This is a genomic window from Mesorhizobium sp. M0500, assembly GCF_040321165.1.
In the GTDB taxonomy this organism is placed as follows: Bacteria; Pseudomonadota; Alphaproteobacteria; order Rhizobiales; family Rhizobiaceae; genus Mesorhizobium.
Map to the genome: position 1 here is coordinate 1 of NZ_JAMYRB010000036.1, position 41,002 is coordinate 41,002.

The 41,002-nt window shown below is 61.2% G+C and carries 38 protein-coding genes and 4 pseudogenes; 22 read left to right on the top strand and 20 right to left on the bottom strand.

Annotated features, from left to right (window positions below):
- Nucleotides 1-125: 125 nt before the first annotated feature.
- The 6 genes and pseudogenes from NKI70_RS30805 to NKI70_RS30830 form a co-directional block, all read left to right on the top strand.
- Nucleotides 126-853 (top strand): annotated as a pseudogene (locus NKI70_RS30805) (IS110 family transposase); the annotation flags it as partial.
- Between the two features lie 474 nt (nt 854-1,327).
- Entirely contained in the window at nt 1,328-2,596 is a 1,269-nt protein-coding gene (locus NKI70_RS30810; RefSeq protein WP_352579558.1) for a DegT/DnrJ/EryC1/StrS family aminotransferase, read from the top strand.
- Between the two features lie 36 nt (nt 2,597-2,632).
- Nucleotides 2,633-3,388 (top strand): amino acid kinase family protein, encoded by a 756-nt coding sequence (locus tag NKI70_RS30815; protein ID WP_352579559.1) that lies wholly within the window; start codon nt 2,633-2,635, stop codon nt 3,386-3,388.
- Nucleotides 3,388-4,215, top strand: coding sequence for a nucleoside-diphosphate kinase (locus NKI70_RS30820; RefSeq protein ID WP_352726008.1), 828 nt, complete (start codon nt 3,388-3,390; stop codon nt 4,213-4,215). Before NKI70_RS30815 ends, NKI70_RS30820 begins: the two co-directional genes overlap by 1 nt.
- Nucleotides 4,212-4,892: a methyltransferase gene (locus NKI70_RS30825; RefSeq protein WP_352529059.1), complete on the top strand. Its 681-nt coding sequence runs from the start codon at nt 4,212-4,214 to the stop codon at nt 4,890-4,892. The genes NKI70_RS30820 and NKI70_RS30825 overlap by 4 nt, the downstream gene beginning before the upstream one ends.
- Complete coding sequence (locus NKI70_RS30830; protein ID WP_352725995.1) at nt 4,889-5,482, top strand: hypothetical protein; 594 nt, start codon at nt 4,889-4,891, stop codon at nt 5,480-5,482. The genes NKI70_RS30825 and NKI70_RS30830 overlap by 4 nt, the downstream gene beginning before the upstream one ends.
- Nucleotides 5,483-5,757: 275 nt before the next feature.
- Here NKI70_RS30830 and NKI70_RS30835 read toward each other — a convergent pair whose 3' ends face one another.
- The 3 genes and pseudogenes from NKI70_RS30835 to NKI70_RS30845 form a co-directional block, all read right to left on the bottom strand.
- Nucleotides 5,758-6,027, bottom strand: a complete 270-nt coding sequence (locus NKI70_RS30835; RefSeq protein ID WP_352579573.1) for a DNA -binding domain-containing protein — start codon at nt 6,025-6,027, stop codon at nt 5,758-5,760.
- Nucleotides 6,028-6,872: 845 nt separating this feature from the next.
- Nucleotides 6,873-7,646, bottom strand: a complete 774-nt coding sequence (locus tag NKI70_RS30840) for a MurR/RpiR family transcriptional regulator (RefSeq protein WP_352725997.1) — start codon at nt 7,644-7,646, stop codon at nt 6,873-6,875.
- A 1,029-nt stretch (nt 7,647-8,675) separates the two neighbouring features.
- A pseudogene (locus NKI70_RS30845) lies at nt 8,676-9,134 on the bottom strand (Tn3 family transposase); the annotation flags it as partial.
- A 33-nt stretch (nt 9,135-9,167) separates the two neighbouring features.
- Here NKI70_RS30845 and NKI70_RS34110 point away from each other — a divergent pair.
- Nucleotides 9,168-9,323 (top strand): recombinase family protein, encoded by a 156-nt coding sequence (locus NKI70_RS34110; protein ID WP_502894676.1) that lies wholly within the window; start codon nt 9,168-9,170, stop codon nt 9,321-9,323.
- Nucleotides 9,324-9,709: 386 nt separating this feature from the next.
- On the opposite strand, the gene NKI70_RS30855 is transcribed toward NKI70_RS34110, so the two are convergent.
- The 3 genes from NKI70_RS30855 to NKI70_RS30865 form a co-directional block, all read right to left on the bottom strand.
- Entirely contained in the window at nt 9,710-10,237 is a 528-nt protein-coding gene (locus NKI70_RS30855) for an FMN-binding negative transcriptional regulator (protein WP_352579574.1), read from the bottom strand.
- A gap of 150 nt (nt 10,238-10,387) precedes the next feature.
- Nucleotides 10,388-11,290 carry a dihydrodipicolinate synthase family protein gene (locus NKI70_RS30860; RefSeq protein WP_023679678.1) on the bottom strand — a complete coding sequence of 301 codons (903 nt, stop codon included), beginning with the start codon at nt 11,288-11,290 and terminating at the stop codon, nt 10,388-10,390.
- A gap of 52 nt (nt 11,291-11,342) precedes the next feature.
- Nucleotides 11,343-12,575 carry a trans-sulfuration enzyme family protein gene (locus NKI70_RS30865; protein WP_352725999.1) on the bottom strand — a complete coding sequence of 411 codons (1,233 nt, stop codon included), beginning with the start codon at nt 12,573-12,575 and terminating at the stop codon, nt 11,343-11,345.
- 82 nt (nt 12,576-12,657) lie between these two features.
- Between NKI70_RS30865 and pdxR the strand changes: the two genes are divergently transcribed.
- The 9 genes and pseudogenes from pdxR (at nt 12,658) to NKI70_RS30910 (ending at nt 21,272) form a co-directional block, all read left to right on the top strand.
- Nucleotides 12,658-14,154 carry a MocR-like pyridoxine biosynthesis transcription factor PdxR gene (gene pdxR, locus NKI70_RS30870; protein ID WP_502897032.1) on the top strand — a complete coding sequence of 499 codons (1,497 nt, stop codon included), beginning with the start codon at nt 12,658-12,660 and terminating at the stop codon, nt 14,152-14,154.
- 158 nt (nt 14,155-14,312) lie between these two features.
- Nucleotides 14,313-14,804: an MOSC domain-containing protein gene (locus NKI70_RS30875; RefSeq protein WP_352579575.1), complete on the top strand. Its 492-nt coding sequence runs from the start codon at nt 14,313-14,315 to the stop codon at nt 14,802-14,804.
- Between the two features lie 6 nt (nt 14,805-14,810).
- The gene (locus NKI70_RS30880; protein ID WP_352694547.1) at nt 14,811-15,761 is read left to right on the top strand and encodes a PDR/VanB family oxidoreductase; all 951 of its coding nucleotides are present in this window, start codon (nt 14,811-14,813) and stop codon (nt 15,759-15,761) included.
- Nucleotides 15,762-15,814: 53 nt separating this feature from the next.
- Complete coding sequence (locus NKI70_RS30885; RefSeq protein WP_352579566.1) at nt 15,815-18,208, top strand: thiamine pyrophosphate-binding protein; 2,394 nt, start codon at nt 15,815-15,817, stop codon at nt 18,206-18,208.
- Nucleotides 18,209-18,307: 99 nt separating this feature from the next.
- A complete protein-coding gene (locus tag NKI70_RS30890) occupies nt 18,308-18,430 on the top strand; it encodes a hypothetical protein (RefSeq protein ID WP_352579567.1) in 123 nt (40 codons plus the stop codon).
- Complete coding sequence (locus NKI70_RS30895; protein WP_352579568.1) at nt 18,427-18,963, top strand: ester cyclase; 537 nt, start codon at nt 18,427-18,429, stop codon at nt 18,961-18,963. Before NKI70_RS30890 ends, NKI70_RS30895 begins: the two co-directional genes overlap by 4 nt.
- A gap of 118 nt (nt 18,964-19,081) precedes the next feature.
- Nucleotides 19,082-19,288 (top strand): hypothetical protein, encoded by a 207-nt coding sequence (locus NKI70_RS30900; RefSeq protein WP_352579569.1) that lies wholly within the window; start codon nt 19,082-19,084, stop codon nt 19,286-19,288.
- Nucleotides 19,289-19,292: 4 nt separating this feature from the next.
- Nucleotides 19,293-20,429, top strand: a pseudogene (locus tag NKI70_RS30905) (trans-sulfuration enzyme family protein).
- A 150-nt stretch (nt 20,430-20,579) separates the two neighbouring features.
- Nucleotides 20,580-21,272 carry a B3/B4 domain-containing protein gene (locus NKI70_RS30910; protein ID WP_352694549.1) on the top strand — a complete coding sequence of 231 codons (693 nt, stop codon included), beginning with the start codon at nt 20,580-20,582 and terminating at the stop codon, nt 21,270-21,272.
- A 202-nt stretch (nt 21,273-21,474) separates the two neighbouring features.
- Here the strand turns inward: NKI70_RS30910 and NKI70_RS30915 are convergent.
- The 14 genes and pseudogenes from NKI70_RS30915 to NKI70_RS30980 all read right to left on the bottom strand — a co-directional run.
- Nucleotides 21,475-21,609 (bottom strand): annotated as a pseudogene (locus NKI70_RS30915) (biotin synthase BioB); the annotation flags it as partial.
- Nucleotides 21,610-21,923: 314 nt separating this feature from the next.
- Nucleotides 21,924-23,102, bottom strand: coding sequence for an HPP family protein (locus NKI70_RS30920; protein ID WP_352726001.1), 1,179 nt, complete (start codon nt 23,100-23,102; stop codon nt 21,924-21,926).
- A gap of 677 nt (nt 23,103-23,779) precedes the next feature.
- Nucleotides 23,780-24,091 carry an ABC transporter permease family protein gene (locus NKI70_RS30925; protein WP_352642819.1) on the bottom strand — a complete coding sequence of 104 codons (312 nt, stop codon included), beginning with the start codon at nt 24,089-24,091 and terminating at the stop codon, nt 23,780-23,782.
- A 459-nt stretch (nt 24,092-24,550) separates the two neighbouring features.
- The gene (groL, locus tag NKI70_RS30930; protein WP_352726003.1) at nt 24,551-26,206 is read right to left on the bottom strand and encodes a chaperonin GroEL; all 1,656 of its coding nucleotides are present in this window, start codon (nt 26,204-26,206) and stop codon (nt 24,551-24,553) included.
- A 63-nt stretch (nt 26,207-26,269) separates the two neighbouring features.
- On the bottom strand, nt 26,270-26,566 hold the full coding sequence (gene groES, locus NKI70_RS30935) for a co-chaperone GroES (protein WP_019863563.1): 297 nt from the start codon (nt 26,564-26,566) through the stop codon (nt 26,270-26,272).
- Between the two features lie 430 nt (nt 26,567-26,996).
- Complete coding sequence (gene bioZ, locus NKI70_RS30940; protein ID WP_023679597.1) at nt 26,997-27,980, bottom strand: 3-oxopimeloyl-[acyl-carrier-protein] synthase BioZ; 984 nt, start codon at nt 27,978-27,980, stop codon at nt 26,997-26,999.
- Nucleotides 27,977-29,242: an adenosylmethionine--8-amino-7-oxononanoate transaminase gene (locus NKI70_RS30945; RefSeq protein ID WP_023679598.1), complete on the bottom strand. Its 1,266-nt coding sequence runs from the start codon at nt 29,240-29,242 to the stop codon at nt 27,977-27,979. Before NKI70_RS30945 ends, bioZ begins: the two co-directional genes overlap by 4 nt.
- Complete coding sequence (bioD, locus tag NKI70_RS30950) at nt 29,242-29,877, bottom strand: dethiobiotin synthase (RefSeq protein WP_023679599.1); 636 nt, start codon at nt 29,875-29,877, stop codon at nt 29,242-29,244. Before bioD ends, NKI70_RS30945 begins: the two co-directional genes overlap by 1 nt.
- Before the next feature lie 11 nt (nt 29,878-29,888).
- Nucleotides 29,889-31,028, bottom strand: a complete 1,140-nt coding sequence (locus tag NKI70_RS30955; protein WP_023679600.1) for an 8-amino-7-oxononanoate synthase — start codon at nt 31,026-31,028, stop codon at nt 29,889-29,891.
- Nucleotides 31,025-32,023 carry a biotin synthase BioB gene (bioB, locus tag NKI70_RS30960; protein ID WP_023679601.1) on the bottom strand — a complete coding sequence of 333 codons (999 nt, stop codon included), beginning with the start codon at nt 32,021-32,023 and terminating at the stop codon, nt 31,025-31,027. The genes NKI70_RS30955 and bioB overlap by 4 nt, the downstream gene beginning before the upstream one ends.
- A 95-nt stretch (nt 32,024-32,118) precedes the next feature.
- Entirely contained in the window at nt 32,119-32,973 is an 855-nt protein-coding gene (gene nadC / locus NKI70_RS30965; protein WP_023679602.1) for a carboxylating nicotinate-nucleotide diphosphorylase, read from the bottom strand.
- Nucleotides 32,973-34,514, bottom strand: a complete 1,542-nt coding sequence (locus NKI70_RS30970) for an L-aspartate oxidase (RefSeq protein WP_352642186.1) — start codon at nt 34,512-34,514, stop codon at nt 32,973-32,975. The genes nadC and NKI70_RS30970 overlap by 1 nt, the downstream gene beginning before the upstream one ends.
- Complete coding sequence (gene nadA / locus NKI70_RS30975) at nt 34,511-35,485, bottom strand: quinolinate synthase NadA (protein WP_352625280.1); 975 nt, start codon at nt 35,483-35,485, stop codon at nt 34,511-34,513. Before nadA ends, NKI70_RS30970 begins: the two co-directional genes overlap by 4 nt.
- A gap of 66 nt (nt 35,486-35,551) precedes the next feature.
- A complete protein-coding gene (locus NKI70_RS30980) occupies nt 35,552-36,520 on the bottom strand; it encodes an NUDIX hydrolase (RefSeq protein WP_023679605.1) in 969 nt (322 codons plus the stop codon).
- 172 nt (nt 36,521-36,692) lie between these two features.
- On the opposite strand from NKI70_RS30980, the gene panB reads away from it, so the two are divergent.
- The 6 genes from panB (at nt 36,693) to NKI70_RS31010 (ending at nt 40,815) form a co-directional block, all read left to right on the top strand.
- On the top strand, nt 36,693-37,553 hold the full coding sequence (panB, locus tag NKI70_RS30985; RefSeq protein ID WP_023679606.1) for a 3-methyl-2-oxobutanoate hydroxymethyltransferase: 861 nt from the start codon (nt 36,693-36,695) through the stop codon (nt 37,551-37,553).
- Entirely contained in the window at nt 37,550-38,410 is an 861-nt protein-coding gene (gene panC, locus NKI70_RS30990) for a pantoate--beta-alanine ligase (RefSeq protein ID WP_352726006.1), read from the top strand. The genes panB and panC overlap by 4 nt, the downstream gene beginning before the upstream one ends.
- Nucleotides 38,411-38,505: 95 nt before the next feature.
- Nucleotides 38,506-39,231 (top strand): LuxR family transcriptional regulator, encoded by a 726-nt coding sequence (locus NKI70_RS30995; protein ID WP_352722238.1) that lies wholly within the window; start codon nt 38,506-38,508, stop codon nt 39,229-39,231.
- 93 nt (nt 39,232-39,324) lie between these two features.
- Entirely contained in the window at nt 39,325-39,975 is a 651-nt protein-coding gene (locus tag NKI70_RS31000; RefSeq protein ID WP_023679608.1) for an acyl-homoserine-lactone synthase, read from the top strand.
- Nucleotides 39,972-40,346, top strand: a complete 375-nt coding sequence (locus NKI70_RS31005) for a transcriptional regulator domain-containing protein (protein WP_352572089.1) — start codon at nt 39,972-39,974, stop codon at nt 40,344-40,346. The genes NKI70_RS31000 and NKI70_RS31005 overlap by 4 nt, the downstream gene beginning before the upstream one ends.
- 157 nt (nt 40,347-40,503) lie before the next feature.
- A complete protein-coding gene (locus NKI70_RS31010) occupies nt 40,504-40,815 on the top strand; it encodes a DUF2285 domain-containing protein (RefSeq protein ID WP_245274808.1) in 312 nt (103 codons plus the stop codon).
- Nucleotides 40,816-41,002: the final 187 nt, after the last annotated feature.

A 41,002-nucleotide genomic window follows, 5' to 3' on the forward strand; every position in this document is an offset into this window, starting at 1 on the left:
ATTCCTAAATCACAATGGGTATTGGGGGGGGCGCGGGGTTTATACAGGGGAACCCGCCCCCCCCCCTAAATATTATGTTTGCCGGCGCGCCATAATTTTTTACCAAAGTCCCGGGGGGGGGCCACGAAGCCGGCCGGGCCGGGCACACGGTCCAGCGGATCGCCGTCGCCTACGAGGCGGCCGGCGACGGCTTCTGGCTGGCGCGCTGGTTGCGGGCGCACGGCATCGAGGCCTATGCCATCCATCCCTCAAGCGTTCCGGTGTGCGCGAGCACCAGCGCGCCAAGACCGATCGTCTCGACACCGAGCTTTTGATGCGCGCTTTTCTCGGCTGGCTGCGTGGCGAGAAGCGCCATTGCTCCATGGCGGCAATCCCGACACTCGAAGAGGAGGACGCGCGGCGGCCGAACCGCGAGCGAAGGACCCTGGTCGGCGAGCAGACGCGGCTCATCAACCGCATCAAGGCGATCCTCGCCCGCTTCGGCGTCCGCAGCTTCCGGCTGAGCCTGCGCCAGGCGGCGGACAGGCTGGAGAGCATCCGAACGGCGGAGGGAACGCCGCTGCCGGACAACACCCGCGCCGAGCTCTACCGCTTCCTTGAGCGGCTCAACCTCGTGCGCGCGCAGATCCGCGCCATCGAACAGGAGCGCCTGCGCCGGCTGGCGGCGGCTCCGGCTGCGGCGAACGGCCCGCACGCGATGGTTCGCCTGCTCGCGCGGATCATCGGCATCGGCGTCGAGACCGCCGACATGCTGGTCAACGAGATGCTGTCGCGCAAGCTGCGCGACCGCCGCGCCGTGGCGCGCTACGCCGGCCTCACGGGGTCGCCGGACGAGAGCGGCAATACCCCTCGGGTCGGTTGAATACCCAGAAAATCAACGGCCCTCTCCACCAGTCGAGCCCGAAGTGCTGACTTCGCCGAGAGTACCAACTTTGGGACAGAGCCAGTCAAGGTGGCACGAGTTTTGAGCTGCCCGGGTACAAAGCAAGGGAAGCTGCCGAATAGCTTCCTGTGGTGCGAAACGCAACGGATGAAATGAAGGAAAGCAGACAGCATGTCAGATCTGATACGGATCCTTGTGAGGATAATTCTCACCACACAAACGCCGGTCACGAGTTTGAAGCCGCCTTTCTGAACTCAACGTGCCGAGGGTGTCACGGCACCCGGTTTTCCTCTCAGGGGCGAACTCTCAGCTCTTGAGCGTTCCGCCGTGGGCCGAGCCTCCGCTCGGACGCGTAAAAGCGATCGAAAGGTGGGTTGGTTCGGCTCTGCATTCGCGAGTGGCCGATGGCCGACACCACGATGAGGTTGGCGTCTGGAGGACTATATGAACAAGCATGGAAGCTTAGTCTCGGAAGCAAATGCAACGCGCATTCACCAGAACGACACTTCTCTCGCCCTCTTCGGAGGGATTCCTACAGTGCCGGCCGGGCGAGTTGTCCCTTGGCCAGCCGCCAAACGCAAGCATCTGAAGGCGCTCGCCAGTGTTGTCAAAAGCGGCAAATATCATCGAGTTAATCACCCTATTGTCACTGAGCTCGAAAAGCGCCTAGCGGAGTGGTCGGGCAACTGGTCTGTGCGCGCTGTTGGAAGCGGCACAGCCGCTATTCACGTGGCCCTCGACTACTACCGGAATCGAGGCCGCCGAGCTGTCACCTCGGCTTTGAACTGGCCAGGAGCCGTCGGCCCCATCGCGATCAGCGGACTCGAGCCGGTGTTTGTCGATGTAGAGCCAAACCTTGCGGGGGTTGATCAGAAGATGGCGGCCGCTCTCATCGAGCCCGGCGACGCGGTGGTGCTCATAACTCATCTGTTCGGAAATAACATTTTGGTTCCGGATCTTAGGCTGGCTGCGCGAGCGAGTGACGTGGCCATTATTGACGATGTTTGTCAATCGATTGACGTTGCGAAAAACATTGTCAATGGATCTTACTTAGAGACCGACGCACTTGCTCTTTCAGGAAATGGGGCCAAACACCTCGGAGCGGGTGAGCTTGGGTTTGTTCTGACAAGGGACCCTGCTCTGATTCACCATGTCGATAAGGTTTCGCTGACAAGCTCGTCGCGATGTGGAGCTAGAATTTTCTCCCCGAGTTCGAAAGGTTACAATTACCGACCCAACGTATTCTCTGCTGCTATAGCCAATCACAGGCTCAAGCGCCTAGACCGGCAGCTCAAAAAGAGGCGAAGCAACGCAATGTTCCTCTGGCAGGAAATTGGCCATCTCTCAGGGCTTCTGCCTCTTTTCGATCCAGCAGTTGATCAACAATCAATGCTTAGTCTCCCGCTGCGTCTTGAGCCGGAAAAGCTCGGTTTTCTAGCTGGCCCTTCGGCCAGGGATTTCATCGTTAAGCTCCTTCAAGCCGAGGGAGTTCCGGTCATGGTTTGGCTAACGAAGCCCGTTTTTGACTATCTCCCGGATGTCAGCAAAAGATGGTCAAGGACCGATTTCCCAAACACGATGATGCTACTGAACACTATGTTTTGCGTGTCGGAGATCGCTCCGCCAAACGGCGCAGAAGTGATGAAATTGTACGCAGCCGCATTTCAAAAGGTCTGGGCAGCGCTTCCAAATCTAACCTCAAAATTCCCTTAGATCGTGTGTTTGGCCAGAGGGCAGGAGGGCGAGACGATGGACAGCTTAATAAAGGGCTTTCTGCCATATGGCTTTTCAATTGTTGTGAAATTCGGCGGGAGCATCATGCGTGATCTTGCGGTGTGTAAGCTTGCACTGGCTGAACTTGAGCGTCTCGCCGGTGACGGCCATCGAATACTACTTGTTCCGGGCGGCGGCATCCCAGACAAAGCAATTGAAATGATTGATGCGGCCAAGCCATTGGAGTCGTCTACGGCGCATCATGCGTGTGCGCTAGCACAGGACCAAACGGGGTATTTGCTTGCGGACGCCGCCTTCTCTTCCAAGCTTGTTCCATCGGCCAGCCTAGGTGAGTGCCGAACTCTCGCGAGAGTCGGAAAGATTCCAGTCCTGCTACCTTCCCGTTTGCTGTTTGCAGCTGATCCAGTGGAATGGAGTTGGGATGTTACATCCGACGCCGTTGCCGCGTGGGTCGCTTGGCTCACCGGAGCACCACGGCTGGTGATTTTGACAGATGTTGATGGCGTGTATCGTGGTGGAGCAACCGAAGATCCCGCTGCACTTATAGAGCAGATCGCTGCTCAAGATCTTGTCCTTCTCGGCCACACGTCGGTTGACGCGTGCGCGGTCCAGTTCATGGCACAGAAACGCCTCCCCGGCGTGGTGATTAACGCTCGTCATTCTTCTCGTCTCTCCGATTGGCTCGAAGGGAAGCGCGTTAAAGCGACCAATATCACCGTCGGAAGCAGGAAAGCCTATATCGCAACCGAGGATCTGGGGGGGGCGGCATGATGCCCTCCACGGCACTAGTAGTTTATGGCCCAGAAGTCGCTCGCTCCGGAATCACGTGGCTGCTCGACGAGTTTATTCGCAGGCGAACCGGCTTGGAACTCGCGGAGCGATTCTTTTCAATCCACAATCGTAGATCGATCGATGCGTTTTATACCCTGACACATTCCACCGGCGGGAACCATTGGCCATTGGTGCTGGACTTGTTCGACATGCGTCCGGTTTGCGCCACAATCTGGAGCGGACCTAATGCGCTGCACCTATCGCAAGGACTAAAGGGTAATACACAGCCGGCCCATGCTAGAAGCGGCACCGTACGTAGTCTCTTTTTTTGCGACAATCCCGTGACGAACCTCCTCCATGTGAGCGACAGTCCAGAAGTAATGCAGGCCGAGCTGGCAATACTTCGGCGCCAATTCTTGGGCAACGAAGTAGCCGCTTGGAATTCCCTCGATACCGGCCAAATCGCCCATTCATCTTTCCAGATGTTGTTACACGTTCTTGGCGACAGGGGATCTGTGCCGATGCCGGACAATGGGGGTGATGGTAGCGCCTTTGCTCACGCGAGATCAAGTTACGGCAAAGCACTCCTACTCGCATCAAAGAGGGGCCTGACAACGGCCGTCCACCGGTACCTTCAGGGGGATCGAGCCGGTCTAGAAGGTATTGTTCAGCATGCGTCTGTCCGCTCATCTTGGGATCGCCTCGTTCTTGAGGCCGGTCTGTTTTCAATGCCTCTTTGGCATTCCCTGCTGAAGCGAACCGTCGATGCCGTCGAGCCTGAATCAGGTAGCGACGACTACCGTATCCATCTGGGGGAGCACATATGAGCGAACTCGATAGTATCAGGACAATGCTTCGGACAAGCCAACAAGGCAACTTTCCGCGCCATTTGCAGGAATTCGGGCTTGATCTGATCGTACTGGAAGGGGTTTTTCCTCCTGAGAGTTTCGAGGGTTGGCGTTGGATCAGCGAGAATTTCCCCCCATTCGCCGGGAAGACCATATTGGAAATCGGCTGCGGCTTCGGTCTTCCCGGCCTTCTGTTGGCAAAAAGTGGTGCGCGGTCGTTAGTAGCTTGCGACATCAACCAGAGGGCGGTCGCGAACACATTGGAGAATGCGAAAAGAAACGGCATCAAGAACGTGGAAGCTATCGAAAGCGATTTATTCACAAACATCCCCCGTCGCAGGAGATTCGACATTGTATTTTGGAATTACCCGTCGAACTTCGCTGCAGAAGACTACAAGTATGTGGATGACATCGAATGTGGCGCGATTGATCCAGGGTATAATTTGCTCAAGCGCTTTTTGTCGGAAGGCCCAAATTTCCTTACAAAAACAGGTCGTATCGTTCTAGGATTCGGGACTAATGCCCGTGACGATCTCCTTGAACACATTGCGGCTTCGAATGATCTCACAACTGTGATGCTGCGGTCCGGAACCTATCCCCACGTGAAGGTAGTTTACAGGCTGTTCTCAATATCCAAGAAGGATATAAGGATATGATTTCCGACCTGATGCACACTGGATTTGTCGCTATTTCGCCCAATCGGTGCAAAGATAGTTGGGTGGCCGGCAGCAGCGTCCTTTCGCAATTCATCCATCGTGTGCCGAGTGATGTTGACATTCATCATGTCAATTTGGACGCATTTACGGAAGCTGTGGACAAGGATACAAGGGCTCTGGCGTACGCCGGGTTCTCCATCGCTTCACAGCGACCTGCCGGCGCGGAGTTGGAGATCGTGTTTTTGAGGTCGAACGGGACCTTGGCGCTGAATTGGGTTCTCGAAGAGGAACGACCAGCGGCGTTAGTTGATGATCCGCTTTTTGGGACACGGGCGAGCTTCGCGGACGTCATCGCGCGAAAGATTGAGATGTACTTGGAGGACCATCATTCGAAGCATCGGGATGATCTGCTTGCACTCCTGGATCATTCCGCCTTAATGGCTCCCGAAATCAGCCGGGACAAATTGGTTGCTATGATTTCCGCGCTAGTCCAGGGCTCGCAGGACACGGGTCAAATCCAATCTTCTTGCCCGCACAGATGGATATCTGACCACATTTGGCCAGTCACGGAACGATCTTTCATAGACTAGACTAAGACTATACATGTGAACCTAAAGGTCGGCACATGAGGTCTGCTCGGCCGCTCTGACAGAACTCCTGACGGACGAGAGAACTTCGTCCACGGCTTGATCCGATAGCGGAACCTTCATCCATCATGTCGCTCACCGAACCATTCATTGGCTTTCCGGCTTTCCGCAAGCTTCCGGCTTCGCCAGATTGGGGCGCTCCCTTTTGCGTCGCCTCTTCCCCTTACGCGTGATCATATCTGCCGTTGACAAGAGCAGGGTGTTGCCGCCTGTTCGGCTCAGTCGGCGAACAATTCCCTGTAACCTGCGGTCGCCATCCAGTTCGCTCTCTCGAGATTGCTTCGCGCGGCTTTCCGCGCGCGCTCCGGTTCTTCCACCGGATCGATGCCGAGGATGATCTGAGCCATCTCCTCATAGCTGGCGTTGTCGGCAGATGCATCGACAAACCTTAGATAGGTCCTGAAGTGCTCCCTATCGTAGGTGGTCAGGCTGTCGGACCAAGGGACTTCCTCTTTAAGGCCTGGTTCAACGTCTGGGTATTTCACCATCACATCGGGCTCCGGAAGTAAGAATCGGAAGTCGAGAATTTCCTTCGACACGCGGGCTAAGCGGAGAGGAAACATCGTCTCCAAGACGAGGTCCCGATTAAGGTCCGCAAGCCCCCGCTCGAGGCGATGTGCGCATCTGCGGGGCAAATCAGGCCCAGGTTAGAAAGGAATCGGAAAAAGGCTCAATACCATGCGGCTGCACATCTGTTTTCGAGGACTGCTCGGACAGGGCTTCGTAAAGAACCTCCAACAGGATGAGAAGCGTAGTCGGTCCTGCGCAACCGCTCCCGCGAACTCGGAATCAGCTCAAAATCGTCTTTTGATCCGCGTCATGACGACGGGGCTTGACCAATCCCCGCTGCTTGACTCGCCGACCCATAGTGCAGATTGCCTGCGTGTTTCGGCAATTCCCGGACACAGCCCTGGAGTGTACCCCACCCCTGTCCGGCTTTTGCGAAATGCGCAGATTGCCGGCAATCGAAAAGGCCCGACAGCAGTTGACACCCTCTTTCGAGCCACGGCACGATCAACAAAGTGGTCGCTTCGCATCCTCGAGCTATTGCGCTGATGATACCGTCTGGACCCAGCACCGTTCCGGCTAGGCCGTAGCTTGCCAAATAGGCTAAAATGTCTGTTGCGGCGGGTGCTCGTCGAGTTTACTCACGCTCGTCCCCCTTGCCTGATCTCATCTCCGGTGCTGGGGGCTGGCAGCAAGCACCAGGTGGCGCGGCTCGACCTTCGCAGGAAACGCGGCGGTTCATGTTCGCCGCCTCTGGCTCGAGCACGTGCCCAAGGTGAGATTCGGGTATGGCGTCGAAACTGGCCGGATTAGCCTAGTCAGGCGTTCAAACTTCCCTCACCTGCAGACACTGGCAGAGATATTCGCTCAGCAATACTACAGGCGGAACATGCATCGCCGACCCGGACTGTGGCCAAGCTCCAGCCGAGGTAAACAAGACCGCCTCGTCGGCAGTCTGAGCGATCGGGCAGTCCGCGCGGGTCGTAATGGCAATCGTATATGCTCCGGTTTTGCGCGCAATTGCCAGAAAAGCCCTGGTTTCCTCAGTGTGGCCAAGCGAGGAAACGCCAAGAGCAAGGCCCGACGAGCCAAGTCTCCGCGCAAGAGCGTGAGACATGGTGGCGGACCCCGAGGAATGCGCGGGGAACCCTAGCCAGATCAGCCGCATGGCCAAAATATCAGCGCAGACTGAAGACGGCCCCGCGCCAAACACTTCGACGCGACGGGCCGCTCGGACGCGGTTGGCAAGCCCAGTAATTTGAAGATCGTCAAAACCTCGAGCGGACGCGGCAATTGAGCTTTGTAAAGCAGTACTGAGAGCGGCGACCCCCGGTGCTACGTCTATATCTTCTGGTGCGGCGCGTTCAGCCAGCTCAATCAGCGTTATCCGCTCAATGTCGCCGCTGAGCGCAATCTTAAACTCGCGGAATCCCGAGAGTCCCAGCCTTCGGCAAAATCTTATTATTGAAGCAGGCCCAGTTGCGGTGTCGTGCGCTAGGTCGGCGATAGACATCGTTAGAATAGCCTTCGGATCTTGCTCAATATACAGAGCTATACGTGCGAGCGCATTCGGAGCCGTATTGATTACATCATGGATCATGTCTAGCAGTGATTGCTGTGTCCGTCGGGGCTCTTGCATACTGTCCTAAGGTGTTCGATTCAATTGGAACTCAACTCCCCTACCCGAAGGCAAGGGAAATCCCCTGAATAACTCGAGTCTGCTGCAGGTGCATTGACGCAGATCAAAGACAAGTTCGATGCCGGATTTCCGGCCTGCTTCGTTCGCGGCGGCAGCCATTCCGAGCACCACGCTTTAGATGTCAGTGCGGATTCCGACGACAACGGCGTTCCGACCCAAAAACCGGATTCTCCATCGGTGTCCGCGAATTTCTGGTACACGCATTCCAGCTGGAGCACAGGTTCATGCCGACCTGATGGCAAAGTTTGTGTAAGCCAGCCAAGGTGGCCCGCTGTGTGGCAGCCAGATCGACCAAACATCGCATTCTCCAGCGGCGCAAGTCCCCGGACGAGGCCGGAGTCGCACCTTTCGGGGGCCAACCTGCTCCGCTGAGCCCTCCGTTGGTCCTAGCGCTTTAGGTCTTGTGCACTCTTACGATTGACTGGGTCTGAGCCACTCCCACGGCTACGAAGACGAACCCACCTTGGCGTTCTTCACCTATGTAACGCAGTATCGGCGCAGATTGGTTCAAGCTGCAAGATGGATGCGATTGCGCCCCGCCATCTTGGCGGAATAGAGAGCCGTATCAGCCCGAGCCAGCATATCTCGGTGGTGGTGTCGCCCGCGCGAGCAGTAGCGACTCCAGCCGAGAAGGTGTATCCAAATTCTAACTTCTCCCTGAGCGGCCGTGAGTTGCGAACACAGTTGAGCATCCTTGCGATGATCAGCTCCGCTGCAGCAGCTAATGTGTTTGGCAACACCAGGACGAATTCTTCTCCGCCCACGCGGCGAAACAGTCGGATCGTCTTACCTCTTTGTTCCCCCGGTCGACGAGTGCCGCCCTGAGACCCTCGATAAGGGATGCATCTTCGGAGTAAAGAGGACGCCCTATCGGCACCTACGCAAACTGTTGTTGAACGACCTGGCTGCAGCGCCGAGGCGCCCAAGATCGCGATCTTCAACCAGGCGCACGCCGTCGAGCTTGTTCCGCTTGAGGCGGTGCGCAAACTTTTTCAGCCGCCAATCGAGCTTCCGGCCGCGCCGATCGAGCCATTCGTCGGCGGCTGACGGCAACCCAAGTTTCGAAACGATCGGTGCGGCCACCGGCTCGGGCAAGAGATAGCTGTCGAAACGACGGTACGCGGAAGACCGTTCCACCCACACGTCCCCAGAACGCAGCTTGTTGCGCAAATGGGCGAGCATTGCCGTTTCATAGAGCGGGCGATTGATCTTGCCATCCGGGCCGATCACCAGCTTGCGCCAGTCCTTCTTGAACGGCATCGGCGCATCGGGGGGAACATCGCGTTTGCCCGATCTCTTCAGTTCGCGGAGCATACGGATTCCGGCGATCGTGCGGGCGCTTCTCCGCCCGCCTTTGAATTCCAAGGCCTCGATCAGCGTCGAGGCGAACGCCAGATCGACCTGCTCAGTCTGGAAGAGAAGATCGATACATCCTCAGCCGCAGGCGAGCTCGTGTTCCGTGTATTCGGTGCGATCGCTCATTTCGAGCGACGGCTGATTTCCGAGCGCACGAAAGATGGCGTGGCTGCAGCACGGGCGAAAGGGAGACAACCCGGTCGGCAACCGCTCGACATGTAAAAGGTCGAGGCCGCCATCAAGCTGATCAAGGCCAACATGTCGCCGACCGAAGCTGCGAGGCACTGGGTCTCGGCCGATCGACCGTCTATCGCCGAAATGAGGCGACTGGGCATCAGTCGGCCAGCGCAGTGAGCACTTCCGACGCTTTGCAAACTCTCGCTCTGGGAACTTCAAGGGCAAAGCGTGACCCGTTTTCGTCGTTGACTGCTCAATTGGGCCGACCGCTACGCCTGGAAGGCTGACGTTGCTGGGTCGGCTGGACCGGTCTCTGGAAGGCGGCGTGCAATTTCGTGTGCCAGGCGCTTATCGTTCGCTCGGCTTTTCGCAGTACCATCCAGTAGGGCAAGCTTTGCTGACATTCATCAAAGTGCGATGGGCCACGCTCTTCAGCCTTGTTCGGGCTTCCGGCGGGCGGCTGCAAGCATCGCCTGACCGACGCGCCGGTCGCCTTGGGCGTTCAGCATTTCGCCGGCATTGCAGATATCACGTGCCTCCTTGTTCTGGCTGAGCTTGGCTTTGCCTACAAGGCGGGTGATCTCGATCTCCAGGCCGATGATCGCCTTCACCATAGTGTCGATGAAGTCCTTCGGTGCGTTACCCATCTTCCATGGGACAGGCTCAGTCGCCTCGTGCCTGTGAGTCAGTTTGGCGACATTGCGGCGGACATAGCGTTCGTCGTCGTGGATTGTGATCCGTCCATATGCATGTGCGACGAGGTAGTTCCAGGTCGGCACCTGCTTGTGGAACTCCTGCTTGCTCGGATACCACCGCGGCGAAATGTAGGCGTCGGCGGCGCGGAACACCACGAGCACCTCATCGCCGGTCGCCACGTCCTGCCAAACTGGATTGTTGCGTGCGACGTGGCAGCGAAGGGTACCGTTTTCTCCCTGTGACGTGTCGAGTTCGAAGGGGATGTGATCGGCGTCGAGACCGCTCCAGCCATGGTTATCAGAACGCCGAGTGCGTTGTTCTCGATCAGTTCGTAAAGGACTTCTCGGCTCGGTTCATCGAAATGAGCGGGTAAATACATGACAGTTCCTTTCACTGGCCGCCGGGTTCGCTGTTCACCGGCTGGCATCCGATGGCAAGCGTTCCAACGCGGCGGCGATCTGGCGCTTCGCTGCTGAGGGCAGAGGCAGGATGGGACGCGGGGGGTCGGCACGGCAAATGTCGAGCAATTCGGCAAGTGCATAGACGACGCGAAGGCTCGAGAACTCCTTGAAGAGGCTCCAGAGCGGCGCAAGCGTGGCATCGATCCGTCGCGCTTCGGCCGCATCGCCCTGTTGCGCCGCCGTGACGATCTTCACGCAGACCTCGGGCAGGAAGCCGGCGAGGACGCTGTACCATGTGTCGGCGCCGGCGATCATGGCCTCTGCAGCGTTCCAGTCGCCGCTGTAGCCGATCGAGAACCCTTCCGGCACAGTGCGCCTCTGGTCGGCCAGATGGCTCTTGATCGCATCGCCCTTGTCTGTCGGATTCTTGATAGCGACAATCCCACCCACCTTTGCCAGGCGGCTGATGAGTGCTGGGGTGAAATGGAAATGCGTCGTTCCTGGATTGTCGTAGACGACGATCGGCAGGCCGCTCTCGCACGCCACCGTCGAGAAATGTTCGAACACCTCGTCCTCAGTGAGCGGGGTGTAGGAGGCGGCCGCAAGCAGCCCCGCGGCAGCTCCAAGGGCCTTGGCGTCCTGCGCGAACCTCACTGCTTCATCGGTGCGCAACGCGCCCACACCCACCACGACCGGCGTTCGCCCGGCGATTTCGTCCAAGGTCTCGGCGAGCGTCCGTCGCCGTTCCTCGCGCGACAGATACATGTAGGTGCCGGTGCTGCCGAGAAGACCGATGGAGTCGACCTGAGCGGCGCCAAGCCGAGCAATCAGCCTGCGCAGAGCAACGGTATCGACGCGGCCGTCACGATCGGCGGGCGTGATGGGAAACGCGGAAAGACCGCTCAGGAATGCCATGGCAAGGCTCCAGGTTTGTGCGTGAGCGCAGGACTGGCCGGACGACAGGTCATCACAAGGCGTCCAGAGCCCGCCGCAGGTCGGCGATTAGGTCATCGGCGTCTTCAAGGCCCACCGAGAGACGCATGAGGTCCTCGCCGACTCCATCGGCCAGATGCGCATCCTTGCGGATCGGCTGACGAGCACGGGTCAGGCTTGCCGGATGATAGATGAGACTGTCGGCATCGCCGAGGCTGACAGCCCGGGTGATCAGGTTGAGCCGGTCCATCATCCGGCGCGCGCCCTCGAACCCAGCGTGGAGGCCAAAGGCCAACATGCCGGACCCTTGGGACATCTGCTTTCGCGCCGTCACCTGATCAGGGTGCGAGTCGAGGAAGGGATAACTCACCCATGCCACCGCCGGGTGCGCCTCGAGCGCCTGAGCCACCGCAAGGGCAGTGGCGCTGTGCCGTTCCATGCGCAGCGTGAGCGTCTTCAGACCGCGCAGGATCAGGAAGGCTGACATGGGCGAGAGCGCTGCGCCGGTGATGTAGCGCAGGCCCGTTTCGTGCAGCGTGCGGAGCGTTTGCGCGTCGCCGAGAATCGCCCCGCCAAGGGCATCGCCGTGCCCATTGATGTATTTGGTCAGCGAGTGGAGCACGAGGTCTGCCCCATGTTCGAGCGGCCGCTGGAGCGCGGGGGAGGCGAAGGTGCTGTCGACTGCAACCTTTACACCGCGCGCGTGGGCGCGCTCGGCAATGGCAGCGATGTTGAGGATGCGGCTCAGCGGATTCACCGGCGTCTCGAAGAAAACAAGCCGGGTCCGCTCGGTAATCGCGGCATCGAGATTGTGAGGATCGGACAGGTCGACCGCGACGACCTTGATGCCGAAGCGGGGGACCGCCTGTTCGACCATGGCAAGCGTGTTCACATAAAGCGTCCTGTGGACGATGAGTTCATCGCCTTGGGACAGGAGCGACAGGATCAGCGTCCCGAAAGCCGCCATCCCCGAGGCAACGACCAGACCTGCCTCGGCTCCTTCCAGATTGGCAAGCCGTTGTTCGAGGATCTCCGTCGTCGGATTGTATTCGCGCGCATAGAGCCTTCCGCCAAGCGCGGCGGCGGCCTCGTTCGCTGCCACGCTTTCGAATCCATAGGTCGAGGTCAAGAAGACTGGCGGCTGAACGGCATTGGAAAAGCCGGCGGGATCGTAGCCATGATGGATCGCCCGAGTGGCGAATCCGGGACCGGTGTCGTTGAGCGACCGCGTGAGAGCATCGGTCTCGGATTGATAGGAGCGGGTCATTCGGCCTCTAGATCTTTCTTGGGTTTCCGAAAGATTGCCGGCAAACTGGCCAATGTGAAATATCCAGTTGGCGATGAATGAAATGGTCCAGTCTTCAAGTGCCGGTTCTGCAGGTCGCACGCACGCGATGGGTGCACGCCAGATCTACGAGGCTCTTCGCGAGCAGATCCTCGGAAGTGTCTACGAAACCGGCAGTCAGCTGCCGTCCTCCCGAGGCCTCGCAAATGACCTTGGGGTTTCGCGAACGACGGTGACGGTCGCCTATGAGCAACTGGCTGCGGAAGGTTTCATCGACGTCCGTAAAGGCGCACGACCCCGCGTTGCATCTTCGTTGATCGGTCCTGAGACAAGCCGCACGCCTGCGAAACGGGTCGGCTCGGTTCTTCTGTCCGCCTATGGCGGCCGACTGCGCGTCACGCCGCCCTGGCCGGATTATCTGCCGACTGGGCTGAAGGTCGATTTCCGCTATGGCGACCTGGCGTCGTCAGACTTCCCCGCATTGGTCTGGAAACGTGCGATGAACGAGGCGATGGGGCAGCGCCCGTTGCGTCTTGCCTATGACGATCCTCGCGGCTCGCGCCGGCTGCGCCAGGCGCTCCAGGGCTATCTCTGGCGCGCCCGAACCCTGAGCTGCGACCTCGAGCAGATCATCATCGTCAACGGTTCGCAGCAGGGCCTCGATCTGTGCGCTCGCCTGCTTCTCGATCCCGCCGACCGCTTCGTCATCGAGGACCCGTGCTACAGGATGGCGCGTCAGGTCTTTGCCAGTACGGGTGCCTCGCCCATCCCGGTCACCGTCGACGAGGACGGGATAAAGACGGAGTTGCTGGCGGGGATCGGGGCGCGACTGGCCTATGTCACGCCATCGCATCAGTTTCCGCTCGGCGGCGTCATGCCGATCGCGCGCCGCCACCAGCTTCTGGAATGGGCGCGGCACAACAACGCCTATGTGATCGAGGACGACTACGACAGCGAATATCGCTACGACATCAATCCGGTCCCTCCGCTGCACAGTCTCGAGGACCACGGGGCTGTCATCTACCTCGGCACGATCTCCAAGACGCTCTCGCCGATGCTACGCATCGGCTACCTCGTCGTCCCGCCGGAATTGCAGGAGGTCTTCGCAACCGCCAAACAATTCGCGGACCGGCATTCGCCGGTGGCTGAACAGGAGGCGCTGGCCTCTTTGATCGAGAGTGGCGGCTACGAAAGCCATGTGCGCCGCGTGCGCAGGCTGAACGGCGAGCGTCGGGAGACGTTGTTGGGCGCCTTGCGGCACAGCTTCGGCGATCGCATCGCTGTCCAGGGAGCAGATGCCGGACTGCACGTCGCCGTTTGGTTCAAAGACCTGCCACGATCGCAGGAACCGGCACTGGTCGAAGCCGCCCGACGTGCGGGCTTGGGGCTACACCTGATCTCGCCGCTATACGAACAGCCATCGGACGAAGGCCGCGCGGATCGCGTCGGTCTTGTCATGGGATATGCCGCCTTGAGCATTAGGCAGATCGGGAAGGGCGTTGAGGTCCTGCGAGAGGTTGTCAAGCAGGTGCAAGACGCGATGCCGGCGCGGAACAACTGAGACAGGGGGAGGTCGAAAGCAGGCGCTGAAAACGGTCCGAGGGGGCCCCGTATTTCTTTGCAACAGCCAACTGGACCGGGAAAACGCCATGCAACTGGCGCTGTTGATCAGGCCAGTTTTGCAGCAGGTTTCCACGAGACAAATTTCCGAGAGCGATGATGACCTGGCTAGGAAAGCTGCTTCATATCCATATCGCGCCTGCTGCCTCCTATGAAATGGAGGAGCTAGCGGAGGCGCAGCTTATTGCCGGCCAAGGCATTGTCGGAGATCGCTACTACCTGGGGGCGGGGACCTATTCGGCGCGTCCCGACGTTCGCGAGGTGACGCTGATCGAAGCTGAAGTTCTGGAAGCCATCGCGCAGGGCGAACCCAGGATACCGGGCTTCAAGGCCAAGCTTGCGCCCGAAGATCACCGGCGCAATCTGACGACACGAGGCGCTCCGCTAGGCCATCTTGTCGGCAAACGCTTCCGGGTCGGGGAAACGATCCTTAGAGCCGCCCGGATGAATGTCCCGTGCAAGTATATCGAGGAGTTGCTGGGGCTTCCGGGTCTCTACGACGGGCTTCTGAACCGCTCCGGCCTGAACTGCGCAATCGAGGTCGGGGGCGTGATCCGCCCCGGTGATCTGATCTTGCCCATCGACGAGTGAAACGCCATGGCCTCGCCCCGCATCGTCATGAAGCTGACCGTGACCGCTGTCCGCAAGGAGCCGGGGGAAGTACTGGTCATCGGCCTCAAACACCCGCGCAAACCTGTGCTGCCGCCGTTCGAGGCGGGTTCTCACGTCGATGTCCATCTGCCTGAACGGAAGGTGCGTCAGTATTCTCTTTGCGGCGACCCGACCGAGCTCAGCCGCTACACCATCGCGGTGAAGCGCGAGAATGACGGCCGTGGCGGCTCGGCGTGGATCCACGAAACCATTGCCGTCGGCTCCACACTGCCTGTCTCCGCGCCACGCAACCATTTTGCGCTCAAGCCAGGCGAGGGGCCGACTTTGCTGCTGGCAGGGGGGATCGGGATCACCCCGGTTCTGGCCATGGCGCGCGCGCTCACCCGGCAGGCCAAGCCCTTCGAGTTGCACTATTTCACCCGCAGCCGGGCGCTCACGCCACTCTTGCCGGTGATCGAGGGCGATCTTCCTGGCGGCAATGTTCGGCTCCATTTCGACGACGAGACGGCGACCCGGCAGGACATCGCCGCGCTGCTGGCGAACCGTTCGGCCGAGGCACAGGTTTACTATTGCGGACCGCCCGGATTCATGGCCGCCGTGGGGCGGGCGGCTGAACACTGGCCTGAGGGCACGGTTCATTTCGAAACTTTCCAGCCTCCCGACTTTGATGGCGCACCACCGGAACCATTCGTCATAGAACTCCGTGAGGGCAGGATGGTTGAGGTTTCGGCGCAGACCACGGCGCTCGCGGCTCTGCGCGCCGCCGGGGTGCCCTTACTGGCCTCATGCGAGAACGGGGTTTGCGGGACCTGCGAATGCGTTATGCTTAGTGGACAGCCGATCCATCGGGATTCCGTCCTGTCCAAAGACGCACGCGGCCATCGCTTCATCCCCTGCGTGTCACGCGCGACGGGCGTGCTGAAGCTCGATCTTTGACGATCTACTCTGGGAGGCATCGGTCCGACCGCTGATTTTCGGGGAAGTGAATAATGACGAAACTTGCATATTTGAACGAGATCGAGCGCTGCGCTTCCTGGCTCGCAGCCTGGACTATCCACCACGCCAACCACGTCCGCGAGGGAGATGAGATCAAGGTCGGCGGCCATCAGGCTTCTTCAGCCTCCCTGAGCACGATCATGACTGCACTCTACGGATCGGTGCTGCGCCCGCAGGACCGGGTGGCGGTCAAACCTCACGCGGCGCCGATCTTCCACGCACTCCAGTATCTCGCCGGCAACCAGACCCGTGAAAAGCTCATGAACTTTCGCGGCTACAAGGGCGCCCAAAGCTACCCTTCGCGGACCAAAGACATCGACGATGTCGATTTCTCGACCGGGTCGGTGGGTCTCGGCGTCGCGCAGACGCTGTTTTCCTCGCTGGTGCAGGACTACGTCTCGGCCCATGGCTGGATGAAGGGCCGCCCCGAGGGTCGGATGATCAGCCTGATCGGCGATGCCGAAATGGACGAGGGCAACATCTACGAAGCCCTGATCGAGGGCTGGAAGCACGGGCTACGGAACTGCTGGTGGATCGTGGACTACAACCGCCAGTCGCTCGACGCCGTGATCCGGGAGGGCCTCTGGCAGCGGTTCGAGCAGATTTTCCGCAATTTCGGCTGGGATGTGATGATCCTGCGCCATGGTGCGCAGCAAGAGGCAGCCTTCACTGAGCCGGGGGGCGAGAAGCTGCGTGAGTGGATCGAGCGGTGTCCCAACCAGCTCTATGCGGTGCTGACCTTCCAAGGGGGTGCTGCCTGGCGCAAGCGGCTCCTCGACGAGATCGGAGATCAGGGGCCGGTCGCCGCCCTGATTGAACGCCGCTCCGACGACGCGTTGCAGGCACTCATGACGAACCTTGGCGGGCATGACATGCCGAGCCTCCTCGAAGCCTTCGAAGCGGCTTCCAGCCATGACCGGCCCGTCTGCTTCATCTGCTACACCATCAAGGGCTACGGTCTGCCGCTTGCCGGACACAAGGACAACCATGCGGGACAGATGACGCCTGCGCACATGGAAGGTTTCCGCCGGCAAATGGCCGTCAAGCCGGGTGAGGAGTGGGACAAATGGGCCGCCGCCACCCTGCCGGAAGCGGAGCTTGACGCCTTCCTCGCCAAGGTGCCGTTCTTCGGTGAGGGGCGTCGGCGGTTGTCAGCGCCGTCAGTGCCGGTGCCCGCAACCCTTCCGTTGCCGGGACAGCCCGGCAAGCCGCTGTCGACCCAGATGGGCTTCGGTCAGATTCTGACCGACATCGCTCGCGAGCAGAGTCCACTTGCCGAACGCATTGTCACCACCTCGCCCGATGTGACGGTCTCGACCAATCTCGGGGGCTGGGTCAACCGGCGCGGCCTTTTTGCCCGCGAGACCATGGCCGACACCTTCAAGGCCGAACGCATCCCCTCCACCTACAGTTGGGAGTTCGGACCGAAGGGGCAGCACCTGGAACTCGGGATCGCAGAGTCAAACCTGATGATCATGCTCGGGGCGCTCGGACTATCGCATTCGATCAACGGCGTCCGTCTGCTGCCGATCGGGACGGTCTACGACCCGTTCATCTATCGTTCCGCCGATCAACTGAATTATGCCTGCTACCAGGACGCGCGTTTCATGCTGGTCGCCACGCCCTCCGGCGTGACGCTGGCGCCGGAGGGCGGGGCGCACCAATCGATCGGCACCCCGCTGATCGGCATGGCGCAGGATGGGCTTTGCGCCTTCGAACCGGCCTTCGTCGACGAGCTGTCCGTGATCATGCGCTTCGCGTTCGATTACATGCAGCGCAACGGCGAAGGAGATCCGGACGAGACGACATGGCTGCGTGATCAGACCGGAGGGTCGGTCTATCTGCGCTTGTCCACCCGGCCGCTCGAGCAGCCGCTCCGCGACATGAGGCCGGACCTGGCACGGGATATCGTCAATGGCGCCTATTGGCTGCGACCGCCTGGGCCGAACGCCAGCGTGGTGATCGCTTATCAAGGCGTTGTCGCGCCGGAGGCGATTGCAGCGACGGGGCTTCTGGCAGAGGACCGGCGCGACGTCGGGCTGATGGCAATCACGTCAGCCGACCGGCTGAACGCGGGCTGGCAGGCAGCGGAGCGTGCCCGCCAGCGCGGAATGACCGGCGCCCTTAGCCACGTCGAGCGGATGCTGGCGCCGCTGTCGCGAGATTGCGGGATCGTTACCGCAATTGATGGTCACCCGGCGACGCTTGCGTGGATCGGCGGCGTGAACGGGCATCGCGTCAAGGCGCTTGGGGTCGAGCACTTTGGTCAGACCGGCACGATTGCGGACCTCTACCGTCACCACGGCCTAGACACCAACGCCATCGTACATGCGGCACAGGCGGTCAGTGCGGGACCGGCTATTCGCTACCGGAAGGCGCTGCCCTGACCATGAGCTACCGGATGGTCCGTGGCCGGTAGCGGATCGGCTGGTTCCACAGGCGTTCCGGTTCGAACGCTCGATATCCAGCGGCAAAAGGAGGCATTCATGAGTATCGCGCCCGATGAGCACGAGAAGGTGATGACGTTCGATGACATCGAGCTCAGCCCGCAGAAGGAGATCGTCCGGGTGTTCTACAAGGACATTGGGATCACGCGGCCGTCGACTTGATCCCGGCAATCTTTCATGAGGGGTTCACTTTCCGCGGGTCGCTCGGCCCGGTTCTCGTGGGGCACAGTGGGTTCGCTGACTATGTCAGATGGGTGACAAGCTCTCTCGATCACTACACATCCGACATCCTGGAAATGATCGAGGAAGGAAATCGGGTCTCGGCGAAGCTCCGCTTCCACGGAATCCATCGCCGTCCGCTGTTCGGTCGCGCGCCCACCGGTCGGCACGTGTGGTGGTACGGCATGCCGATCTTCACATTCGAGGACGGCAAGGTGAGAGACCTCTGGGTGCTGGGCGACATTCACGGGCTGATCAGCCGGATCGACGGCATCGCGCACGAGCAACCGGAGTTCCGCGCGGCGTCGACCGGGGCGGACCCTTCAACCGCGTCATCAAACCCAGGGATCGATGAAGATGCGCCGGCTCATCGTCTGTGGAGCAATTGCCGTTCAGCAGGAACCACGGCCCGCAATGGGGCGGGTGGACACGCATCCGCGATTTGCCCCACGCATCCTGCGGTGTTCCACGCATGAGAGTGATGGCTGCAGGTCTCGCTGCCGTCGCATTCGGTGCGGGCGACTTTCTTGGCGGTGTCGCCGCCCGGGGTGCCGAAGCCACGCGTCTTGCCCGCGCGGCCTCAGCATTGCCGCCGTGGCCAGCCTTCTCGATGGAATTGCAAACCTGTTGCTGATGGTGGCTTTCGCCACCGAGGATTGGCCGAAACCGCGGCCGTCGCCTCGCTATCCGGTCGCGATGATCGTGCTGGCCATTAAGGTCCTGCGCGAGCGGCCTTCAATGACACAGGGAATCGGTCTGCTTTTGGCCATTCCTGCCGTCTTCCTTCTCAGATCCACCTAAGGAGGTGCTCCATGCAACTGGAAACCAAAGCGATGCGGGTCGGGGTGTCGATCCTTTCACCGGCGCCGTCACGATCCCCTTCCATCCCAGTACGACCTTCGAACGGAGTGCGGACGGTGGCTACCCGTCGAGCTATGAATATATCAGGGATGCCAACCCGACGCGGAACGCGTTCGAAACGGCGATGGCCGCGCTTGAAGGAGGTCACGCCGCTGTCGCCTTCTAGTCTGGCATGGCCGCCATTACGGCGGTGTTCGAGGCGCACCCCCGCAAGGGCAATCGTATTGTCGTGCCGGACGACATGTATTTCGGCATCCGATCGCTGATTGACGAAACCGATATCGGAAGCCGGTTCGACTTCGTCGCCGTCGACATGCGCGACCTGGACGCGCTGCGCACGGCCGTGGGTGCCGCCCCCACGGGCCTCGTGTGGATCGAGACCCCCTCGAACCCGCTCATCCGTGTCGTGGATATCCGGGCGGCTTGCGACAAAGCGCACGAGGCCGGTGCGATTGCGGTGGTTGACAACACCTGGGCGACGCCCGTCCTCCAGCGCCCGTTCGAATTGGAGGCCGATGCCGTGATGCATTCGGCAACGAAATACATAGGTGGCCATTCCGATATGATGGCTGGGGTCGTCGTCTTGCCGGACGCCGCGTCTCTGGAACGCCCCCTGCGCATGATCCAGCGGCACAAGGGAAGCGTCGCGGCTCCCTTCGACTGCTGGCTGGCACTTCGTGGGCTGCAGTCTTTGCCGGTTCGCATGCGAGCCCACTGTGACGGCGCCCAGAAAGTCGCCGAAACGCTGGGCAAACATCCGGCAGTCGAAAGTGTTCTCTTTCCGGACCTGCCCGATGACCCGGGCCATGAGTTGGCCGGGCGGCAGATGTCTGGCTACGGTGCCATGCTTTCCTTCATCGTTCGAGGCGGCGCCGAGGCAGCCATGACGGTCGCTGGGCGGCTCAATCTTGTGGTGCGGGCCACGAGCCTTGGAGGCACGCATTCGCTGATGGAGCATCGGGCCTCTGTAGAAGGACCAAAGTCGATTGCTCCGGCGGGGTTGCTGCGCATCTCGGTCGGGCTCGAGCACCCGCAAGACATAATCGTCGATCTCTACCAGGCCTTGTCCACGGCCGAATGATGGAATTATCCAGCGCATGGTGCGGCATGCACCACGCCGATGCCAGAAGATCTGGACGCTCGACAAGCACCCTTCTTCATACATCTCCCGAACGACCGCCAGCGCAAAGCCTCCCCATGAGAAAAGAGCATCCCATGTCTTTCCCGCCCATTGATTGCCCCCGAGATCAAGGCCCGCTACCCGGATTTTCATCTGATCAGCATTGTGGTACGGAACGCTGAAATCGACGTGCCGGATGCACAGGCGTTGAACGACACGATTGCGGCGGCGGAACAGGCCGCGCTTCGCGATGACGCCCAAAGGGACGCGCATCTTGCGGCGTGGGCCGTTGCCTACGCGGCTTTCGGCACAAAAGCCAATCGATCGCCGTGCTCGGCCGCCGCGCTTCTCAAGCGTGTGCGGAAAGATGGCTCTCTCCCGCGGATATCCCCACTGGTTGATGCCTACAATGCCGTCAGCGTGTTGTATGGCGTTCCGGTTGGCGGGGAGGATCTCGATCTTTACCAGGGGGTCCCGAGACTTTTAATTGCGAAGGGAGCGGAGCCATTCGACACGATCCAGCAAGGTGAAATGGTAACCGAGCATCCCGAACCGGGCGAAGTCATCTGGTGCGATGATGGCGGTGTCACGTGCCGCCGCTGGAACTGGCGGCAGGGGCGGCGCACCATGGTCACGGTCAATACCCGCGCCATGTGGCTCGTGCTGGAAGCCCTCGGCCCAATGTCAGCTAAACAGATGACGGCCACCGGAGAGCGTCTGATGGGACTTATCCAAGCGTTGTGCCCGGGTGCGCGAATCGAAACCGCGCGGATCGACGAGTCCACTACATCTCGTGTCCCTTAGGGCATGGCCCCCACCTTTCGGGAAAAACACCCCACTCAGCCCTGTCCAGATCTGGCGCTCCTTGCTCGCTCCGCTGGCCTACACAGTTGATTGCGAACGACCCAGAGCGGCTCTCGAAAACGAGCGTCGAACGAAATCAGATCACCGTTTGTTCTCCCTTAGCGTTGTTTGGCGTACTTTTATCGCGATGCCCTCTGATACGCTGGCTGCAATAGCCGCAATCCTCCGGGCAGCCGCCTGTCTTGATGCTGAGAAGCCGGCTGAGCTGGACCTTGTTGGGATCGAAATTCTGGCGGTGCACGGTTTGCGCAAGGAAGAGGAGATTTTGAAGGGGCATCGTGAAGGGCCTGAGCCTTCTCCAGGGTCCACGCTCCAGGGTCCACGCTCCAGGGTCAGGGGATTGAGGCTGTGGCGATGTCTGCATTGAACTGGCTGTTTGCATGTCCATGCTGTTCCTCCGGTTCTGCCGTAAGGGTGTTTGCTGTGATGACGATCGGAAAGGACACTTGACCCACTTGTAGTCCGCGCCTTTGGTCGACATAGCGGACTGGCTCTGGCCACCGGCAAGGTTGAAGAGTGTTCCGTTGTTGCAGTCGTACTTGGCCTACGTGAACCAGATGCCTGAGCACGCGGTCGCGTTTCAGGGTTGATCTACTCGTAAAAAGGAATTGTCTTAGGCGGAAGGCCGCACTTAATACCGCTATCCCGGCGCCCCATCGGGTTCCCGGATTGAGCAGCGGAACTATTTTGTGCCGCTGCCAGCGTTGTGTCGGCCATGTGCACGCGCGCTGCCGCCGCCAGCAGGTCGGTCTGGGTGATCAGCCCAATAATGCGTCGCTCGGCATCGACGATGACCACGGCATGGCTGCGGCCGTCGGTGAGCACCGGCAGCAGGCTCATCGCCGGCGTATCGGGAGAGGCGGTGCCAGCCTTCGACATCACAGCCCTCACCGTGTCGGTCGCCTTCGTCAGCTCGCGCAGGCCAACTACACCGACCAGCCCGCCCCCGGCGTCGGTCACCGGCAGCGTCCGGATGTTGTGATCGAGCAGCAAATGACGCGCCTGGTCGGCAGGCGCATGTTCATCGACCGAAATCACATCGCGCGACATGATGTCCTCGCACAGCAGGGTCCGGTGGGAGCGCACCATCGCCTGCAACTCGACCTGCCGTAGCAGCCGCTCAAGATCGTTGCGGTCGATATCGAAGGTTTCCTCCAGCGCGCCGAGCGCGGCATCGATATCCTCGGGCTGGAAGCCGACCCGCTCCCGCGCCGGCGGATCGATGGTTCCATGCGCGCTTTTAAGGGCGGGGGGCGCCACATGCGGATAGTTGCGCCGCGACAGTTTATGGATGCCGTAGCCGAGTGCGACCAGCACGATCGAGTTCAGCGCTACCGGAACGAAGGGAAACAGCAAGCCCGAGCTGAAGACGGCCGGTCCGCCGAACACCGCGGTTAAGGCGGCGGCGCCACCCGGCGGATGCAGGCAGCGCGTGAACGACATGGCGGCGATGGCCAGCGCCACCGCAATGCCGGTAGCAAGGACGGGTTCATGCACGAAATGCGCCACGATCACCCCGACCAGCGCCGAAATCGTATTGCCACCGATAATCGACCAAGGTTGCGCCAGCGGGCTTGAAGGTACGGCAAAGAGCAGCACGGCCGATGCTCCCATTGGAGCAACCAGCAGTGCGACATGTGGGCCAGACCCGTTCGCCAGCGCACTGATCACGCCAGTCAATGCGATGCCGATCATGGCCCCCATACAGGCGAGCAGCCGCTCGCGCAGGGTTGCACCGGCAAGGATCGGAACAAAGAGACGAAACGCCATGGCATACCCTTGGGCGAGTGGTCGGAACTCCGCGCTCCGCAATGCAGGCAAAGCCACAGATTTGGAAGTTAAGCCAATTCGGAAAGTCGGCTCACGGGGGAAAACTTTTGCGCGAAGCGGCCATTGCCAAATGGGTGCAGACATTTTGATCAGCCAGAGGAGGCGGACGGCACGCTGATCCGCTCGAGCGCAGCTAGAGGCCAAGGGCTGCCGTGCCGCGGGCAGCCGGAAATGGGGATGGTCGGAAGTCGAGCTGGGATGGACACTAAGAAATTCAGAGGCTTCGAAAAGCGTGCTGACAATGTCGGCACGGCAAGACAAATCAGGCCGTTGTCGCTCCACTTCCGAGGCGCACTCCAGCGGAGTACGGCTTCTACGCGGTGCTTGGTCTGCCTGTCCTTGCCACCATCGGATTCGTTTGCGTCATGCTGAAACGTCCACCTGTAGCCGCTGAGAAGACGACTGCCGCCAGTGCCGTCGTGGAACCGCCATATGACGGCGGCTTGGTTACAGAGCCGGCTCGTGTCGATCGGGCGGAGGAGCCTGATGTGACGTACATGGTCCAGAAAGTGGCCAATGAAGGTGCTGGCATCGTCAACGTGATCAGGTCACGTAATAGCGGTAATACAACCGCGACCATGAGCCTCTCAGGCGTTCGATGAGGCGGGAAAATCCGATCACCAGACCAAGCGCGATTCCGCCACACTGCCACACACGAAACCGATCAGGTCACGTTCCAGGCTCGCCAGAAGATTGGAGCCGAGGCCACCTCGGCTGAACTCTGCCATGCCGCGGGCCGCCACCTCTCCCAGCCGCGGTAGAAAACGTGGGTCAGCAGCGCCGGCATGGGCGAGCAACTCCCAAATCGCGAGCATCGCCATCGGCACCGCAAGCGGCCGCAGATGTCGGCCGATGGAGCGGAAGGGCGGCGGTGCGATGGAAGCGCCGTGCGACAGCCTATCCCGACCTGCAATCGTGATCAGGCTCATCGTGGGTCTCCGGACGCCAGCGTTGCAGATGGTTTCAGGCAAGCGTGAGCAGGCCGTGGATCACCAATCCGGTCAGGCCGACCACGATCATGGCCGAAAGAACGAGGTTCCAATTGAAAGAGCTGACGACCATAGGCCATCAGGTATCGGAGCCCTTCGAACGATGCGATGAGTTCTACCGCAACCAGGGTCTGCCAGCCGTTGAAGGCCTTCTCGCAGCCCTGTAAAGATCGACGGTACGGCGGAAGGCAGCACGATCATCGTGAGTTTCGACCAGCGGCTGAACGAAAGGACACGGCCAGACCCCCCTTACGACGACGCGTTGCGCTTCGCTAACCCTTCGCCGCCATCAGGCTGGGTAAGAGGACTTGCACGTCTAAAGCTGTCGATCATTCTCGGCACACAAAAAAGGGCGGCATTGCTGCCACCCTTTTCCGTATCTGTAGGTTGATAGCTGGATTAGAAATCCATACCGCCCATGCCGCCCATGCCACCGCCGGGCATACCAGCCGGCATGCCGCCGCCAGCCGACTCCTTCTTCGGAGCCTCCGCGATCATCGCTTCGGTGGTGACCAGCAGGCCGGCGACCGAGGCCGCGTCCTGCAGGGCTGTGCGCACAACCTTGACCGGATCGACGATACCCATGGCGATCATGTCGCCATATTCGCCGGTCTGGGCGTTGTAACCGAAGGTCGCGCCCTTGTTCTCAAGGATCTTGCCGGCAACGATCGATGCTTCCGCACCGGCGTTGGCGGCGATCTGGCGAGCCGGAGCCTGCAGCGCGCGACGCACGATGGCGATGCCGGCGGTCTGGTCGGAGTTGGCGCCGGTGACGGTGATGGCCAGCGAAGCGCGCAGCAGGGCGACGCCGCCGCCGGGCACGATGCCTTCTTCGACGGCCGCACGGGTCGCGTTGAGGGCGTCGTCGACGCGGTCCTTCTTTTCCTTGACTTCGATCTCGGTCGCACCGCCGACGCGGATGACGGCAACGCCGCCCGCCAGCTTGGCGAGACGTTCCTGCAGCTTCTCCTTGTCGTAGTCCGAGGTGGTCTCCTCGATCTGCTGCTTGATCTGGGCGACGCGGCCCTGGATCTCTTCCTTCTTGCCGGCGCCGTCGACAATGGTGGTGTTCTCCTTGGAGATCGACACCTTCTTGGCGCGGCCGAGCATGTTGAGGCCGACATTCTCGAGCTTGATGCCGAGGTCTTCCGAAATGACCTGGCCACCGGTGAGGATGGCGATGTCCTCCAGCATGGCCTTTCGGCGATCACCGAAGCCCGGCGCCTTGACGGCAGCGATCTTCAGGCCGCCACGCAGCTTGTTGACGACCAGCGTGGCCAGGGCCTCGCCTTCGACATCTTCCGAGATGATGACCAGCGGCTTCGAGGTCTGCACGACGGCCTCGAGGATCGGCAGCATGGCCTGCAGGTTGGAGAGCTTCTTCTCGTGGAGAAGAATGTAGGCGTCTTCCAGATCCGCAACCATCTTCTCGGCGTTGGTGACGAAGTAGGGCGAGAGATAGCCGCGGTCGAACTGCATGCCTTCAACGACTTCAAGCTCGGTCTCGGCGGTCTTGGCTTCCTCAACCGTGATGACGCCTTCATTGCCGACCTTCTGCATCGCTTCGGCGATCATCTTGCCGACCGACTCGTCGCCATTGCCGGCGATCGTGCCGACCTGGGCAACTTCCTCGGAGGTCTTGATCTTCTTGGCAGCGTTGCCGAGAGCCGCGACGACTTCGGTCACGGCCAGGTCGATGCCGCGCTTCAGGTCCATCGGGTTCATGCCGGCGGCAACCGCCTTGTTACCTTCCTGGACGATCGACTGCGCCAGAACGGTCGCGGTCGTGGTGCCATCACCGGCGATGTCGTTGGTCTTCGAAGCAACTTCGCGGATCATCTGCGCGCCCATGTTTTCGAACTTGTCGGAAAGTTCGATTTCCTTGGCGACGGTGACGCCGTCCTTGGTGATGCGCGGTGCGCCGAACGACTTGTCGATGACGACGTTGCGGCCCTTGGGACCGAGGGTCACCTTCACCGCGTCGGCGAGGATGTTGACGCCGTGAAGCATGCGCTCGCGGGCGTCGCGGGAGAATTTTACGTCTTTGGCAGCCATTTTTTAGCTCCTGGCAGGGGCTTGCGATCAAGCCCGAAATTCAGTTGACGGTGAGGCCGATAATCAGCCGATGATGCCCATAATGTCGGATTCCTTCATGATCAGAAGGTCTTCGCCATTGAGCTTGACTTCGGTGCCCGACCACTTGCCGAACAGGATGCGGTCGCCGGCCTTGACGTCCAGCGGGACCAGCTTGCCGGCTTCGTCGCGAGCGCCGGAGCCGACGGCGATGATCTCGCCTTCCTGCGGCTTTTCCTTCGCCGTATCCGGGATGATGATCCCGCCGGCGGTCTTGGATTCGGATTCGACCCGGCGTACGACCACGCGGTCATGCAGCGGCCGGAAATTCGACTTTGCCATTTTTGGATTTCCTTGGTGCGGATGTTGAACGGTGCTCCGTTGCCGGAGCATGCCTAGCACTCAGCCGAAGCGAGTGCTAACGCGGCAATGAGATAAGCCGCAGGCTCCTGCTAGTCAAGACGGAAGAGCAAAGAGCAAAGAGAAAAGAGAAGACAGCAAAGAGCAGCCAGCAAAGAGCGTGTAAGCATCGAGCCTTTTATGTGAACAATGTCGGGTATCCGACATATATGGGGCGGCTCACCCTTTGTAATTGAGCTTTATTCAGATGGTACGATTGGTGCAACGGGTGTTGCATTTGAACTCATCCAGAGGCTCGCACGGGTCGTGCTGCGTCAGCTTGGTCATGTCGAGCTTCAGAAGGCCATTTTGGCATTGGTTCTGTTGCTCCTATTGCCATTCATGACCGATCCTGCGCGCGTGAGCCGGCCGGCTAGATTCCAACCACGAGAGCGCCGCCGCTGAGACCCGCACCCGCCGCCGCCAGAAGGATTTTCTCTCCTGGCTGGAATGGCTTCATCTGGTTGGCGAGCGAGAGCGACAGCGGGACCGTCGCGGCCGAAGAGTTGCCGTATTCGGCAATCGTCTTGACAATTGCTTGGTCCGCAATGCCGAGGTTTCTTCCGACCGCGCCGAAAATGCGAGCATTGGCCTGATGCGGCACGAACCGGCCGACATCCTGTGGTTGCACTCCGGCAGCGGCTAGCGCGCTTATCGAGCAATCGGTCATCATCTCGACGGCCTTTGCGAACACTTCGCGGCCGTCGGTCATCGTCATTCGGGTTTGCGCGAGGTCGAGGTCACCGTGGAACGGCTTGTTGCTTCCTCCTGCGGGAATCTGGATCAGCCCGTATCGCGAGCCGTCCGAATCCACCGAGGCACCGAGGATCCCCCGATCAGTATCCTCGCACAGACCGATCACCACGGCGCCGGCGGCATCGGCAAACAGCACGGCGCTGGCGCGCTCAGCGGGATTGATGCGGCGGCTGAGGATGTTGGCGGCAATAACAAGGCTCGCTTTGCCGTGCAGGCGGGTAAATCCGTCCGCGAACATCAGCGCATAGATGAAGCCGGCGCAGGCGCCGGTCAGATCGACAGCGCCGGCGCGGCCCAGCCCCAACCGATGTGCGACCAGGGGCGCGCTGGGCGGCAGGAGGTGATCGGGCGTCGAGGTGGCAAGTAACAGCAGACCGATGTCGTGGCGCGCAATGCCGGCGTTCGCCAAAGCCATGTCGCCGGCTTGCGTGGCCAAGCCAGACAGCGTGTCTTCGTCCGTTGCCCAGAAGCGCGAACGAATTCCGGTGCGCCGCTCGATCCAGCCCGGTTCGAGGCCGAGATTGTTCTCGATTTCGGCATTGGCCACCTTTCGCCCAGGCGCATGATGGCCAAACCCGAGAAGGCGCGACGACCTGCTCATGGCCTCGAACCGAAGCGTTCGCCGGCTTCCTCGATGGCGTCATAGAGCCCGTCCAGCTCCTCGCCGGTGATGCAATAAGGCGGGAGAAGATAGAGGACATTGCCGAGCGGGCGCACAAGGAGCCCGCGCTTGAGGAAAAAAGCGCGCAGTTTCGGGCCGATTTCGGCCAGATAACCGGCTGAGCCGGCGCGAAGATCGAGCGCCGCAATCGTGCCGGTCGTCCGCTTGTCGGTGAAGTAGGGATTGTCGCGAAAGCGTCTAAGCCCGGCGGCCTGCTTCGCGCTCAGGGCCGCGATCCGCTCGGCCACCGGCTCGTCCTGCCAGATCTCGACATTGGCGAGTGCTGCCGCGCAGGCAATCGGATTGGCGGTGTAGGAACTCGAGTGGAAAAAGGTCTTCTTCCTGTCCGTCGAATAGTGAGCCTGGAAGATGGCATCGGTGGCGAGTGTGGCCGCCAGCGGGATGGTGCCACCGGTCAGGCCCTTCGAGGTGCACAGGATATCCGGAGAAATCGATGCCTGCTCGCAGGCGAACATGCTCCCGGTGCGGCCCCAGCCGGTCATCACCTCGTCGGCGATCAGCAGCGTGCCGGAGGCTTCGGCGATCTTCTTCAATCCGGTCAGAACCGAGGCCGGATACATCCGCATGCCGCCGGCGCCAAGCACCAGCGGTTCGATGATCAGCGCGGCGGCGCGCCGGTCGCGGCTGACGGCCTCGAATCTATCCAGCGTTTCCTGCTCGCGGCCGGCGGCCGGGAAGGGAATGGTGTCGACCTCGAACAGCAAGGGTTCGTAGGCGGCGTTGAACACGCCACGGGCACCGACGCTCATCGTGCCGATCGTGTCGCCGTGATAGCTGTGCTCCATGACGACGATGCGCGAGCGCGGCGCGCCGATGTTGCGGAAATAGCCGAGCGCCATCTTCAGCGCGACTTCGACGCTGGTCGAGCCGCTGTCGGAATAGAACACCCAGTCGAGTCCGGCGGGAGCGAGTCCGACAAGCGCCTTGGCCAAGCATTCGGCAGGCTCGTGCGTGAAACCTGCGAAGATGATCTGGTCGAGGCTCGAGGCGGTCGTCTCGATTGCCTTTATAATGCGGGGATGGCGGTGGCCATGTGTGACGACCCACCAGGAGGAAATGGCGTCCAGAATGCGCACGCCATTGGCTTTGTGGAGATAGGCGCCTTCAGTCAGGACGATTTCAGGGATTGCCGGCTCGAGCGCGTGCTGGGTGAAGGGATGCCACACACGGGAATGCGGCATCATTCGCCTCCGGCAATCAAAGCGAGGTCGAAGCCGGCAATCATCGCTTGTCTCAGCGTTTTGTCCGTTAGCGGATCGAGGTGCGGCAGCCTGCCGAGTTGCGGCACGTCGCCGAATTCCACGATCGTCCGTTGCGTATCGGTCATCTCATCGCCGATGAAGGCGATGCCAGCCAGCGGGATAGCGCGCGCCCGCAGGGCCTCGATCGACAGCAGGGTGTGATTGATTGTTCCGAGCGCGGTGCGGGCGCACAGAATGACCGGCAACTGCCATTGCTCGAATATGTCGATGAACCTTGTCCGGCGGTTCAGCGGCACCATCAGCCCGCCGGCGCCTTCGATGACGAGCGGTGTCGGCAGGACCGGAAACGAAAGATCGGCAGCCTCGATCGAAACGTCGTCGATTTCGGCCGAACGATGCGGCGAAAGCGGGCTCTTCAAGCGGTAGGCTTCCGGCAGCACGCGCCCCGACGGCAGCCCGGCAAGTCGCGCAACCGCCTCGCTGTCGGTCTCGCCGTCGAGGCCCGATTGCACCGGCTTCCAGTAGAAGCCGTCAAGCAGGCCGGCAAGCCCGGCCGAAAACACCGTCTTGCCAATTCCGGTGTCTGTTCCGGTGATGACGATGCGCTTGGTCATGTCGCCTCCGGTCATGTCTGCGCCAACACCTCGACGAGCGCCTCGACCATGGCGGAAATGTCGGCTTCGCCGATATTGAGCGTCAGTGAGATGCGCAGCCGCGACGTGCCCTCGGGCACGGTCGGCGGACGAATGCCGCGTATGTCGAAGCCGCGGGCCTGCAGGCGCGCCGCCATTGCCATGGTGCGCCTGACATCGCCGATCACCAAGGGCTGGATCTGAGAGCCACTTGGCATCACACCGCAGCGATCGACCAATTGGCGGCCTGCGAGGGCAACGCGTTCATGCAGCTGAACACGCCGCATAGGCTCGTCGGCGAGCATTGCGAGCGCTTCGCGCGCCGCGACCGCCATCAGCGGCGATGGCGCGGTGGCGTAAATGAATGGCCGGCAACGGTTGATCAGATACTGGCACAGTGTCCTCGGCCCGGTCACGAGCCCACCAGATGCGCCGAGCGCCTTGCCGCAGGTGTGGAGCGCGACGATGTTGTCGCGGCCCTCGAAAGCGGCGGCCAGCCCCCGGCCGTCCGGTCCCCAGACGCCGGTGGCGTGCGCCTCGTCGACGACGAGGAATGCCTCGTGCCGATCGGCAAGCGCGACCAGGCTCTCCAAAGGCGCGCAGTCGCCATCCATGCTGTAAAGGCTTTCCACCGCGATCCAGACGCATCCCATGCCGCCTTCGGCGCGCCAACACGTGATCGCATCCTCGACAGCATCGACGTCGTTGTGCGCGGCCAGCTTGAACTCGGCGCGCCCGGCCTGCGCACCCTCATGCATGCTGGCATGGGCGAGCTCATCGAGGACCAAAAGGTCGCCCTTCTGCGGCAGCGCAGTCAGCAGAGCGAAGTTGGCGATGTAGCCGCTGCCGAAGAATAGCGCGCCGTCGGCTCCAAAGAATGCTGCCGCGTCTGCCTCGAGCTGCTCGTGTTCCGGTGCATTGCCGCGCAACAGCCGCGACCCGGTGGCGCCAACCGGCGTGCCCCGCGCAATCGCCGCCACAACCGCTTCGCCAAGTCTTTTGGAGGCGGCAAGCCCGAGATAGTCGTTCGACGAGAAGTCGAGCCCGGCGCGCGGCTTCAGCGTCCGCAGCCGGTCCTTGCGCGCCAGTCCCTGCAAGGTCGCCTCATAGCGGGCAAGCGGTGCCCCGTTCATTGCGCCTCGAGGTCCATCGGCTCGATGCCGAGGCGCCGGAACAGCAGGGTATCCTTGTCCTCGCCGGGATTGTCCGCCGTCAGCAGCGTGTCGCCGACGAAGATCGAGTTGGCGCCGGCAAAAAAGCACAGCGCCTGCATCTCGTCGGTCATGGCCGTGCGGCCGGCGGAGAGACGGATATGCGATTTCGGCATCATGATGCGCGCCAGCGCGATCACGCGCACGAATTCGATCGGCTCGATGGGCTTGGCGTCGGCAAGCGGGGTGCCGGCGATCGGGATCAGCATGTTGATCGGAACGCTTTGCGGATGTTCCGGCAGGTTGGCCAGCGTCACGAGCATGTCGATCCGGTCCACCGGCTCCTCGCCCATGCCGACAATACCGCCGCAGCAGACCTTGATGCCGGATTGGCGAACGTGCTCGAGCGTCTCCAGCCGGTCGGCAAAGCTCCGCGTGCTGATGATCTCGCTGTAGTAGCGTTCCGACGTATCGATGTTGTGGTTGTAATAGTCGAGGCCAGCCTGTTTGAGGCGAGCCGCCTGCTCAAGATCGAGCATGCCGAGCGTCATGCAGGTTTCCATGCCCAGCGCCTTGACGCCTTCGACCATCGCCACGACCGCATCCATGTCGCGCGCCTTGGGGTTTCGCCAGGCCGCGCCCATGCAATAGCGGGTTGCGCCGGAGTCACGCGCTTTCTCCGCCTCGGCGACGACGCGCCGGACCTCCATCAGCTTCGACGCCTTCAGGCCGGTCTCGTGATGCGCCGACTGGCTGCAATAGCCGCAATCCTCCGGGCATCCGCCCGTCTTGATGCTGAGAAGCCGGCTGAGCTGGACCTTGTTGGGATCGAAATTCTGGCGGTGCACGGTTTGCGCGAGGAAGAGGAGATTGTTGAAGGGGGCATCGTGAAGTGCCTGAGCCTTCTCCAGGGTCCACGCTCCAGGGTCAGGGGATTGAGCCTGTGGCGATGTCTGCGTTGGACTGGCTGTTTGCATGTCCATGCTGTTCCTCCGGTTCTGCCTTGCTTTGCTGTCTGATTGACGACGATCGGAAAGGACAGTTGATTCGATCCTGTTCGTTCCTCAGGCAATCATGAGCCCCAATAGTCGAGGCCGATATCCAGGATCGGCGCGCTGTGGGTCAGTCGGCCGACTGAAATCAGATCAACGCCGGTCGCGGCAATCGCTCGCGCTGTATCGGATGCGATCCCGCCAGAAGCCTCGGTGATAGCACGGCCGCCAACGATTGCGACGGCGCGGCGAAGATCGGCGAGGCACATGTTGTCGAGCAGAACCGCATCGGGAGCGAAGCCAAGTACCTCCTCCAACTGGGCCAGCGTATCGACCTCGACTTCGATCTTGACGAGATGACCGGCCCGTCTTCGTGCTCGCTCGAGCGCCGGGCGAACGCCGCCTGCGATGGCGATGTGGTTGTCCTTGATCAGAATTGCGTCGTCGAGGCCGAAGCGGTGATTGGATCCGCCACCTGCGCGCACCGCATACTTTTCGACTGCCCTCAATCCGGGCGTCGTCTTGCGCGTGCAGACGATCTTCGCGCCATATCCACGAACCGCAGCGACGATCGATGCCGTTGCTGTAGCGATGCCGCTCAGATGGCACAAAAAATTGAGTGCCGTCCGTTCGGCTGTGAGAATGGCCCGGGCAGGGCCAACCACTGATGCAATGACCTCTCCATCCATGACATTGCAGCCGTCTGCCCGCTCCACCGAAATTTCGACATCAGGATCAATCAAGCGGAAAGCGAGCATCGCCAGATCGAGGCCGGCGACAACTCCGGACTGGCGCGCCGCCAACACGGTTCCCGCTTGGTGTTCCTTCGGGACGATGGCCTCCGTGGTCAAGTCGCCGGCTCTGCCAAGGTCTTCAAGAAGAGCTGCCCTTACAAGCGGCTCAAGCATGACCGTGGGAAGCGGTGAGAGCGTCATCACTTTGCCCCTTCGAGGCTTGGGGAGTTTCCGAGTTCCCGCGCAGCGGCCAAGGCGGCTTCGAGGGTGATTTCGGACCGTCGGGCGACAGTCGCATGATGAGGAAAATCTGTCCGGTAATGAGCGCCGCGGCTTTCTTGGCGCAACAAGGCGGCAACCGCGATCATTAGCCCGACAGCCGCCGCATCCGAGGCCGCGTCCTTGCTTTCGGCGAGCGGCAATAAGGCACGTGCGGCTGCTTTCAAACCTTCACCATCCCGGACGATGCCGAGTGCGCGCGACAGGAAAACACGCACGGGTGTCGGAGCGGGCGATGGGTAAACGTCCGCAAACGCAGGCTTTGTTCTGCGAGCAGGCGTTCCGGCGACACTTTCAGCGACCCAGCGGGCGCACACGACGGCCTCGGTCAAGGAATTGCTGGCGAGCCTGTTGGCGCCATGCAGTCCTGTCGAAGCGACTTCGCCGCAGGCCCACAGCCCCTTGACGGACGTCCTACCGGAGCCGTCCACGGCAACGCCACCCATGTGGTAGTGTTGGGCCGGACGAATGGGGATGAGATCGCGCGCGGGATTGATGCCGGCTCCACGACAGGCTGATGCGATTGTCGGGAAGTGTCGAGCAAATTCCGGGCCAGGCCGTTGCCGCGCGTCGAGAAAAACACGGTGGCCGTTGGCAAGATGGTTCCAGACGGCGCGCGCCAAGACATCACGAGGCGCAAGTTCCGCCCCTGGCACGCTCTGGAGAAAAGCCTGGCCGGTTTCGTCGATCAGGGCAGCACCTTCGCCGCGGACGGCCTCGCTGACCAGCACCATAGGGCGTTCCGGGCCGTCAAGCGCGGTCGGGTGGAACTGGATGAACTCGAGGTCGGCAAGAACAGCTCCAGCGCGGGCCGCAAGCGCCAGGCCCTGTCCGCAACTGCCCCAAGGATTGGTGGTGTCGAGAAACAGTCCCCCGATCCCACCGGTGGCGAGGACGACCCGCCGTGAGCCGAAGAAGACAGGTCCTATCGAACCGCTCGCCCAGACGCCTCGGATCGCGTTCTCTCGCACCGCCAGCCGGCGCGCTTCCATGCCCTCCACGACAACAATCGACGGAGTGGAACGCACAGCCGCGATCAGGGCACGCATGATTTCACGCCCGGTGCCGTCACCATGCGCATGAACGATGCGACGTCGGCTGTGTGCGGCCTCCAATCCGAGGCACAGTGATCCTTTCGACGTACGGTCGAAGGGAACCCCAAAGCCCGCAAGCCCCTCTATCGCCTTGGGCGCGGCTTGGAGGATGCGGCTCGCCACGTCTGTGTCGCAGAGACCATCCCCGGCGGCAAGCGTATCGGCCAGGTGCAGTTCCGGATCGTCGTCTTCGCCGAAACTTGCAGCCAGACCACCCTGTGCCCAGGTGCTCGAATTGTCAGCTCCCAGTAGCGTCCTGGACAGAAGAAGCACCGGCTCCGGCGCCAGTTGAAGCGCCGTCATCAGTCCGGCGATGCCGCCGCCGATGATGATGGGCCGCCCGAAGAAGCTGCGGATATCGGCGCTCAAATTGCCAGCATCCGTTCGACCGCAAGCCGCGCGCGCCCGGCGATCCCGGGTTCGATGGTTACGACATGGTGGTTCTGCTCGAGCGCCGTGCGGATGTTGGCAAGCGTGATCCGCTTCATGTGCGGGCACAAATTGCAGGGCCGGATGAACTCGACCTCTGGGTGCGCTAACGCGACGTTGTCGCTCATCGAGCATTCCGTCATCAGCACGACACGTGGCGGCCTTTGCCTTTCGACATAGTCGGACATGGCAGCGGTCGAGCCGGAAAAATCTGCTTCAGCCACGACGTCGGGCGGGCATTCGGGATGCGCGAGCACGATCACGCCGGGATGGCTTTCGCGCAACTCGCGGATGTCGGCCGGTGTAAAGCGCTCATGCACCTCGCAATGCCCTTTCCAGGCGATGATCTGCACATCGGTCTGGGCGGCGATATTCTGGGCCAGATATTCGTCCGGCAACATGATCACCTGGGGAACGCCAAGGGATTGGACGACCGCCTTGGCGTTGCCGGATGTACAGCAGATATCCGACTCGGCTTTCACTTCGGCCGACGTGTTGACATAAGTGATGATCGGCACGCCGGGATAACGCTGGCGCATCAAGCGCACGTCTTCTGCCGTGATCGATTCCGCCAACGAGCATCCGGCGCTGAGATCCGGAATGAGCACGGTCTTGTCCGGATTAAGGAGCTTGGCCGTTTCGGCCATGAAATGCACGCCGGCCAGCACGATGACTTGCGCCTCGATCGTCGCAGCCGTGCGGGCCAGTGCCAAGCTGTCGCCGACGATGTCGGCCACGCAATGGAAGATCTCGGGGGTCTGATAGTTGTGCGCCAGGATGATGGCGTTGCGCTCGCGCTTCAGTGCAAGGATCGCCTCGATATCCTCGACGAAAGCCGGCCATTCAATCGGCGGGATCACTCGTCGGACGCGCTCGTAGAGAAACGCGGCCGTAGGCAGCATGGCGCTCATCGACCCCTCCAGCTTATACTCTAGTTGAAAATAACCAGCATATACTTGCTGTGAGTATAAGGGATGTCAACCCCGCGCCAGCGGCAATTTTGTCCCGGCGATGACCCTCTCGTCGAGAGCGGCGTGGCGGAACCGGTAAAGCTTCGCTGGCCGGCCGCCGGTCTCCGTGGTGGCCTCTCCGGTCTCTTCGACCAGCTCCTGCTGCTCGATCAGGCGGCGAAAGTTCGGCTTGTGGATGAGCCTGCCGGCGAGCGCCTCCACGGTTCGCTGCAGCTGCAAAAGCGTGAAGACCGGCGGCATCAGCTCAAAGACGACCGGCCGGTATTTGATCTTGGACCGCAGCCGCGCAATGCCGGTCGCCACGATGCGGCGATGATCGGCGACCATAGACTTGCTGGGCACCAGCGGAGGCAGCGTCGCGTCCCGTCCGCTTCCGGCCTCTTGGACCAGGCCTGCTTCGTAGACCAACTCATAGCGTTGAAGCGTGAGTTCCTCGTTCCAAAGGCGGTCGTCGAAGCCGAAGGCTATCGTCGCCCGCTGCCAGCGTTCACGTCGCGCGGCCGCGTCGCTGACGCCGTCTGCCCATTCAATCAGGCGCGGTCGCAGAACGTCCAGCACGACCGGAGGCGTGCCCGAGCGGTGGTCCTCCCATGGAAAATATTCATACCAACTCTGCCAGCCGCACTTGGGCGAGCCAGCTGCCTGTTCCTTGCGGGTCAATGCGAGATAGCTGATGGAGATGACGCGCTGCTGGCGCTCGGCGCCGATGCGATCTCGATCCGCGAAGGTGTAGAGTTGCTCAATATACCCCAGCGGATGGCCGGTCTGCTGCTCGACCCACCCCCTCAAACCGGATTGCAGCGATCGGTGCTCAAGCGCAAATGGTCCGGAGGGCAGGGTGTCCGCCTGGCCGATGGTGAGGACACAGGGTTCACTGTCGTTTACGGCGACGACAAAGGCGATCAGGTCCACTTTGACTTCGTCGGCCTTGACGGCGGCTCTGTCTTTCCTGGGTCCTATTGCCTGATCGTCCATGTTCGCGAAAGTGGTTGGCCAGCTCGGGGCGCCTGAATCGATTTAAGTGTAAGCGCGCCTGTCCGCACGTCAACACCGCACAGCTGCACGGCCATTTTTAGCTCTTCGCACTTGCACAAAAATGTGGCAAACGCGACACCGGCGGTTGGTAACGTTGGGGAAGGAGGGTCCATTGAGTGCGTTTGGTGACACCAAGGCGATCACACCGCCGGATATTCGTTCGCGCAAAGGTGGGACGCCGCTCGTCTGCCTTACCGCCTATACCACCCCAGTCGCGCGGCTTGTCGATCCCCATTGTGATGTGGTGCTCGTCGGCGACAGCGTCGGCATGGTTCTCCACGGTCTGCCCTCGACGCTCGGTGTCACGCTGGAGATGATGATCACGCATGGCCAGGCGGTTCGCCGTGGCATCAAGCAGGCGCTGATGGTCGTCGACCTGCCGTTCGGTTCCTTCGAAGAAAGCCCAGAGCAGGCTTTCCGAAATGCTGCGCGCGTCATGTCGGAGACCGGCTGCACGGCCGTCAAGCTCGAAGGCGGCGAAACGATGGCAGAGACGATCGGCTTCCTCGCCGCGCGCGGCGTGCCGGTCATGGCCCATGTCGGCTTGACGCCGCAGTCGATCAACACCATCGGTGGCTACCGCGTGCAGGGCAGAGGCGGGGATGCCGAGCGCATCAGGCGCGACGCGCTTGCGGTGAGCGAAGCGGGCGCCTTTGCGGTCGTGCTGGAGAAGGTTCCCGAGGCGCTCGCCCGCCGGATTACCGGGGAGGTGGCGACCCCGACCATTGGCATCGGTGCCTCGGCAGCCTGTGACGGCCAGATTCTCGTCGTCGACGACATGCTGGGCCTCTTCGGCGACTTCCGGCCCAAATTCGTCAAGCGCTACGCTGAACTGGGGGAGGCCGCTGCGGCTGCGATCGCGGCCTATGCGCGGGAAGTGAAGGAGCGCCAGTTTCCGGCCGCCGAGCACGTGTTTGCCGATGCGCCCAAGCCCGCCGACGCGGACGCCACCAAGAGCGGAGAAGCAGCGTGAGCGTGCCGATCGTCAGGAGCGCTGACCAGCTTCGCGAAATTGTCGCCGCATGGCGCCGCGAGGGCGTGAGGATTGCCGTCGTGCCAACGATGGGTGTCCTGCATGAGGGCCATCTCAGCCTGGTGCGCGCGGCACTCGAGAAGGCAGACCGTGTGATCGTGACGCTCTTCGTCAACCCGAAGCAATTCAACAGCCAGGCCGATCTCGCCGCGTATCCGAGCACCGAGGACGAGGATGCCGCCAAACTGGCACCGCTTGGCGCGCACCTGCTTTATGCGCCGGATGCAGAGGAGATGTATCCGGCGGCCTTCGCCACGACCGTTTCGGTGTCCGGTGTCAGCGAGGGCCTGTGCGGTGCCTTCCGGCCGGGACATTTCGATGGCGTGGCGACCGTCGTCGCCAAGCTCTTCCTGCAGACCAGCGCTGACTTCGGCTTCTTTGGCGAAAAGGACTTTCAGCAAATTCACCTAGTCAGGCGTATGGCCCGGGACCTGGATATTCCAATCACCATTGTTCCTTGTCCGACAGTCCGCGAAGCCGACGGTCTTGCACTATCATCGCGCAATGTCCGGCTCTCGCCAGCAGAGCGTGCTGTTGCCCCCAAGCTCCCATCGGTATTGCTCCAGACGGCTGAGCGGCTTGCCCGCGGCTCGCCCGTCCTGCCAACGCTTGCCGATGCGCGCGCAGCAATTCTGGCTGCGGGCTATCGCGAGGTCGAATACCTGGAACTTCGCGACGAGGCAGATCTGCGACCGATGACAAGCCTTGACCGACCGGCACGCTTGCTTGTCGCGGCCTGGCTCGGCGGCACACGGCTCATAGACAACGTCAGAATATCACGGGTTTCACCAGATTAACGGGGTTCTCGGCACGCGCTGTATCCGTCCGGGGATCGTTTAAAACAAGGTCTCTGCCTGGCATCGAGCGATCACGGAGGTTACGCAAAGCGCAAATGCATCGCGTGTTTGAGAACTTCGTCGAGCAACTGTCTGCGAGTGTTGATGCTGCCGATCTCCGTGAGGCAATGGCATTCGCTGCAGCCGGCTTCGATTTTCCGCTATTCGCCTACTTCACTTACCCGTCGGCCCCCGGCGACGCCCCGCAATTGATCTCAAACTATCCTTCATCCTGGACATCACGTTATCTGCAACAGCGGTACCACAGTCTTGATCCGGTCATCCTGCGCGGGCTGCAAGGCTGGGATACCTTCGATTGGGGTGTGGATCGCGCTCGGCACTGTCTGCCGAATTCGCAGCAACAAATTCTGGAGAGTGCGGCTGAGTTTGGCATCCGCGGCGGCCTGACGATATCCATGCATGATCATCGCGGCCGGTTTGCTGCCCTGACCTTTGCTTCCGACGAGTCCCGCCCGCCTCTGTTGCGGTCACTGACACGTTACGAAAAAGCATTGCAGCTGGTGGCCATCAACTTTCATAGCCATGTCCGGCGCAGGCTCGCCGACGATCGCGTGGTGGACGGTGTAACGCTCACCCCGCGGGAGTTCGAGTGCCTGAAATGGGCGGCGCGCGGCAAGTCGGCTTGGGTTATCAGCCAGCTTCTCGGCGTCTCAAAGCGCACCGTGACCTTTCATCTGGAAAACGCCAAGGCAAAGCTTGGCGTTCGAACGATCAACCAGGCCGTTGCACGACTGGTTGCCTCAGGCCAGGCGAGATCCTGATTCTTCTGCCACGATAGCTGTAAACCTCTACAGGCTGCATCGTTGCCAGCTTTGCCCTTCGATGGCGGGAACACATCCCGCACGGAGGCGACCATGATGCAGCTGATAACACCAGACCTTTACAACGAGTTCGCAAGCGAGCTCAAAGAGATGCACGGGCTCAGGTTTCGGGTGTTCAAGGAAAGGCTCGATTGGGAAGTTGATACCGAAGACCAGATGGAAACAGACCCGTTTGATGGTCTGAAGCCTGTCTATCTGCTCCTCAAGGGATCCGACTGGCGAATTCGCGGTTGCGTGCGTCTTTTGCCCAGCACCGGACCCACAATGTTGCGCGACACGTTCCCGGTGCTGCTGGGTGCTGACGTCATGCCCTCGACTGCCGACATATGGGAGAGCAGTCGTTTCGCGCTCGATCTCCCTCCGTCGGCGCCCAAGGCAGCGGGCGGGCTGGCCCAGGCAACCTACGAGCTCTTCGCGGGCATGATCGAGTTCGGCTTGGCCAAGGATCTGACCCGGATAGTAACGGTGACGGATACGCGCATGGAACGGATCCTTCGCCTCGCGACGTGGCCATTGTCGCGCATCGGACAACCCAAGTCCGTCGGCAAAACGGAGGCGGTGGCCGGGTTTCTCGAGATTTCCCGCGCGAGCCTTTTGCGCATCCGCAGCAGGGGACGTCTGAGCCGACCGGTACTGTGGCAACCGGTTCTAGGCCCGTCGGCATTGTGGACACCTGAGCCGTGAAGGATGCTGGTCTGCCCAAGGAAGCGACGGTCGGTCTTGAATGCTGGCCGGACTGGCGTCGTCACGAAGCTTACCACTACGCCAGACGATTGCCGCGCACTGCCTGGGCCTGGGAGTTTCTTCGGCGCAATCCACAATTCCAGCGCGACCACGCCAAAATGGCACCGTCCGCCTGCATTGTCGGAGCCCAGGCCGACATGAAGATAATCGAGTTGACGACAGGATCATCTTTCCTAAGACAATGGAGCCTCCTTTTTCGCGGACGCGCCACAGTCGGACGCTACGTCGGCAAGGGTCTTTTGGGATCCGCGCGACTGCGCCCGTATCCTACGAGCGGCCGCGGAGCCGGTTGGGCTCGACCACGATTTTGAACCGCTTGATCTTTCTTCGCTCTCATGCTGCAAGGACATCCTGCTGACACCTGCCGGCGTGCAGCACGTGCTGCTGAGGGAGGACTGCCGGAGTCTGCAGATCGCCCTTTCCGGTGCATCCGTTCTCCGCCCGTTGCGGCTATATGTCGACGCGATCGTGCAGCCGCAGCACCTGAAGTTCCATGTCGCTGCCCTTCAGTTCCTGAACGACATCAATGGTTGCGGCCGCCTGGCAGCTGCTTGCTTTCCGCCGGAGCCCCGCGGAGCGCGTCTGCGTCTCGTGCTCCAGGCTTTGGATGGCTCGCTTGCGGGAGCATCTCATCAGGAGATCGCCATTGCCCTGTTCGGGAGACGCCGTGTCGAAGAAGATTGGTCTCATCCAGGTAGCCATCTTCGCGATCAGGTGCGTCGCGCCATCCAACGTGGCCGCTACCTGATGGGCGGCGGCTATAGACAATTCCTGATGTAATTCGGGTGACAGCTTAGTGATTGTCTTATTCGAAAACGCGCAGGCATCAATCTCCATTTCTCACTGCTATTGTGCCTTATACAAAACGTGACACGCGCCTAGCTAGTGCGCGTCCATAAACGGCTGTTTTCCCGGAGTTTTCAGTGGTCTTTGGCCTGCTGAAGCGATGTTTTGGGGACGCGTGATG

Bases quoted from the DNA above. Each gene is read 5' to 3' on its own strand.
- NKI70_RS30810 (WP_352579558.1), top strand. From the start codon at position 1,328: ATGAACAAGCATGGAAGCTTAGTCTCGGAAGCAAATGCAACGCGCATT.
- NKI70_RS30815 (WP_352579559.1), top strand. From the start codon at position 2,633: ATGGACAGCTTAATAAAGGGCTTTCTGCCATATGGCTTTTCAATTGTT.
- NKI70_RS30820 (WP_352726008.1), top strand. From the start codon at position 3,388: ATGCCCTCCACGGCACTAGTAGTTTATGGCCCAGAAGTCGCTCGCTCC.
- NKI70_RS30825 (WP_352529059.1), top strand. From the start codon at position 4,212: ATGAGCGAACTCGATAGTATCAGGACAATGCTTCGGACAAGCCAACAA.
- NKI70_RS30830 (WP_352725995.1), top strand. From the start codon at position 4,889: ATGATTTCCGACCTGATGCACACTGGATTTGTCGCTATTTCGCCCAAT.
- NKI70_RS30835 (WP_352579573.1), bottom strand. From the start codon at position 6,027: ATGGTGAAATACCCAGACGTTGAACCAGGCCTTAAAGAGGAAGTCCCT.
- NKI70_RS30840 (WP_352725997.1), bottom strand. From the start codon at position 7,646: ATGATCCATGATGTAATCAATACGGCTCCGAATGCGCTCGCACGTATA.
- NKI70_RS30860 (WP_023679678.1), bottom strand. From the start codon at position 11,290: ATGGCATTCCTGAGCGGTCTTTCCGCGTTTCCCATCACGCCCGCCGAT.
- NKI70_RS30865 (WP_352725999.1), bottom strand. From the start codon at position 12,575: ATGACCCGCTCCTATCAATCCGAGACCGATGCTCTCACGCGGTCGCTC.
- pdxR (WP_502897032.1), top strand. From the start codon at position 12,658: ATGGTCCAGTCTTCAAGTGCCGGTTCTGCAGGTCGCACGCACGCGATG.
- NKI70_RS30875 (WP_352579575.1), top strand. From the start codon at position 14,313: ATGACCTGGCTAGGAAAGCTGCTTCATATCCATATCGCGCCTGCTGCC.
- NKI70_RS30880 (WP_352694547.1), top strand. From the start codon at position 14,811: ATGGCCTCGCCCCGCATCGTCATGAAGCTGACCGTGACCGCTGTCCGC.
- NKI70_RS30885 (WP_352579566.1), top strand. From the start codon at position 15,815: ATGACGAAACTTGCATATTTGAACGAGATCGAGCGCTGCGCTTCCTGG.
- NKI70_RS30890 (WP_352579567.1), top strand. From the start codon at position 18,308: ATGAGTATCGCGCCCGATGAGCACGAGAAGGTGATGACGTTCGATGAC.
- NKI70_RS30920 (WP_352726001.1), bottom strand. From the start codon at position 23,102: ATGGCGTTTCGTCTCTTTGTTCCGATCCTTGCCGGTGCAACCCTGCGC.
- NKI70_RS30925 (WP_352642819.1), bottom strand. From the start codon at position 24,091: ATGAGCCTGATCACGATTGCAGGTCGGGATAGGCTGTCGCACGGCGCT.
- groL (WP_352726003.1), bottom strand. From the start codon at position 26,206: ATGGCTGCCAAAGACGTAAAATTCTCCCGCGACGCCCGCGAGCGCATG.
- groES (WP_019863563.1), bottom strand. From the start codon at position 26,566: ATGGCAAAGTCGAATTTCCGGCCGCTGCATGACCGCGTGGTCGTACGC.
- bioZ (WP_023679597.1), bottom strand. From the start codon at position 27,980: ATGAGCAGGTCGTCGCGCCTTCTCGGGTTTGGCCATCATGCGCCTGGG.
- NKI70_RS30945 (WP_023679598.1), bottom strand. From the start codon at position 29,242: ATGCCGCATTCCCGTGTGTGGCATCCCTTCACCCAGCACGCGCTCGAG.
- bioD (WP_023679599.1), bottom strand. From the start codon at position 29,877: ATGACCAAGCGCATCGTCATCACCGGAACAGACACCGGAATTGGCAAG.
- NKI70_RS30955 (WP_023679600.1), bottom strand. From the start codon at position 31,028: ATGAACGGGGCACCGCTTGCCCGCTATGAGGCGACCTTGCAGGGACTG.
- bioB (WP_023679601.1), bottom strand. From the start codon at position 32,023: ATGCAAACAGCCAGTCCAACGCAGACATCGCCACAGGCTCAATCCCCT.
- nadC (WP_023679602.1), bottom strand. From the start codon at position 32,973: ATGACGCTCTCACCGCTTCCCACGGTCATGCTTGAGCCGCTTGTAAGG.
- nadA (WP_352625280.1), bottom strand. From the start codon at position 35,485: ATGAGCGCCATGCTGCCTACGGCCGCGTTTCTCTACGAGCGCGTCCGA.
- NKI70_RS30980 (WP_023679605.1), bottom strand. From the start codon at position 36,520: ATGGACGATCAGGCAATAGGACCCAGGAAAGACAGAGCCGCCGTCAAG.
- NKI70_RS30995 (WP_352722238.1), top strand. From the start codon at position 38,506: ATGCATCGCGTGTTTGAGAACTTCGTCGAGCAACTGTCTGCGAGTGTT.
- NKI70_RS31000 (WP_023679608.1), top strand. From the start codon at position 39,325: ATGATGCAGCTGATAACACCAGACCTTTACAACGAGTTCGCAAGCGAG.